The sequence below is a fragment of the Pseudomonas fluorescens genome (assembly GCF_001307275.1).
In the GTDB taxonomy this organism is placed as follows: domain Bacteria; phylum Pseudomonadota; class Gammaproteobacteria; order Pseudomonadales; family Pseudomonadaceae; genus Aquipseudomonas; species Aquipseudomonas fluorescens_AA.
Genome location: NZ_CP012831.1, coordinates 1094643 through 1151937 on the forward strand (window position 1 = coordinate 1094643; position 57295 = coordinate 1151937).

The window sequence follows — 57295 nt, forward strand, 5'->3', positions numbered from 1 at the left end:
TCAGCAATGCGTAAGAATCAGCAGAGCAAAATACGAGGCGACGTCGCTTGAAGCGCGTCCCCTCCGATCTACTCAGGCCCTTTGTCAGGCTTTTGTAAATCCGGATATTACGCAATTTGGCTGTTTACAAACAACCGTGTACGTAAGTATATTTCTTAGCATCCTACTAATTGAATTACTGCTGCTTTTTTACCTTCCACCTTCGAGTGCGCCCCTTGCGCGCCTGGACCCGAGGATTTCCATGCAATTCAAGCCAGCTGTTACCGCTCTGGTTACCGCCATCGCCCTGGCATCGCTGCTCAGTGGATGCAAAAAGGAAGAGGCTGCGCCTGCACCGCCCCCTCCTCAGGTCGGCGTCGTAACCCTCAAGACCCAGCCCTTCACCTTGACCTCGGAACTGCCGGGCCGCACCAGCGCGTTCCGCGTCGCCGAAGTACGGCCACAGGTCAACGGCATCATTCTCAAGCGTCTGTTCAAGGAAGGCGCCGACGTCAAGGCCGGCCAGCAGCTGTACCAGATCGACCCTGCGGTCTACGAAGCGACCCTCAAGAGCGCCGAGGCCAACCTGCGCTCCACCAAGTCGATTGCCGACCGCTACAAGCAACTGGTGGATGAGCAGGCGGTGAGCCGTCAGGAATACGATACCGCCGTGGCCAATCGCCTGGAATCGGAAGCCAATCTGCAGACGGCCCAGATCAACGTGCGCTACACCAAGGTCTACGCACCGATTTCCGGTCGCATCGGCCGCTCCTCGGTCACCGAGGGTGCGCTGGTGAGCAACGGCCAGGCTGATGCCCTGGCAACCATTCAGCAACTGGACCCGATCTATGTCGACGTGACGCAGAGCTCGGTCGAGCTGCTGCAACTGCGCCGCGAACTGGAAAGCGGCCGTTTGCAAAAGGCCGGCGAGAACGCAGCCATGGTCAAGCTGACCCTGGAAGACGGCAGCCAGTATCCGCACGAAGGCAAGCTGGAGTTCTCTGAAGTGTCGGTTGACCAGACCACCGGCTCCGTGACCTTGCGCGCCGTATTCCCCAACCCTGACCACACCCTGCTGCCGGGCATGTTCGTCCACGCCCAATTGCAGGCCGGTGTGAACAGCGCGGCGATCCTGGCACCGCAACAAGGCGTGACCCGCGACCTCAAGGGCGCGCCAACCGCGCTGGTGGTGGGTGCGGACAACAAGGTCGAGCTGCGCCAGCTCAAGGCCAGCCGCACCGTCGGCAGCCAGTGGCTGATCGAAGACGGGCTCAAGGCCGGCGATCGCCTGATCACCGAAGGGTTGCAGTTCGTCCGCCCTGGCGTGGAGGTCAAGGCCACCGAAGCCACCAACGTAGGCACCAAGAACCCGGCCCCCGCAAAGGCAGCTGATAAAGCCGCCGGCGGCAAAGGGGAGTAAACCATGTCGAAATTTTTCATCGACCGTCCGATTTTCGCCTGGGTGATCGCCCTGGTGATCATGCTGGTCGGGGCTCTATCGATTCTCAAATTGCCGATCAACCAGTACCCGAGCATCGCACCGCCGGCCATTGCCATCCAGGTGACCTACCCGGGTGCGTCCGCGCAGACCGTGCAGGACACCGTGGTGCAGGTCATCGAGCAGCAGCTCAACGGTATCGACAACCTGCGTTATGTGTCCTCGGAAAGTAACTCCGACGGCAGCATGACCATCACCGCGACCTTCGAGCAGGGCACCAACTCCGATACCGCCCAGGTCCAGGTCCAGAACAAGCTGAACCTGGCCACTCCATTGCTGCCGCAAGAAGTGCAGCAACAGGGCATCCGCGTCACCAAGTCAGTGAGAAACTTCCTGATGGTGATCGGCGTGGTGTCGCGTGACGGCAGCATGACCCGGGAAGACTTGTCCAACTACATCGTGTCCAACATGCAGGACCCGATCTCGCGCACCGCCGGTGTCGGTGACTTCCAGGTGTTCGGCGCCCAGTACGCCATGCGCATCTGGCTCGACCCGGCCAAGTTGAACAACTTCAACCTGACCCCGGTGGATGTGAGCACGGCCATTTCCGCGCAGAACGTCCAGATCGCCTCCGGCCAGCTCGGCGGCCTGCCTGCCATGCCCGGCCAGCAACTGAACGCCACCATCATCGGCAAGACCCGCCTGCAGACCGCCGAGCAGTTCAAGGCCATCTTGCTCAAGGTCAATCCGGACGGCTCGCAAGTGCGTGTCGGCGATGTGGCGGATGTCGCCCTCGGCGGTGAAAACTACAGCATCAACGCCCAGTTCAACGGCCTCCCGGCTTCCGGGCTGGCGGTGAGGCTCGCCACCGGCGCCAACGCCCTCGACACGGCCAAGGCCCTGCGCAAGACCGTCGACGACCTCAAGCCATTCTTCCCGCAAGGCCTGGAAGTGGTGTTCCCGTACGACACCACCCCGGTGGTGAGCGAATCGATCAAGGGCGTGGTCGAGACCCTGGTCGAAGCGGTCGTGCTGGTGTTCCTGGTGATGTTCCTGTTCCTGCAGAATTTCCGCGCCACCATCATCACCACGATGACCGTGCCGGTGGTACTGCTGGGCACCTTCGGGATCCTCGCGGCATTCGGCTTCAGTATCAACACCCTGACCATGTTCGGCATGGTGCTGGCCATCGGCTTGCTGGTGGACGACGCCATCGTCGTGGTGGAAAACGTCGAACGGGTGATGAGCGAAGAAGGCCTGTCGCCCAAGGAAGCCACGAAAAAATCCATGGGCCAGATCCAGGGGGCCCTGGTGGGTATCGCCCTGGTGCTCTCGGCGGTACTGCTGCCGATGGCGTTCTTCGGCGGGTCCACCGGTGTGATCTACAAGCAGTTCTCCATCACCATCGTCTCGGCCATGGCCCTGTCGGTACTGGTGGCACTGATCTTCACCCCTGCCCTGTGCGCCACCATGCTCAAGGCCATTCCGAAAGGCGAGCACGGCACGCCGAAACGCGGCTTCTTCGGCTGGTTCAACCGCAGCTTCGACCGTGGCGTCAGGAGCTACGAACGTGGCGTGGGCAACATGCTCAAGCACAAGGCCCCGTACCTGCTGGCCTACGTGATCATCGTGGTCGGCATGGTCTGGCTGTTCACCCGTATCCCGACAGCGTTCCTGCCGGAAGAAGACCAGGGCGTGCTGTTTGCCCAGGTACAGACACCGGCCGGCTCCAGTGCCGAGCGCACCCAGGTGGTGGTGGACAACATGCGCGAGTTCCTGCTGCGCCCCAGCAAGGACGGCGGCGAAGGCGACGGTGTGGCCTCGGTGTTCACCGTGACCGGCTTCAACTTCGCCGGTCGTGGCCAAAGCTCGGGCCTGGCATTCATCATGCTCAAGCCGTGGGAAGAGCGTAACGCTGACAACACCGTGTTCAAGATCGCTGGCCGCGCCCAGCAACACTTCTTCACCTTCCGCGACGCCATGGTGTTCGCCTTCGCCCCGCCGGCGGTGATGGAACTGGGTAACGCCACCGGTTTCGACGTGTTCCTGCAGGACCGTGCCGGCATCGGCCACGACAAGCTGATGGAAGCCCGTAACCAGTTCCTGGGCATGGCGTCCCAAAGCAAGGTGCTGGCCCAGGTACGTCCGAACGGTCTGAACGATGAACCGCAATACCAGTTGGAAATCGATGACGAGAAAGCCAGCGCGCTGGGCATCACGCTCTCGGAGATCAACAACACCCTGTCGATTGCACTGGGCAGTAACTATGTGAACGACTTCATCGACCGTGGTCGGGTGAAACGGGTGTACGTCCAGGGCCAGCCGAACTCGCGCATGAGCCCCGAGGACCTGCAGAAGTGGTACGTGCGCAACAGCGCCGGGACCATGGTGCCGTTCTCTGCGTTCGCCAAGGGCGAGTGGGTCTACGGCTCGCCGAAACTGGCGCGTTACAACGGCGTGGAAGCGATGGAGATCCTCGGTACCCCGGCACCGGGTTACTCCACCGGTGAAGCCATGGCCGAAGTCGAAGCCATCGCCAAGAAGCTGCCGGCCGGTGTCGGTATTTCCTGGACGGGCCTGTCCTATGAGGAACGCCTGTCGGGTTCCCAGGCGCCGGCGTTGTATGCCTTGTCGCTGCTGATGGTGTTCCTGTGCCTGGCGGCGCTGTATGAGAGTTGGTCGATTCCGATCGCGGTCATGCTCGTGGTGCCACTGGGGATCATCGGTGCCTTGATGGCCACCAGCTTGCGCGGCCTGTCCAACGATGTGTACTTCCAGGTGGGCCTGTTGACAACCATCGGCCTGGCGGCGAAAAACGCCATTCTGATCGTGGAGTTCGCCAAGGAACTTCACGAACAGGGACGAACGCTGGTGGAAGCCGCCATCGAAGCCTGTAGGATGCGTCTGCGGCCGATTATCATGACCTCGCTGGCGTTCGTCCTCGGCGTGGTCCCGCTGGCGATTTCCACCGGCGCCGGCTCGGGCAGCCAACACGCCATTGGCACCGGTGTGATCGGCGGCATGTTGACCGCTACCATCCTGGCGATTTTCTGGGTGCCCTTGTTCTTCGTGACCGTGTCGTCGATAGGTCGCCGCAAAAATGCGGACCAGGACGATACTCCTGAAACTTCTAAAGAGGCTGGCCAATGAGCAAGTCGCTCCTCTCCCTGACCATCGCCGCCGTCGTGCTCAGCGGCTGCTCGCTGATCCCCGACTATCAGCGGCCCGAAGCACCGGTCGCGGCGCAATACCCGCAAGGGCCGGCCTACGAGGCGGCCAATGCGCCCGGCCAGGCCGCCGCCGAGCAAGGCTGGAAACAGTTTTTCCATGACCCGGCGTTGCAACAGCTGATCCAGGTCGCCTTGGAAAACAACCGCGACCTGCGTGTCGCGGCGCTGAACATCGATGCCTACGCCGCGCAATACCGCATCCAGCGCGCGGACCTGTTCCCGGCCGTCTCGGCCACCGGCTCCGGTAGTCGCCAGCGGGTACCGGCACGGGCTTCGCAAACCGGCGAAGCGGCGATCAGCAGTTCCTATTCGGCAACCTTGGGCATCAGCGCCTATGAACTGGACCTGTTCGGTCGGGTTCGCAGCCTGAGCGAGCAAGCATTGCAAAGCTACTTCGCCACCGAAGAAGCCCGCCGCAGCACCCAGATCAGCCTGGTGGCCAACGTCGCCAATGCCTACCTGACCTGGCAGGCCGACAAGGAACTGCTCAAGCTGACCCAGGAAACCCTCGGGGCCTACGAGCAAAGCTTCAAGCTGACCTCGCGCAGCGCCGAAGTCGGCGTGGCCTCGGCCCTGGACCTGAGCCAGGCGCGTACCGCGGTGGAAAACGCCCGTGTGCAACTGGCCCGCTACACTCGCCAGGTCGCCCAGGACGAAAACAGCCTGACCCTGCTGCTGGGCACCGGCCTGCCGGCCAACCTGAACTCGCAACCGTTGAGCGATGACCTGCTCAGCGAAGTGCCGGCCGGGCTGCCGTCGGACCTGCTGCAACGTCGTCCGGACATCCTCCAGGCCGAACGCAACCTGCTGGCCGCCAACGCCAACATCGGCGCCGCGCGGGCCGCGTTCTTCCCGAGCATCAGCCTGACGGCCAACGCCGGCACCTTGAGCCCGGACCTGTCCGGCCTGTTCAAGGGCGGTTCGGGCACCTGGACCTTCGCGCCGCAGATCAACCTGCCGATCTTCAACGCCGGCAGCCTGCGAGCGAGCCTGGACTACGCCAAGATCCAGAAAGACATCAACGTCGCGCAGTACGAGAAGTCGATTCAGACAGCGTTCCAGGAAGTCTCCGACGGCCTGGCCGCACGCCAGACCTACAACGAACAGTTGCAGGCCCAGACCGACTTCGTTGCCGCCAACCAGGACTACTACCGCCTGGCCGAGCGTCGCTACCGCATCGGCGTCGACAGCAACCTGACCTTCCTCGACGCCCAACGCCAGTTGTTCAGCGCGCAACAGTCGCTGATCACTGACCGCCTTGCGCAACTGACCAGCGAGGTCAATTTGTACAAGGCACTGGGCGGTGGTTGGAATGCCGAGACGGGCAAGAACGAACCGGTGAAAGAAGAAGCGCCGAAGATGAAGTTGTTCTGATGGATGCCTGACCGCTGAAACACGAAGCCCACCGAAAGGTGGGCTTTTTTGTTTGTGCCTGCTTCAACTCCGACTTGGCGAACGCGGGTCGACGATATCCAGCGCACGATTAGCCAACAATTCACTCAGCTCGATCATCTGCGCCACGCCGAGCGCGACATGCCGCCGCGAGCCCTCCAACTCGAACGCCAGGTCACTGACCATGGCATTGGCCGAGGCCAGGGTTTCGCTGAGATTGGCCAGGAGTCACTCCGTGTCGATGGTATCGATGACGGTGAAGACCTGTGTTGAGGTTTTGGGTTTGGGATCAGGGTGGGTTGCCCAGATGGTAATCGAGTGCTCGGCCTGCGGCCTCTTGGAGCTTTTCTGGATCGGGGTCGTTGTAGGGAAAAGTGCTCTCTGATGGCGAAGAAGGATGGTGTTTTTTCATAACGGCGCTCCTGCATCAATTGGAGCCCGAGACGTGGGCCCGGGCGCTGGCGCCTAACGAATTCGGCGGGCTTGCAGTCCCGGTCGCTTGATTGGCAGCGACACGTACAAGCTAGAGATACCGCTTCCGAGCAGCAACCTTAAAACCTCGTCGGAAAAATCGCCGCGTCTGTCAGACCGGCCACAAATCTTGTGGGAGCGAGCTTGCTCGCGATGGCGGCCTTACGGCCAGAAAATTGTTGATCGAGTACATATCCATTCCTGCGGTAACGGCCACTTAGGGTTCCGCCCTTACGGCGGCTCACTTTCGAAGAGCGCGAAAGTAAGCAAAGCGCTTTTGCCCCACCACTCGGTGCCTCGCCTAGGCTCGGCATGCCTGAACGAAGGCATTGCTCCGTGGGCCGCCGCGAAGGGCCATCCATGGCCCAGCGCGGCTATCCCGGCATCCATGCCGGGTTGCCCACTGCGCAATACCTTCGTTCAGCCAGCGTGGTTAATGGGGCGCCAAGATCAACGTCCACCGCGAGGCGGCCTAGTAGCCGACCTGGTTCTTGGTGGGACCGCGTTTTCCCTGTGGGAGCGAGCTTGCTCGCGAAGAGGCCGGAGCATTCAACATCTTCAACGACTGTGCCATCGTCTTCGCGAGCAAGCTCGCTCCCACATTGGATCGGAGTCCAGATGCCAGAATCAGGTCGGCTGTCAGGCCGCCATCGCGAGTAAGCTCGCTCCCACAGGCTCTTCATCCAACCAATCGACCCTTTTTGCTGTTCGATAATCGCCCAAAACCCGCAAACGGCAATTGAACCGATCCCGGGCCGCCCTTCACCATCCCTCGCACAAAACCAATAACAACAGGTTCGACGCCATGCCCCTACGCCCCGCCTCGCCCGGCTGATCCCCGATCGCCCTGACCCCCCTGGCTCCACCCTTACCGCCTGCACTTCAAAACGTGCGGCAACGACCCGCTTCGTCCACAAAAAATAGAGACAACGCCCATGAAGCCCACACAGCACTTGTTCCCCAGCCTCATTGCCGTCGCCCTGAGCGGTACCGCCCTGCCAGTCCTGGCGGCGGAATCGGGGTTTGTCGAAGATGCCAAGGCCACGCTGAACCTGCGCAACTTCTACTTCAATCGCAACTTCACCAACCCGAACAACGCCCAGGGCAAGGCCGAAGAGTGGACCCAAAGTTTCATCCTCGACGCCAAGTCCGGGTTCACCCAGGGCACGGTCGGTTTCGGCGTGGACATACTGGGGATGTACTCGGTCAAGCTCGACGGCGGTCGCGGCACGGCGGGTACGCAATTGCTTCCGGTGCATGACGACGGTCGCCCGGCCGACGACTTCGGCCGTTTGGGCGTGGCCCTGAAGGCCAAGGTGTCGAAGACCGAGCTGAAGGTCGGCGAGTGGATGCCGGTGCTGCCGATCCTGCGTTCCGACGACGGCCGCTCCCTGCCGCAAACCTTCCGTGGCGGCCAGGTGACCTCCACCGAAATCAACGGCCTGAGCCTCTACGGCGGCCAGTTCCGTGGCAACAGCCCGCGCAACGACGCGAGCATGGAAGACATGTCCATGAACGGCCGCGGTGCGTTCACCTCCGATCGTTTCAACTTCGGCGGTGGCGAATACGCCTTCAACGAAAAACGTACCCAGGTCGGTGTGTGGTACGCGGAACTGTCCGACATCTACCAGCAGCAATATTTCAACCTGACCCACAGCCAGCCCATCGGCGACTGGACCCTGGGCGCCAACCTCGGCTACTTCATCGGCAAGGAAGACGGCAGCGCCCTGGCCGGCGACCTGGACAACAAAACCGCGTTCGCCATGCTCTCGGCCAAATACGGCGGCAACACCTTCTACGTCGGCCTGCAGAAAGTCGGCGGCGACGATGCCTGGATGCGCGTCAACGGCACCAGCGGCGGCACCCTGGCCAACGACAGCTACAACTCCAGCTATGACAACGCCAAGGAAAAATCCTGGCAACTGCGCCACGACTTCAACTTCGCCGCGGTCGGCGTGCCGGGCCTGACCCTGATGAACCGCTACATCAGCGGTGACAACGTGCACACCGCCACGGTCGACGATGGCAAGGAATGGGGCCGGGAAAGTGAGCTGGCCTATACCGTGCAGAGCGGCGCACTGAAGAGCCTGAATGTGAAGTGGCGTAACTCAACGATGCGTCGGGACTACAGCACCAACGAGTTTGATGAGAACCGATTGATCATCAGCTATCCGATCAGCCTGCTGTAGAAGCCAAACATGGATGGAGGTTGTACCACCGTCATCGCGAGCAAGCTCGCTCCCACAGGGATCAGTGCCGCGCACAAAATTTGTGCTCACTGAAGATCCAGTGTGGGAGCGAGCTTGCTCGCGATGGCGTCATCACATTCAACATCCCCATCAACTGAACCACCGCGATCGCGAGCAAGCTCGCTCCCACAGGGAATGAAGCCCACTTAAGCCCGCGACTCGACGCCCAGTTCATCCCACACCGACTCAGCCAGGTGGAAGGTGGCGTTGGCTGCCGGGATGCCGCAGTAGATGGCGCTCTGCATGATCACTTCCTTGATCTCGCTGCGGCTCACGCCGTTGTTGGCGGCGGCGCGCAGGTGCAGCTTGAGTTCTTCGGCGCGGTTCATGCCGATCAGCATAGCGATGGTGATCAGGCTGCGGGTATGGCGCGGCAGGCCTGGGCGGGTCCAGATGTCGCCCCAGGCATGGCGGGTGATCATCTCCTGGAATTCGCTGTTGAACTCGGTCAGGGCATCGAGGCTGCGGTCGACGTGGGCATCGCCCAGTACCGCGCGGCGTACTTGCATGCCTTCATCGTAACGTTGTTTCTCGTCCACAAAGAACTCCTCAGACGCGGCTGGAATCAAGCAGGAAATCCAGCACCCGGGTGCTGAACGCAGCGCCGGCCTGGACGTTGGACAGGTGCGCGGCGTAGAACTCGGCGTACTCGGCCCCACTGACCCGCTCCAGGATGAAGTGCCCACCCGACGGTGGTGTCACCGCGTCTTCGGTGCCGGCGATCACCAGCAGCGGCACACGGATCAACGACAATTGCTCACGAAAATCGGCATCACGCACGGCCGCGCAGTTGGCCGCGTAGCCCTGGGGCGATGTGGCAGCGAGCATGTCGGTGATTTTCTTCACCTTCGCAGGATGAGCCTCGGAAAAATCCGCGGTAAACCAGCGGGCGATCGAAGCATCACGCAACGCCACCATCGCATCCTTGCCGTCGCGCAGCACGGTTTCGATGCGCGGGTTCCACACCGACGGGTCGCCGATCTTGGCAGCGGTGTTGCACACCACCAGTTTGTGCAGGCGCTCGCCGGCATTGATCCCCAGCCACTGGCCAATCAGCCCGCCCATGGACAAGCCACAGAAATGCACCTTATCGATGTTCAACTGATCGAGCATCGCCAGCACGTCGCGTCCGAGCTGCTCGATGCTGTAGGGGCCTTCGGTGACCAGCGATTGACCATGGCCGCGAGTGTCGAAACGCAGCACACGAAAGTGTTCGCTGAAGGCCGCGACCTGCTCATCCCACATGTGCAAATCAGTGCCCAGTGAGTTGGAGAGCACCAGCACCGGGGCGTCTTGCGTCCCGTCCAGTCGCCGCTCATCAAAACAATAGTTCAGATCGCCCTCGGCGAGTTTGACGAATCCCACAACAATCTCCTTTCAGGCGTTCAAGGCAAGGTGTTCGGCCACGGCTCGGACGACCCAGGTCTGGGCTTGTCCGAGGTAGTGCGCCGGGTCGAGCAGATGATCAATCTCGGTTGCCGATAGCTGCGCGGTGACCTGGGGTTCGTCTCCCAGCACCTCGCGTAGATGCCGCTGTTCGGCCACGGCGCGCTTGCAACATTGCTCCAGCAAATGATGGGCGGTATCGCGCCCGACACGCTGGGCCAGGACAATGCTGACGGCTTCGGCCAGCACCAACCCTTGGGTCAATTCCAGATTGCGGGCCATGCGCGCCGCATCCACTTCCAGCCCTTCGGCCAGCAGTCGCGCCTGTTGCAAGGCACCGGAGACCAGGCAGCAGATTTCCGGCAAGGTTTCCCATTCGGCGTGCCACAGGCCCAGGCTGCGCTCGTGTTCCTGGGGCATGGCGCTGAACAGCGTCGACAACAAACCAGGTACTCGCGTCGCCGCACCGATCAACACCGCCGCGCCCACCGGGTTGCGCTTGTGGGGCATGGTGGACGAACCGCCCTTGCCCGGCGCCGAAGGCTCGAACGCTTCACCGGCCTCGGTCTGCATCAACAGGCTGATATCACGGCCCAGTTTGCCCAGGCTGCCGGCGATCAACCCCAGCACCGCGCCAAACTCCACCAAACGATCGCGCTGGGTGTGCCACGGCTGCTCGGGCAGGGTCAGTTGCAGTTCGGCGGCCAAGGCTTCGGCGACGGGCAAGGCGTGTTCACCCAAGGCGGCGAGGGTTCCGGAAGCACCGCCAAATTGCAGCACCAGCAAGCGTGGCTTGAGTTCTTTCAAGCGTTGGCGACTGCGGGTGATCGCCCCCAGCCAACCGGCGATTTTCATCCCCAGGGTCACCGGCGTGGCGTGCTGCAGCCAGGTGCGTCCGGCCAGCGGTGTGGTGGCGTAGCGTTCGGCTTGTCGGGCCAGGATGGCGGCCAGTTGCGCCAACTCGCCCTCGATCAGGCCCAACGCCTGGCGCAGTTGCAGCACCAGCCCGCTGTCCATCACGTCCTGGCTGGTGGCGCCCAAGTGCACGTAGCGCTCGGCTTCGGCATCCTCGGCGGCGATGCGCTTGCCCAACGCCTTGACCAACGGAATTGCCGAATTACCAGCGCTGGCGATTGCTTCGCTCAACGTCGAAAAATCATAAAACTCGGCGCGACAGGCCTTTTCGATCGACGCCACGGCACTTTGCGGAATCAAGCCCACCCGCGCCTCGGCCCGGGCCAAGGCGGCTTCGACATCCAGCATGGCCTGGACCCGCCCCGCATCGCAGAACACCTCGCGCATGTCGCGGGCGGTGAAGTAGGCATCGAACAGCTGATTGCCCGGTCGTTCGCTCATAAACAGTCCTTGGGTGCGCCGGCCTCACGGCCGGGCGCGGTTGGGTCAAAGGTCGTGGTGCAAATACGCCGGTTGCTTGGGCAGGCGCAGGCTGAACAGGAATGCCACGACCATCATCACCGTGACATACCAATAAAAAGCGTTTTCCATGCCTTGGGCTTTCAGGCTCAAGGCGACGTATTCGGCCGATCCGCCAAAAATCGCATTGGCCACCGCATAGGCCAACCCTACTCCCAGCGCTCGCACTTCAGGTGGAAACATCTCGGCTTTCACCAGGCCACTGATGGAGGTGTAGAAACTGACGATTGCCAGCGCCAGCGTGATCAGGATAAACGCCAGGAACGGGCTGCTGATGCTTTTGAGGGTCAGCAGGATCGGCACCGTGCACAACGCCCCCAGGCCACCGAACCAAAGCATGGAATTACGCCGGCCGATCTTGTCCGCCAGCATGCCGAACAGTGGCTGCATACACATATAGAGAAACAGCGCGCCGGTCATGATGTAGCTGGCGGTCTTGGCGTGCAGGCCGGCGGTGTTCACCAGGTATTTCTGCATGTACGTGGTGAAGGTATAGAAAATCAACGAACCGCCGGCGGTGTAGCCCAGCACGGTGACGAACGCGGCCTTGTGGTCGCGAAACAGCGCCGCGATGCTGCCAGCATCCTTGTTCTCACGCATTTCCTTGCTGCTGGTTTCCTTCAGGGACCGCCGCAGGAATAGCGAAATCAATGCGGCCACGGCGCCGACCACGAACGGGATCCGCCAGCCGTAGGCACGCAGTTCGTCTTCGTTGAGAAACTGTTGCAGGATCACCACCAGCGACACCGCCAGCAGTTGCCCACCGATCAACGTCACGTACTGGAACGAGGCGAAGAAACCGCGCTGGCCCTTGAGGGCGACTTCGCTCATGTAGGTGGCGGTGGTGCCGTATTCGCCGCCCACCGACAGGCCCTGCAGCAAACGCGCGAACAACAGCAGCACCGGCGCCCAGACGCCGATGTCCTTGTAGGTGGGCAGGCAGGCAATGAGCAACGAGCCGAAACACATCATCAGCACCGAGATCATCATCGAATTCTTGCGCCCGTGACGATCCGCCACCCGGCCGAAAATCCAGCCACCGATGGGTCGCATCAGGAACCCGGCGGCGAACACACCGGCCGTGTTGACCAGTTGCACCGTCGGGTTGTCGGACGGAAAGAACGCCGGCGCGAAATAAATCGCGCAGAACGCGTAGACGTAGAAGTCGAACCATTCGACCAGGTTGCCGGATGAAGCACCGACGATGGCGAAGATGCGCTTGCTGCGTTCTTCGCCGGTGTAGTGGCTGATGATTGGGGTGGCCATGGATTATTCACTCGTTGGGGAATGGACAAAGTCTAGACACACTTCGTAACAATCCCGTTCCACAAACAGTCTTTCAAACGGCAGCGCCTATAGCGCCGCCATCGCGAGCAAGCTCGCTCCCACAGGGTTCATGCCATTGCTGTGGTCCTGTGGGTTCATACACTTCTGGGCTGGGTTCATATCCCCTGTGGCGAGGGAGCTTGCTCCCGCTGGCTTGCGCAGCAAGCCCAAAGCCGGCGACCCGGTGTATCAGGATGACCCCAGTGCCAGGTTTTGCGACTGCTTCGCAGCCGAGCGGGAGCAAGCTCCCTCGCCACAGGAAAATCATGACTCAGTAATCGAAGAACACCGTCTCGGCATCTGTGCCCTGAAGGATCACGTTCCACTGGTACACGCCCGACGCATCAGGCTTGGCCACGATTGTGCCGCGACGTTCTTCGGGGACGCAGGCCAGCAGCGGGTCGGTTTCGTTGGCCTGTTCGCCGTCGAAATAGATGCGCGTGAGCAAATGCTTGACCAGCCCGCGAGCGAACACCAGCACCACCAGGTGCGGTGCCTGAGTCGTGCCTGCCAGCCCCGGTACGGTGCCCGGCTTGATGGTGGTGAAGCGAAAACGCCCTTCGGCATCTACCGGCACTCGGCCAAAGCCTTCGAAATGCGGGTCCAGGGGTTTGTCCTGGTCGTCTTCCGGGTGGGCGTATTTGCCGGCGGCGTTCGCCTGCCAGACTTCCAGCATCGCGTCGTTGACGAACTGACCATTGCCGTCGACCACCTGCCCGGTGATCGCCACGCGTTGGCCGAGGGTTTCGGCGACAGTCAGGTCTTCGCGGTTCAGCCAGGTCAGGCCGATGTGGTAGTACGGGCCAACGGTGTGGGACGTGGTGGCGGTGAGCGTCATCTTATTTCTCCATCGGCGTGGCATCGCGGCCGCGCAAGACGATGTCCCAGCGATAACCGAGGGCGTAGTTAGGGATGGTTTTTTCCAGGTCGAAACTGGAAATCAGGCGTTCCTTGGCACTCGTGTCCGGCACGCAGTTGTAGATCGGGTCGTACTCCAGCAACGGATCGCCAGGAAAGTACATCTGCGTCACCAGGCGCGTCAGGATGCTCGGCCCGAACAGGGAGAAATGGATATGCGCCGGGCGCCAGGCATTGTGATGGTTGCCCCAAGGGTAGGCGCCAGGCTTGATGGTCTGGAACTGATACCAACCATCAGCATCGGTGACAGTGCGACCGGTGCCGGTGAAATTCGGGTCCAGCGGCGCGTCGTGGTTGTCACGGTCATGGTTGTAGCGACCGGCGGCGTTGGCCTGCCAGATTTCCACCAGGATGCCCGGCACCGGCTGACCGTGCTCATCCAGCACGCGCCCGTGAATGATGATCCGTTCACCCAGTGGCTCGCCGGCATGCTGGGCGGTCAGGTCGTAGTCCTTTTCCTGCACGCGGTCGGCGCCGACAGTCGGACCGGTGATTTCCGACAACGAATGCGGCAGGAACACCAATGGCTTGGACGGCGAGCGCAGGTTGGTGGACTGGTACGGCGGGTGCAGATACTCCGGCTGGGTGCCCGCTTGGGGGCGACGATAACCAGGCTTGTCAGTCATGAAGCATTCCTCGGTTTCTTATTAGTAGAGCAACGCGTCAGACGCGTTCGATGGCCAATGCCAGACCCTGGCCGACGCCGACACACATGGTCGCCAGGCCTTTCTTGCCGCCGGTCTTTTCCAGATGGTGCAACGCCGTCATCACCAAACGCGCCCCACTCATACCCAGCGGATGGCCGAGGGCAATGGCGCCGCCGTTCGGGTTGACCTGCGGCGCATCGTCCGCCAGCCCCAAATCACGCAGCACCGCCAGGCCCTGGCTGGCAAACGCTTCATTGAGTTCGATCACATCGAAATCGGCGACCGCCAGGCCCAGGCGCTCAGTGAGCTTACGTACCGCCGGTACCGGGCCGATGCCCATCACCCGTGGAGCGACGCCGGCACTGGCCATGCCCAGCACTTTGCCGCGAGGCGTCAGGCCATGTTTTTTCACCGCCTCGGCCGAGGCCAGGATCAGCGCCGCTGCGCCGTCGTTCACGCCGGATGCGTTGCCGGCGGTGACGGTCTTGTCCGGCCCGTTGACCGGCTTGAGTTTGCTCAAGGTCTCCAACGTGGTGTCGGCGCGAGGATGCTCGTCCTGCTCGACCACGGTTTCGCCTTTCTTATGGGCGATGCGCACCGGCACGATTTCTTCGGCGAAAAAACCCGCCGCCTGGGCCGCCGCCGTGCGCTGTTGGCTGCGCAAGGCGAAAGCGTCCTGGTCGGCGCGGGACACGGCGTAATCGTCGGCCACGTTGTCCGCCGTCTGTGGCATCGCGTCCACACCGTACTGGGCTTTCATCAACGGGTTGATGAAGCGCCAGCCGATAGTGGTGTCTTCCAGCTTCATGTTGCGGGAGAACGCGGTGTCAGCCTTGCCCATCACGAACGGCGCACGGGACATCGACTCCACACCGCCCGCGATCGCCAGTTCCATTTCGCCGCTGGCGATGGCGCGGAACGCGGTGCCGATGGCGTCCATGCCCGAGGCGCAAAGACGATTGAGGGTCACACCGGGAATGCTCTGCGGCAGGCCCGCCAACAGCAGCGCCATGCGCGCCACGTTGCGGTTGTCTTCGCCAGCCTGGTTGGCGCAGCCGAGGAACACCTCGTCCACCGCGTTCCAGTCCACCGATGGGTTGCGTTCCATCAGCGCCTTGATCGGCACAGCCGCCAGGTCATCGGCGCGGACCGCGGACAAACCGCCGCCAAACCGACCGATGGGGGTTCGAATCGCATCACAGATATAAACGTCGCGCATCAGGCTTCTCCCGGTGCCTGGCCGTGGGCCGCCGCGGTGCGAGCTTCAAGGTCGCGCAGTGCACGCAGCTCCACCTCGGTCGGCTCGGCGGTGGTTTGCACCTGGTCGGCGAAACGGATCGCCCACCCGGTGGCCGCAATGACTTGCTCGCGGGTCACGCCGGGGTGCAGCGCGGTGACCACGAATTCATGGCTGCCGGCTTCCGGTTCCATGATGCACAAGTCGGTGATGATGCCCACGGGCCCTGCGCCCGGCAGACCGAGACGCTTGCGCGAATCGCCACCTTCACCATGGCCGACCGAGGTGATGAAATCCAGCTTGTCGACAAACGAACGCGCCGACTGCTTGAGGATGATCAACACGCTCTTGGCCGAGCCGGCGATTTCCGGTGCGCCACCGGCACCCGGCAGGCGGACTTTCGGCTGATGGTAGTCGCCCACCACCGTGGTGTTGATGTTGCCGAAACGGTCGACCTGGGCCGCGCCAAGGAAACCGACGTCGATACGCCCGCCCTGCAGCCAGTAGCGAAAAATCTCACCGGTCGGTACGACGGTATCGGCGGTTTCCGCCAGTTCACCGTCGCCGATGGACAGCGGCAGCACGCTGGGCTTGGCACCGATCGGGCCGGATTCGTAGATCAGCACGACGTCCGGCGACGAGGTCAACCGCGCCAGGTTGGCCGCTTTCGACGGCAGACCGATGCCAACGAAGCACACGGCATTGTTTTTCAAGCGACGCGCCGCGGCGACGGTCATCATTTCGTTGGTGGAGTAGGTCATGGTTTCACCTGCGAAGCAGCTGCCAGTCTGGCCTGGAATTCACTGAAATCCCGAGTGCCGTGGATGTATTCGTTGATCCATGCGGTAAATGTCTCACGGTCCCGAGCGATCGGATCCCACGCCTGATAAAAGCGATTGTCACGCTCGGTGTAGCCGTGGGCGTAGGACGGATGGGCACCGCCCGGTACGTGGCACACCGCGCTCAACGCCCAGGTCGGCAGGACGCAGGCGTTCATCGGCGCATTCAGGTCGTCGACGATTTCTTCCACGGTGACGATGCAACGCTTGGCGGCCAGGGCGGCTTCTTTCTGCACACCGAGAATGCCCCACAGCAGCACATTGCCCTTGCGGTCGGCTTTCTGGGCGTGGATCACCGTGATATCAGGGCGCACCGAAGGCACGGCGGCCAATACTTCACCGGTGAAGGGACAGGTTACGCTCTTGATCAGCGGGTTGACCTTCGGCAGGTCGGAGCCGGCGTAGGCCCGCAACACCGCGAATGGCAGGCCGGAGGCGCCGGCGACGTAGGCGTTGGCCAGGTCGGCGTGGCTGTGTTCCTCGATCTCCAGCGGGTGCGGCCATTGTTTCTCCACGGCATCGCGCAAGCGGTGCAGCGACCCCACGCCAGGGTTGCCGCCCCAGGAGAAAATCAATTTGCGAGCACAACCGGCGCCGATCAACTGGTCATAGATCAGGTCAGGTGTCATGCGCACCAGGGTCAGGTTTTTCTTGCCCTGGCGAATGATTTCATGACCCGCCGCCGTAGGAATCAGGTGAGTGAAGCCTTCGAGCGCGACGGTATCGCCGTCGTTGACGAATTGCTTCACCGCGTCGTGCAGCGAAAGGATTTCAGCCATGGGGCAGGCTCCCGTTTTCCAGTAGACCGACATGAAGAAAAAAGGCGCGAGGTTAAGCGCCGGAGTGACTGAAGATTAAGCTGCGGGAAAAGGCCAAACAATCCGATAATCGACTGAGTGTTCGTTTATCGAACGGATTGTTGTTTGGCTATCGATATATCCCAGTACACAGAGATCCCTGTGGGAGCGAGCTTGCTCGCGATGGCGGTGGATCAGACAGGCATCACCCGCTGACACATTGCTATCGCGAGCAAGCTCGCTCCCACCGGGTTACTTACAGGCTTAAGCCCTGGCTCAGGTCGCATCCGCATGACTGACCATGCCTTTGATCACCACCGCCGCGGTAGCCAGGGCCGCCGGAATGACCAGGGCCGTCAGGACCTGCTCGAAGTTCCACCCCAGGCCCAGCAGGGTCGCGCCCATCCAGGCCCCGAGGATCGCCCCGAAGCGACCGATGCCCAGCATCCACGAGACGCCGGTGGCCCGGCCCTGGGTCGGATAGAAACGCGCCGCCAGGGAAGGCATCGCCGATTGCGCGCCGTTGACACACATGCCGGCCACCAACACCAGGGTGGCGAGCAAGGTGATGTTGCCCAGGCTCTGCCCCACCGCGTAGGCAAACAACCCGGCCATCAGATAGAAAAGGCCGATGACCTTGTGCGGATTGAACCGGTCCATCGCCCAACCGACGAAGACGGCACTCAACACACCACCGAATTGAAACAACGCGCCGATAAACGCGGCCTGTTCCATGCTCGCGCCGCTGTCGCGCATCAAGGTCGGCAGCCAGCTGGTCAGCAGGTAGACGATCACCAGGCCCATGAAATAGGTCAGCCACAGCAGCAAGGTGCCGGCGCTGTAGGTGCCGGAGAAAATCACCGCCAACACGTTGCGGGCTTTCACGGTTTTCTGTTCCGGTACGCTAAAGCTCGTCGCTTGGGCAACCGTGTGTGGCTCGATCGGTGCCAGGGTCTTGCGCACTTTGTCGGTACCGCGATTGCGCACCACCAGGTAACGCGCCGACTCCGGCAGCCAGAACAGCAACACCACTGCCAGGATCAACGGCAGGATCCCGCCAATCAGCAGCAGGCTGTGCCAACCAAACGCCGGTATCAGCTTGGCGGAGATGAACCCGCCGCCGGCCATGCCCAGGTTGAAACCGCAGAACATGCTGGTCACCAGCAGGGACTTCTTGCGTTCCGGGGTGTATTCCGAGAGCAAGGTGGTGGCGTTCGGCATCCCGGCGCCCAAGCCCAGGCCGGTCAGGAAACGCAATACCAGCAATTGATCGACGTTGGTGCTGTAGGCCGACGCCAGGCTGAACGCGCCAAACAGCAGGACCGCGCCCACCAGTACGACTTTTCGCCCGAAGCGGTCAGCCAACGGCCCGGAGCCCAGCGCGCCGAACACCATGCCGATCAGCGCAGCGCTCATCACCGGGCCGAGACTGGCGCGATCGATACCCCAGTCCTGGGACAAGGCCGGGGCGATAAACCCCATGGCGGCAGTATCGAGGCCGTCGAGGAACACAATCAGGAAACAGAGGATCACCACCCGCCACTGATAGCGCGAAATGGGCTGGGCATTGATGAAGGACTGCACATCGAGGCAGTGGCCTACGGAGGTCTGGGGCTGGTTCATTTTATTTTTATTCCACGCAAGGAACGCAGGCGAACGAATCAGAGACCGGCGAAACACGCCGGATGACGCTGCGCGACATTAATGAGGCCAGGCAAATACCGTCAATTCATCGCCGCCGACTGTGTGCGTTTATCGAACAGCTTAAGTGAACAGTTGCGCGCTCAGGTCGCGACTGGCCCCCAGCAGGCCTGGCAGGAAGCGCTGTTCCAGCTCATTGCGACTGACCCGCCCGGCATGGGTACTGACGTTGAGCGCGGCCACCACTTGACCGGAAGCGTCGTACACCGGCACGGCAATCGAACGCAGGCCCTGTTCCAGTTCCTGGTCGACGATGCACCAGCCCTGCTGCCGCACCTGTTGCAGGCACTCGAGCAACGCTTCGGGTGTATGCAAAGTGCGGCTGGTCTTGGCTTGCAGGTCGGCGTGGTCGAGGTAGTCGCGCAGCGACGCATCATCCAGGGCCGCCAGGAGAATCCTGCCCATCGAGGTGCAATAGGCTGGCAGGCGCCCGCCCACCGACAGGTCAACCGAAATCAGGCGCTGGGTGGTGGCGGAGCGGGCGATGTAGAGAATGTCGTCGCCTTCGAGCGTGGCCATATTGCAGGCTTCGTGCAGTTGCTCGCTCATGCGGTCCAGGTACGGCTGGGCAGAAACGGCCAGGGGCGTGGAGGACAGATAGGCGTGACCGAGGGTCAGCACTTTGGGCAGCAGCGAATAGGTGCGCCCGTCCGTGGTGGCGTAGCCAAGCTTGATCAAGGTATGCAGGCAACGTCTGACGGCGGCGCGGGGGATTTCCGTGCGGTGGCTGATCTGGGCGATGGTCAGGTGCCGCTTGCGCTCCTGGAAGGCCTGGACCACCGCCAACCCGCGGGCCAGGGACGTCATGAAATCGGGATCACCGGTCAGGGCCTGGATCCGCTTGGCCGGCGAGGCGACGATCGGTGGCGCTACGGAAGTGAAGGCATTGCGCAATTGGTCGTTCATGTCTGATCCTTCCCCGGGAGTGACGGCTATTCAAGCGGCTGCCCGACGGGCAAGCAAGGGCCGCCGGCCAAGATCGTTCGATTATCGAACCGTCGACCGATAATCGCAATCAGGCCTGGGTCCAATAGCGGCCTGCCGCGAACGCGATCGATAGTAAGTTTGCGGGAAACAGTGACACACGGTTTGACGTGACAACGTTAGCAATATTGAACTTGTCGGCGGGAATGGCATCTGGATAGCGGCATTAGCCGGTATCTTCTGCGAGCGGCAGTACAAGTTGCACATACAAACATGAGTTCACACAACAACAACGCCTTTTACTTTTTCCCGATAGTGTTATTCGGCTGGGCCGCTATAATGCAAAACAGCGACGGTACGGTCGATCGATCGTTCCCGTACGCAGGCATCGTGGTCACGACCCTGGTGCCCGAAGCACCTTCATGGTCGCTTCCCCTGTTTGGCAACAACGCGAAGCCTGATGCTACGTCAGCTGTCAGCTCTGGTGCCGTGGCCGTCTGCATGTCCACATGCAGTGCGTATCACCAGATTCAACTTCATTTAATTTAGGTAGAACTGTGACGAAAGACGAACTGCGCGCGGAACTTGAGCGCCAGGAACAACGTTACAAGGAAGTTTACGGCGGGGAGGTCACCACCTACGCCGCGCAACCTGAACCGGAACGCAAACCCTGGCGTAAGCGCGCCACCGTTCAGGACCAGGCCTTCACCCAGGAACTTCAGAAAATGGAAAAAGAACTCAAAGCCGAAGAGCAGTGACGCTCCGGGCCCGATGTTCTTGTGAAGAGGTCTCCGGTCGCCACGCTGGCCGGAAGCCATAGCGCACGCCCGCCATGAGCGGGCCGCCATCCGCTCTCCGTCCGACAATCGGGAAGGGTCATGGCCGACCTCCTTTTCAGATATTTCATACAATTTCTCGAGGCGTCCTACGGTTGACGGCGATCCTGGCCGGATGCGCTTTGCGCCCCTGAATCAAGGGGTTACGTACCCCTTGGAAAACCTCGCGCTTGAGGCTTTCCTACAAATTATTTCGTTGAAGAATGTTACCGATGAGCAGGCAGTGCATCGATTACCGAGGTTTTCTGGCATAATCGCGCCCCCTTACGACCGGGTCAGAAAACCTTCATGATCGATTTATTCAGCGGACTGGATGCTTGGGTGCTTGTGAGCCTCTTGCTCGCCCTGGCTTTTGTCCTCGCCTTCGAGTTCATCAACGGCTTTCATGACACCGCTAACGCGGTTGCCACTGTTATCTACACCAAAGCCATGCCGCCTCACCTGGCGGTGTTCTTTTCCGGTGTGTTCAATTTCCTCGGTGTGCTGCTGGGCGGCGTGGGGGTGGCGTACGCCATCGTTCACCTGCTGCCCGTGGAGCTGCTGATCAATGTGAACACCGGACACGGGCTGGCCATGGTGTTTTCGCTGCTCGCAGCGGCCATTACCTGGAACCTGGGCACCTGGTACTTCGGTATCCCGGCATCCAGTTCCCACACGTTGATCGGTTCGATCCTCGGCGTAGGCCTGGCCAACGCGCTGATCAACGATATCCCGTTGGCCGATGGGGTGAACTGGCAGAAGGCGATCGATATCGGCGCCTCCCTGGTGTTCTCGCCCATGGCCGGTTTCCTGATCGCCGCCCTGGTGCTGATCGGCCTGAAATGGTGGCGCCCGCTGTCGAAGATGCACAAGACACCGGAACAGCGCCGCCAGATCGACGACAAGAAGCACCCGCCGTTCTGGAATCGCCTGGTCCTGGTGATCTCGGCCATGGCCGTCAGCTTTGTCCACGGTTCCAACGATGGCCAGAAAGGTATCGGCCTGATCATGCTGGTGCTGATCGGTATCGTGCCGGCGCAGTTCGTACTCGACCTGGGCAGCACCACCTACCAGATCGAACGGACCCGAGACGCGACACTGCACTTGAGCCAGTTCTACCAACGCAACAACGAGTCCCTGGGTGAATTCCTGGCGCTGGGCAAAAGCGTGGAAGGCGATCTGCCGGAGAAATTCCGCTGCAACCCGCAACAGACCGAACCGACCATCAATGCCCTGCTCGACACGCTCAAAGGCGTGGCAGACTACCATTCGCTGCCGTCTGAACGACGCATCGAGGTTCGTCGCTACCTGCTTTGCCTGGACGACACGGCGAAGAAGGTCGGCAAGTTGCCGGGCCTGGCCGCTCGTGAGAAAGACGACCTGAACAAGCTGCGCAAGGACCTGACCGCCACCACCGAGTACGCTCCGTTCTGGGTGATCCTGGCGGTCGCCCTGGCGCTGGGCCTGGGCACCATGATCGGCTGGAAGCGTGTAGTGCTGACCATCGGCGAGAAGATCGGCAAGCAAGGCATGACCTACGCCCAGGGCATGTCGGCGCAGATCACCACGGCGTGCATGATCGGCGCGGCGAACATCTTCAGCCTGCCGGTTTCCACCACCCACGTCCTGTCCTCGGGCGTGGCCGGCACCATGGTCGCCAACAAGAGCGGCCTGCAAGGTGGCACCGTGCGCAACATCCTGCTGGCCTGGGTGCTGACCCTGCCGGCGACGGTGGCCCTGTCGGCCGGGCTGTTCTGGCTGGCATCCAAGGCCCTGGGCAGCTGACTCCTGCGGCTGACAAAAAAGGTGCGACCCTTGCGGTTCGCACCTTTTTTTATGCCCAAAACACCCACCCCATGTGGGAGCGAGCTTGCTCGCGATAGCGTCAGGTCAGTCCATATCAATGGCGGCTGGAGCGCCGCTATCGCGAGCAAGCTCGCTCCCACAATGGTTTTGTGTGGGGCTGGAGAAATTTGTCCGAAAAAAAAGGGCGACCGAAGTCGCCCAAAATGCCTTGCGTGCTCGTTGTAGCTGGAAAGACCTACGGTTTTTTCCGCTTGTGTGCGTCTTTCCAGATGAATAATCCGAAACCTGCGAAAAACACGAACATGAGGCCGACCGTCAACACCCCGGCAAACACCACATTATCGAAAAACATGACTGGCCTCCTGGTCTTGCCCCTGTTGCGATGGGTTCAAGGTAACCAATCAGGCCTGGATGAAAATTGACCGGGGTCAATAACGCCCGCGACGGGGCGCAAAGGTGGGGAAATAACTGATCTGCATCAATGGATCGAGGGGGTTCAGCGCTTTTTCGGTTTGTTTTTCGGCTTTTTCTTGGGCTTACCCAACGGCATGGCCTGTTCGAAAGCCTGGCGGACTTCATTGAGGCGTTTTTCGTTGAGGTCGTGAACGCGCTTGGCGCGCTCGGCACTGAGGTCGATCAGCTTGTCGTCTTGGCTCATGGCGTGTGGGCATCGTGCAGTGAATTGCGGATGCGCCCATGATGCGGGCTGTTGGCGGCGTTGACCAGCCTGTGCGTGCAGGCAGGCGCCTGGATCAGATCTGGATATCGACCCACAGGCCCTGGCGCGTCTCGTCGTCTATCAACGGCACCACTGGCACGGTGTTGTCGGCGTTGAGCTCGGTACCCGGTACGGCAAGGTGTACTTCTGGGTCTTCATCGGCCTCGCGGCGGCGACGGTCGCGTTCCTGCTGGCGACGCTGCTCCTCGCGCAACAGCAGCGCGGTCTCTTCCGGGTCGCGTTTTTGCAGGTCAATGGTGCTTTCATTGGAGCTTTGCTGCACCGGGACCACGGGCGGTATGTCCGGTCGCTGGCGAACCGGATCCTGTTGAGCGGTGATGGGTACAGCGCTCAAAGGGAGCATGGGTGGCAACATAAAGTTCTCCTGTCTTCAGGTTGTCGGCGGTTAAAGTGGCAGCTTGAACCGCCGGTCCGAAACTTGTGACCCAGTTGGCAATTGCACCGTTCACCAGGGCCGAGCTTGTTTGATCGCTGGGCAAGCGTAAGTTCCGTGCCGTTGGTAATGAATCAGCGTACGTAAATCCTTTGGTCTGAAGGATCCTTCCGTTAAGATAACCGGCTTTTTCAAGGCGGGAGTCAGGCAGCATGGCGCAGCAGTATCAACCGGGGCAACGCTGGATCAGTGACAGCGAAGCCGAGCTGGGTTTAGGCACCGTTCTGGCACAGGACGGCCGCTTGTTGACCGTGCTCTATCCGGCCACTGGCGACACTCGCCAGTACGCGCTACGGAATGCGCCCCTCACCCGTGTACGGTTTTCGCCGGGCGATGTGATCACTCACTTCGAAGGCTGGAAAATGACCGTGCGCGAGGTCGATGACGTCGATGGCCTGCTGGTCTACCACGGCCTCAACGGGCAGAACGAAGTCGTCACCCTGCCCGAGACTCAACTGTCGAACTTCATCCAGTTCCGCCTGGCCAGCGACCGTTTGTTCGCCGGGCAGATCGACCCGCTGGCCTGGTTCTCCCTGCGCTACCACACCCTGGAACACACCAGTCGCCAGTTGCAATCTTCGCTTTGGGGCCTGGGCGGCGTACGTGCCCAGCCCATTGCCCACCAACTGCACATTGCCCGTGAAGTGGCCGACCGCATTGCGCCGCGGGTGTTGCTGGCCGACGAAGTGGGCCTGGGCAAGACCATCGAGGCCGGCCTGGTCATCCACCGTCAGTTGCTGTCCGGCCGTGCCAACCGCATCCTGATCCTGGTCCCGGAAAACCTCCAGCACCAGTGGCTGGTGGAAATGCGTCGGCGCTTCAACCTGCAGGTCGCGCTGTTCGACGAAGAACGCTTCATCGAAAGCGACGCCAGCAACCCGTTCGAAGACACCCAACTGGCCTTGGTGGCGTTGGAGTGGCTGGTGGACGATGAGAAGGCCCAGGACGCGCTGTTCGCCGCCGGCTGGGACCTGATGGTGGTCGACGAGGCCCATCACCTGGTGTGGCACGAAGACCAGGTCAGCCCGCAATACGCCCTGGTCGAGCAGCTGGCCGAAACCATCCCAGGCGTGCTGCTGCTCACCGCGACCCCGGAACAGCTGGGCCAGGACAGCCACTTCGCCCGCCTGCGCCTGCTGGACCCGAACCGCTTCCATGACCTCAAGGCCTTCCGCGCCGAGAGCGAAAACTATCGCCCGGTGGCTGAAGCCGTGCAGGAGCTGCTGGACAAAGGCCGCCTCTCGCCCGAAGCCCACAAGACCATCCAGGGTTTCCTGGGGAACGAAGGCGAAGCCTTGCTGACCGCCGTCAATGATGGCGATGTCGAAGCCAGCGCCCGCCTGGTGCGCGAACTGCTGGACCGTCACGGCACCGGCCGCGTGCTGTTCCGCAACACCCGCGCCGCCGTGCAGGGCTTCCCCGAGCGCAAGCTGCACGCCTACCCGTTGCCTTGCCCGGACGAATACCTCGAATTGCCGTTGGGCGATCACGCCGAGTTGTACCCGGAAGTCAGCTTCCAGGCCCAGCCGGACGCCAGCGAAGAAGAACGCTGGTGGCGTTTCGACCCGCGGGTCGAGTGGCTGATCGACACCCTGAAGATGCTCAAGCGCACCAAGGTGCTGGTGATCTGTGCCCACGCCGAAACGGCCATGGACCTGGAAGATGCCTTGCGCGTGCGCTCCGGCATCCCGGCCACGGTGTTCCACGAAGGCATGAACATCCTGGAGCGTGACCGTGCGGCGGCCTATTTCGCCGACGAAGAGTTTGGCGCCCAAGTGCTGATCTGCTCGGAAATCGGCAGTGAAGGCCGCAACTTCCAGTTCGCCCATCACCTGGTGCTGTTCGATCTGCCGGCGCACCCGGACCTGCTGGAGCAGCGTATCGGCCGCCTGGACCGGATCGGCCAGAAGCACACCATCGAGCTGCATGTGCCTTACCTGGAAACCAGCCCGCAAGCGCGGCTGTTCCAGTGGTATCACGAAGCCCTGAATGCCTTCCTCAACACCTGCCCGACCGGCAACGCCTTGCAGCACCAGTTCGGCCCGCGCCTGCTGCCCTTGCTGGAAGAAGCCGACGATGGCCAGTGGCAAGCGCTGATCGACGAGGCCCGTGCCGAACGCGAGCGCCTGGAAGCCGAGCTGCACACCGGTCGCGACCGTTTGCTGGAGCTCAACTCCGGCGGTGCCGGTGAAGGCGATGCGCTGGTGGAGGCCATTCTCGAGCAGGACGACCAGTTTGCCCTGCCGATCTATATGGAAACCCTGTTCGACGCCTTTGGTATCGACAGCGAGGACCATTCGGAAAACGCGCTGATCCTCAAGCCGAGCGAAAAAATGCTCGACGCCAGCTTCCCCCTGGGCGACGACGAAGGTGTGACCATCACCTACGACCGCAACCAGGCGCTGTCGCGCGAAGACATGCAGTTCATCACCTGGGAGCACCCGATGGTGCAAGGCGGCATGGACCTGGTGCTGTCCGGCTCCATGGGCAACACCGCCGTGGCACTGATCAAGAACAAGGCCCTCAAGCCCGGCACCGTGTTGCTGGAGCTGCTCTACGTCAGTGAAGTGGTCGCCCCGCGCTCGCTGCAGCTGGGCCGCTACCTGCCGCCGGCCGCCCTGCGCTGCCTGCTGGACGCCAACGGCAACGACCTGGCCGCCCGGGTCTCGTTCGAAACCCTGAACGACCAACTCGAAAGCGTGCCCCGCGCCAGCGCCAACAAGTTCATCCAGGCCCAGCGCGACCAACTCACGCCACGGATCAACGCTGGCGAAGAGAAGATCGCCCCGCGTCACGCCGAACGCGTGGCCGAGGCCCAGCGTCGCCTGGCCGCCGATACCGACGAGGAACTGGCCCGCCTGACCGCCCTGCAAGCGGTCAACCCGACCGTGCGCGACAGCGAGCTGGTGGCCCTGCGCCAACAGCGCGAGCAAGGCTTGGCGATGCTTGAGAAGGCGGCGTTGCGCCTGGAGGCGATTCGGGTGCTGGTGGCGGGCTGATTGCCACCGTCTGAAGGCTGTTGGGATTCACCTGTGGCGAGGGAGCTTGCTCCCGCTGGGTTGCGTAGCAGCCCCCTTTTTTGGGGAGCGCTGCGCACTCCAGCGGGAGCAAGCTCCCTCGCCACAATGTCCAGCGCCTCGCATCAAGGACTGTAATATCCCACCGCCACCAGGAAATGCCCGACCTTCTTCAGGTACGCGTGTTTATCCTCGACCTTGCCGGTCACCGGATTCTTCCAGCGGTACTCGTACTCTCCCTCGCCCTGCTTCCCGATCAACGCCAGGATCGGCTCGCCCACCGGTTTGCCATCCGGGTCCTTGACCTTGGCGAAGTCGGTATTGATCAAGCGCAAATTGGTGCCATGGCCGACATAGCGCCGGGTATCGAGGTCGACGACAAAGACATACAAGTCATCCTGCAGGTAACCGCCCTTGAGGGAGTTGACCGCCGTCAGCGTGGCCTTCTCGTTTTTCAGCAGGTCATTCGAGGCCTTGTCCAGCAACGCCCTGGCCTGTTCGGCGGAAGCCCGGGGCAGGTAGTAGCCGACAGCCAGGATTCGCTCGCCGACACGCTGGAAATACACATGCTTGCGCTCGACCTTGCCGTCCGTCCAGTTCTGCCAGCGGTACTCGGCTTGCTGGATGCCACTGGCCTCGGGGGTTTTCAAGGCGTCCTTGAAGGCTTTGCGCAAATCCGGCCCCAGCACGTCGGACACGTCCCGCCCGATCAACGCCTGGGACGGCCCGCCGCTGGCGAGCATCACACCCTGGGTATCCACCACGAACACGTAGCGATCCTTGTCGACGAATTCCCCTTGGCGACTGAACGCGGCAAAGGCTTTGTCGCCGTTGTCGTGGTAATAGGCCAAGGCCTTCTCCAGCAGCGCCCGGGCCGCCTGGCCATCGTCCGCCGTGGCCGCCTGGGCCTGAGCCAGCCCCAGCATGAGCATTGCACCCAGCCAGGCCATCCTGTGAAAAAAACCCATGCGTGCGCCCCTCGTTCTTGTTGGTGTTTCAAGAGCGTAGACGGCGTGGGGTGATGTTGGAGTATTCAGGGGATTGCTGGGGAGCCTGGTGAGTCAGTGGGTATTGATATTGACTGACAGGATGTCATCGCGAGCAAGCTCGCTCCCACATTGGAGGGTGCTGACCCTGTGGGAGCGAGCTTGCTCGCGATAGCGGCGGCACATTCAGAAATGATGCGCACTGGCGCGCACAAACGGCTTATTGAGCCCCAGCGCGGAGTTGCTGCTGCAAGTTCTGGATCTGCGCCTGCAAGGTGTTGATGTTACGGGTGACCTGACCGCGGAAGGCGTCGAACTCGGCCGTGTTGCCGCCCTTGTCCTGCTGGCTCTTGAGCACGATCACGTCCTGTTCCAGGCGGTCGATGGCAGAGTTGGAGGTGGCTCTTTTCAGGGCGGTGATGTCAGCACCGATGCTCTTGAGCTGGGCATCCAAGGCACCACCCTCGCCCTGGCTCTTCAGGGCGGTCACTTCAGCCGCCAGCGCCTTGACCTGGGCCTGGAGCTCCTTGTTGGACGCTTGCAACTGCGTGTTGGTGTTCTGCTGTTCCGAGGCCTGGGCGATGAGCTGGGCCAGTTCCTTGTCCAGGTCGGCAGAGGGGCCGAACGTGGCCTGCTGTAGTTTGTACTGCTCCTGCAGCTTGCCGTCGAACTGCCGCCCCTGTTCCTGCAGCTTGGTGTCCAACTGTTTGATCTGCAGCTTCAAGGCTTCACTGTCGCTCATGACGTTGGACTGCCCGGCGACCACCTTGCCGGAAATGTCCTGCAAGCGCCCCGCCGCATCCTCACTGATCCGGGCGAAGCTTTCCTGGGTCGCCACCAGCTGCTGCTCCATCAGGGAAATCTGCTGGAAGCTCCACCAGGCCAGGAAACCGAATGCACACAGCAGCGCGCCGACCAACGCCCACAGCGGCCCGGTGCTGGCCCCCTTGACCTTGGCCGCGGCAACGGGCGCCGGGCGCGCTTGCACGTGGGGCTGGCGGCTGGGCATGAAATCATCGTCATCGGGAATGTCGGCCCGCATCCGCAGGCTCGGTACATCATCGAAGTCGTCGTTGGCATCGTTACGCATGGGCATGGTTCGACCTTTGGGAAACCGATAATGGCTTGATGCGGCGAGTATAACCCTCTCGCCCGCCGCACCGATTGACCCCGAACCTGGCACTCGGTTCATGATGGGCCGATCAGCGGGCTGTTTGGACACCCCACCAGGCGCAAAATTCATCGAGGGCGGTCCACAGGCTGACCTGCGGATCGTAATCGAGATAATGCCGGGCGCGACTGATATCCAGGGTGAAATTTTTGTTCATGACCTGCATGCCCAGGCGCGACAGCGTCGGTTCGGGGCGGCCCGGCCACAGTTTGCAGACACCTTCATTCAGGGCCGCGACGCTGTAAGCCAGACCGTAGGAACGATAACGTCGGACCTGTGGGACTTCCATCTGGCGCATCACATAATTGACCACATCCCACAGCGGAACCGGTGCGCCGTTGCTGATGTTGTAGGCCTTGCCCAAGGCTGAATCGGTGGCCAACAGGCTGCTGAGCAACGCTTCGTTGAGGTTCTGCACACTGGTGAAGTCCACTTTGTTCAACCCGTTGCCGACAATGGCCAGTCGGCCCTTGCGCTGCATTTTCAGCAGGCGCGGGAAGATGCTCATGTCACCGGCGCCGGTCACGAAACGCGGGCGCAGGGCCAGCACTTCGAGGCCGAACTCCTGGGCGCCGAAGACTTTCTGCTCGGCCAGGTACTTGGTGGCGGCGTAAGGGTGCTTGAAGCGCTTGGGCACCTGTTCTTCGGTCAACCCGAGGTGGTCACGGCCATCGAAGTAAATGGACGGCGAGGACAGATGAACCAGGCGGCGCACCTTCTGCTTGAGACAGGCTTCGACAACATTTTCCGTGACTTGGACATTGCCCTGGTGGAAGTCCTGGTAGCGGCCCCACAGCCCCACGGAGCCGGCGCAATGCACCACGGCCTCGACATCCAGGCACAGGTCGCGGGCCAGCAGAGGGTCGTTCAGATCGCCTTGGACGAACTGCGCACCGCGACGCACCAGGTGTTCCACGCTCTCGGCCCGGCGACCGGTGACCCGTACATCCAGGCCCTGCTCCAGGGCGAAACGCGCAAAGCGCCCGCCAATGAAGCCGCTCGCGCCGGTGACCAAAATCTTCATGCATGCTCCTAAAAATCAGATTCGAGCTACAAGCCACAAGCTTCAAGCCAAGCGCTTTTCACTTACCGCTTGCAGCGTGCTGCTTGCCGCTGCGATCAATCGCTCAGTCAATAAGCCGAGCAACTGCCCACCATTGCGCCAATGATGCCAGTACAGCGGCACATCGATCGGTTTATCTGCCAACAATTCCACCAGCACGCCTCGTTCCAGCTGTTCGCGCACTTGCAGCTCTGGCACCAGCCCCCAGCCCAACCCCACCTCGGCAAGACGGATGAAACCTTCGGACGAGGGGCATAAATGATGCTCGAAACCGCCCTCCACGCCCACGGACGCAAGGTAGCGATGCTGCAGGAAATCATCCGGGCCAAACACCAATGCCGGCGTACGAGCCAGTTGATCGGCCCGCACGCCGTCGGGAAAGTGCCGGGCGATGAAGGCCGGGCTGGCCAACGCCCGGTAGCGCATCGCCCCCAGCAACACGCTGCGAGCCCCCGCCACCGGGCGTTCGCTGGCGCAGACACAGGCCGCCACTTCACCGGCGCGCATGCGTTTGAGGCCCACGGTCTGGTCTTCTACCACTAGGTCGAGCAACAGGTGATGGTCGGCGCAGAAATCTCCCACGGCAGCGGCCCACCAGGTTGCCAGGCTGTCGGCGTTCAAGGCGATGCGCAGACGCTCCGGCAGCCCCTCTTCATCCAGCGCCGGCACCAGGCTCTGCAGGTCGCGCTCGAGCAGCCGCACCTGTTGCACGTGGTTGAGCAACCGACGGCCGATTTCCGTGGGCGCTGGCGGTGTGGCACGCACCAGAACGGGCTGACCGACACGCGCCTCCAGCAACTTGATCCGTTGGGAAATGGCCGATTGCGACAAACCCAGCACTTGGGCCGCGCGCTCGAAACCGGCCTGCTCGACCACGGCAGCCAGGGCAGAAAGCAATTTGTAATCGAACATCAGTTTCTCTAATGAGCAATCAGCAATATTGGTTTTTCTTATACATCTCGCCACAGGAGAATGGCCAGCAATTCATCAACTGACCGGGGGATAAAACGATGTGGCAAAGCTATGTGAACGGGCTCTTGGTGGCGCTCGGGCTGATCATGGCCATCGGCGCCCAGAACGCATTCGTGCTGGCCCAGAGCCTGCGCCGCGAGCACCACTTGCCGGTCGCGGCGCTGTGCATCGCCTGCGACGCCCTGTTGGTCGCCGCCGGAGTGTTCGGCTTGGCGACCTTGCTGGCCCAGAGTCCGTTGTTGCTGTCGATTGCCCGCTGGGGCGGCGCGGCGTTCCTGCTCTGGTACGGCAGTCTGGCCTTGCGCCGGGCCTGTTCGAAGCAGAGCCTGCAACAGGGTGAGAACCAGGCTGTGCGCTCGCTGCGGGCAGTGTTGCTCAGCGCGCTGGCGGTGACGCTGCTCAACCCCCACGTCTACCTCGACACCGTGCTGCTGATCGGTTCCCTCGGGGCCCAGCAGAGCGTGCCCGGCGCCTATGTGGTGGGCGCGGCCAGTGCCTCGCTGCTGTGGTTCCTCACCCTGGCCATCGGCGCCGCATGGCTGGCTCCCTGGTTGGCCCGTCCAAGCACCTGGCGGATCCTGGACCTGTTGGTGGCGGTGGTGATGTTTACCGTGGCGATGCAATTGATTGTCGCCGGCTGATTATTCCAAACCGCTCTGGAACCTCTATTCCACACAGTTGTTGCGTGGTTATGCCGCACCCCCGGTGCTATGATCCGACTCCTGCGCCGCAAAGAGTACAAACTCCCCGGCGCTAGTCTGGCCGCCCGTGATCGGCCTTGCGCTCACCGCAACTGACCTGATTAGGAGAATCACCATGGCTTTCGAATTGCCGCCGCTGCCCTATCCACACGACGCACTGGCGCCACACATTTCCAAAGAAACTCTGGAATACCACCACGACAAGCACCACAACACCTACGTCGTGAACCTGAACAACCTGGTGCCTGGCACCGAGTTCGAAGGCAAGACCCTGGAAGAAATCGTCAAGACTTCCTCGGGCGGTATCTTCAACAACGCCGCTCAGGTCTGGAACCACACCTTCTACTGGAACTGCCTGGCGCCAAACGCCGGCGGTCAACCAACCGGCGCCCTGGCTGAAGCCATCAACAAGGCATTCGGTTCGTTCGACAAGTTCAAGGAAGAATTCAGCAAGACCTCCATCGGCACCTTCGGTTCCGGCTGGGGCTGGCTGGTGAAAAAGGCTGACGGTTCCCTGGCCCTGGCCAGCACCATCGGTGCCGGCAACCCGCTGACCAGCGGCGACACCCCGCTGCTGACCTGCGACGTGTGGGAACACGCCTACTACATTGACTACCGCAACGTTCGTCCGAAATACGTCGAAGCGTTCTGGAACCTGGTCAACTGGAAATTCGTCGCCGAGCAGTTCGAAGGCAAAGCCTTTACTGCCTAAGCTCGATGCCAGACAAAGGAAACCCGGCGCCGTGCCGGGTTTTTTTTGCGCGACAAAATTGATCGCCAGGCAAATACCTCGTGTCTGGAATCCAAGAAAAAATCCCGACGGGCCTCAAGTTGCGGTGCCTTTCAACCGACACAATGGTCGTAGAGCAATCACTCTGGAAAGAACGTATATCGGTCAGGTTTCAAGCGAAAACCCTTGTGTTTGATTGTCCCTTTGACTGACATCACAGGATTGCCAATACTCATGGCAACTTGACGCTACCCGCACGGAACAAGGAACCACTCTTTGAAGCTGGAACTCAAGAACAGCTTGTCTGTGAAGTTGCTCCGGGTCGTGCTCCTTTCGGCATTGATCGTTGGCATGGTCTTGAGCTGCGCCCAGATCGTGTTCGATGCCTACAAAACCAACCAGGCCGTCGCCAGTGACGCCCAGCGTATCCTCGACATGTTCCGCGATCCATCGACCCAGGCCGTCTACAGCCTGGACCGGGAAATGGGCATGCAAGTGATCGAAGGCCTGTTCCAGGACGAAGCCGTGCGCATGGCCTCCATCGGCCATCCCCGCGAAACCATGCTCGCCGAAAAAACCCGCCCCTTGCAGCACTCCGAAAGCCGCTGGCTGACCGACCTGATCCTGGGCAAGGAGCGCACCTTCACCACGCAGCTGGTGGGACGTGGCCCCTACAGCGAATATTACGGCGACCTGAGCATTACCCTCGACACGGCCACCTACGGCGAAGGTTTCATCGTCAGCTCGGTGATCATCTTCATCTCCGGGATGCTGCGGGCCCTGGCCATGGGCCTGGTGCTGTACCTGGTCTATCACTGGCTGCTGACCAAGCCGTTGTCACGGATCATCGAGCACCTGACCGAAATCAACCCCGATCGCCCCAGTGCGCACAAGATCCCGCAGTTGCGCGGCCACGAGCAAAACGAACTGGGCCTGTGGATCAACACGGCCAACCAACTGCTCGAATCCATCGAGCGCAACACGCACCTGCGTCACGAAGCGGAAAACAGCCTGCTGCGAATGGCCCAGTACGACTTTCTCACCGGGCTGCCCAACCGTCAGCAACTTCAACAGCAACTGGACAAGATCCTGGTGGACGCCGGACGCCTGCAACGTCGGGTGGCGGTGTTGTGTGTAGGGCTGGATGATTTCAAGGGCATCAACGAACAGTTCAGCTATCAGACCGGCGATCAGTTGCTGCTGGCCCTGGCCGATCGCCTGCGGGCCCACAGTGGGCGGCTCGGCGCACTGGCGCGGCTGGGGGGCGACCAGTTCGCCCTGGTCCAGGCCGACATCGAACAGCCTTACGAGGCCGCCGAACTGGCCCAGAGCATCCTCGATGACCTGGAAGCACCGTTCGCCATCGACGATCAGCAAATCCGCCTGCGGGCTACCATCGGCATCACCCTCTTCCCCGAAGACGGCGACAGCACCGAGAAACTGTTGCAGAAAGCCGAGCAGACCATGACCCTGGCCAAGAGCCGCTCGCGCAATCGCTATCAGTTCTACATTGCCAGCGTCGACAGCGAGATGCGCCGCCGTCGCGAACTGGAAAAAGACCTGCGCGAGGCCCTGGCCCGCGAGCAGTTCACCCTGGTGTACCAGCCACAGATCAGCTACCGCGACCTGCGGGTGGTGGGCACTGAAGCCCTGATCCGCTGGCACCATCCCGAGCACGGCCTGGTGCCGCCCGACCTGTTCATTCCCCTGGCCGAGCAGAACGGCACCATCATCGCCATCGGTGAATGGGTGCTGGACCAGGCGTGCAGGCAATTGCGCGAATGGCACGACCAGGGTTTCCTCGACCTGCGCATGGCGGTCAATCTGTCGACAGTGCAATTGCACCACGCCGAACTGCCACGGGTGGTGAACAATCTCCTGCAGATGTACCGGCTGCCGCCACGCAGCCTGGAGCTGGAAGTCACCGAGACCGGCCTGATGGAAGACATCACCACCGCGGCCCAGCACTTGCTGAGCCTGCGTCGCTCCGGGGCGCTGATTGCCATCGATGACTTCGGCACCGGCTACTCGTCCCTGAGCTACCTCAAGAGCCTGCCGCTGGACAAGATCAAGATCGACAAGAGCTTCGTCCAGGACCTGCTCGACGACGAAGACGACGCAACCATCGTCCGGGCCATCATCCAATTGGGCAAGAGCCTGGGGATGCAGGTCATTGCCGAGGGCGTCGAGACGGTCGAGCAGGAAGCCTACATCATCGCCGAGGGCTGCCACGAAGGTCAGGGCTACTACTACAGCAAGCCGCTACCGGCGCGGGAATTGGGCCTTTACCTGAAGCAGGCCGAGCGCAGCAAGGTGTCCATCCTCTGATTCCTCTCTTCTGCCACGTTCCTGCAGGAACTGGCGAAGCCTGCGATCTGTTGATCTTTCGCTCCAGACTCGATTGGCAATGGAAAGATCGCAGCCTCGCTTCGCTTGGCAGCTCCTACAGACGCTGCCGATCCCTTCATTAAATAAGAAATATTTACAACCATAACCCTTTACACATAATGCAAATCTTTCGCATTATGTCGCAGTTTTGCGCACCCTCGCGCCTGTCCCATCCATCACCGAAGCAGGATGTTCGCCATGATTCGTATGCCCCTGGCTACCGCCAGTCTGCTGGCCATCGCTATTTCCCTCGCCGGTTGCGGCGAAGGCAAAGACAAGGCCGCCGCGCCGCAAGCGCCAACGCCGGCCGCCAGCACCTCGGCACCGGTCGCCCCTGCTGCCGCCGGCAAAGTCGACGAAGCCGCCGCCAAGGCCGTTGTCGCGCACTATGCCGACATCGTCTATGCCGTCTACAGCGATGCCGAATCCACTGCGAAGACCCTGCAAACCGCCGTCGACGCGTTCCTGGCCAAGCCGAACGCCGATACCTTGAAAGCCGCCAAGGCTGCCTGGGTCGCCGCACGCGTACCGTACCTGCAAAGCGAAGTGTTCCGCTTCGGCAACACCATCATCGACGACTGGGAAGGCCAGGTGAACGCCTGGCCCCTGGACGAAGGCCTGATCGACTACGTCGACAAATCCTACGAGCACGCCTTGGGTAACCCGGGCGCCACCGCCAACATCATCGCCAATACCGAAGTCCAGGTTGGCGAAGACAAGGTCGACGTCAAGGACATCACCCCGGAAAAACTCGCCAGCCTGAACGAGCTGGGCGGTTCCGAGGCCAACGTCGCCACCGGCTACCACGCCATCGAATTCCTGCTGTGGGGCCAGGACCTCAACGGCACCGGCCCGGGCGCCGGCAATCGCCCCGCTTCGGATTACCTGGAAGGCGCCGGTGCCACTGGCGGCCACAACGACCGTCGTCGTGCCTACCTCAAGTCCGTGACCCAACTGCTGGTCAATGACCTGCAGGAAATGGTCGGCAACTGGAAGCCGAACGTGGCCGACAACTACCGCGCCACCCTGGAAGCCGAGCCGGCCGAAAGTGGCCTGCGCAAGATGCTGTTCGGCATGGGCAGCCTGTCCCTGGGTGAACTGGCGGGCGAGCGCATGAAGGTGTCCCTGGAAGCCAACTCGCCGGAAGACGAGCAGGATTGCTTCAGCGACAACACCCACAACTCGCACTTCTACGATGCCAAGGGCGTGCGTAACGTGTACCTGGGCGAATACACCCGGGTCGACGGCACCAAGATGACCGGCGCCAGCCTGTCGTCCCTGGTCGCCAAGGCCGACCCGGCCGCGGACACCGCGCTCAAGGCCGACCTGGCCGACACCGAAGCCAAGATCCAGGTCATGGTCGATCACGCCAACAAGGGTGAGCACTACGACCAGTTGATCGCCGCCGGCAACACTGCCGGTAACCAGATCGTGCGCGACGCCATCGCCGCACTGGTCAAGCAGACCGGTTCGATCGAACAGGCTGCGGGCAAACTGGGCATCAGCGACCTGAACCCGGACAACGCTGATCACGAGTTCTGATCAACGCCGGCTGGCTGCGGGTCAACGCAGCCAGCCAAGCCACAAAACCTGTGGGAGCGAGCTTGCTCGCGATAGGGGTCTATCAGTCGATATTGATGTTGGCTGGTCTACCGCTATCGCGAGCAAGCTCGCTCCCACAGTGGTTTCGGGTGTTTCAAAAATGCGAGATCAGTCATCACTGCCCTTGTGGGAGCGAGCTTGCTCGCGATGGGGGCATATCAGTCGATATTGATGTTGGCTGGTCTACCGCTATCGCGAGCAAGCTCGCTCCCACAAGGGGCGTCACTGTGGTTCATGGCTGCAACCCGGCAAGCCGCCCTTCGATAAACCGCCGTTCCGGCAACTGCTGCGTCAGTTCGAGCGCGCGGCGGTACGCCGCCCTCGCCTCGTCCAATCGTCCCAGTTGACGACAGAATTCCGCCTGCGCCGAATAGGCCAGGTGATAGTCGAGTAATTCCCCACGCTCCAGGATCGCCTCGACCAGGCGCAAGCCGACTTCCGGTCCGTCACGCTTGGCCAGGGCGGCAGCGCGGTTGAGTTCGATCACCGGCGACGGCACGGCCCGCAGCAGCACATCATAAAGCCCGACGATCTGCGGCCAATCGGTCTGCTCAGCCGTCGGCGCTTCGGCATGCACCGCCGCAATCGCCGCTTGCAGGCAGTACGGCCCGAACCGTCGGGTTTTCAGCGCGGCTTCCACCAACGCACAGCCCTCGGCGATCAGCTCGGCATCCCATAAGGATCGCACCTGCTCATCCAGCAGAATCAGTTCACCGGTCGACGACGTTCGCGCCGGGCGCCGGGATTCGTGCAGCAGCATCAACGCCAGCAACCCCATGACCTCGGCCTCGGGCAGCAACTCCATCAGCAGACGCCCGAGACGGATGGCTTCGCGCGTCAGGTCTTCGCGAGTCAGCTCGGCGCCCATCGAGGCCGAATACCCTTCGTTGAACACCAGGTAGATCACCCGCAGAACGCTGTCCAGCCGCTCCGGCAGTTCCGCGCGGGACGGCACCTGATAGGGGATCCTGGCATCGCGGATTTTCGCCTTGGCCCGCACGATGCGCTGGGCAATGGCCGCCGGGGCGGCGAGAAACGCCCGGGCGATTTGTTCGGTGGTCAGGTCGCAGACTTCCCGCAGCGTCAGGGGCACCTGGGCATCCGCCGCCAGGGCCGGGTGGCAACAGGTAAAAATCAGCCGCAGGCGATCGTCTTCCACGTCTTCGTCACTCCACGGATCCTGCTCCAGCGCTTCGAGTTGAGCGATCAACATCGGTTGGGACGCGGCGAAACGCGCGCGCCGGCGCAAACTGTCGATGGCCTTGAAGCGCCCGGCAGACACCAGCCAGGCCCGTGGGTTGTCCGGCACACCGTCGCGCTGCCAACGCTCGACCGCAATGAAAAAGGCCTCGTGCAAAGCCTCTTCCGCCAGATCGAAGTCACCCAGCAGGCGAATCAGCGTCGCCAGGATCCGCCGCGAGTCTTGCCGATAAACCTGCTCGACCCGCGCCTTGACCGTTTCGACCGACATCAGTCGGGCATGCCTTGGGTAACCAGTGTCTCAAGCCGGCCCTGGCCCCAACCCTCAGGGAAACCCATGGCATCGTGTGCCTGGCGATCGATTGCCCGGCTGACGGATAACGCGTAAGGGGCAGCAGTGAGGTTCATGAATGAAATCCTGTTTGTGATTGTTGTTCAGGGGTTCAGTTGGCGTACCGGTCGCACTTCAACGCAACCGACCCGGGCCGCCGGGATATTGCCGGCGACCTGGATGGCTTCGTTGAGGTCCTTGGCGTCGATCAGGTAGAAGCCCGCCAGTTGCTCCTTGGTTTCGGCGAAGGGGCCGTCGGTGATCGACAGCTTGCCGCCACGCATGCGCACCGTGGTGGCGGTCTGTACCGACTCCAGGGCTTCGGCGGCCAGCATGCGCCCACTGCCCTGGATCGATTCGGCATAGGCCATGCACTCGGCGTCCTCCGGGCTGTCGGGCGAGTTGTGCAGCGTCTGTTCGTTGCTATACACCAGGCATAGGTACTTCATGGAAGGCTCCGTGTTCGGACTGATCAACTATGGACGGCAGAATGACGCTCGGCGAAAAAACCGACGATCAGGGTTGCAGGTCGAACAGCGCCGTCCCGGCCATCGGGTCGAACGGAGCGGACCAATGTTCATGGACGATCCGCCATTGTCCGGCTACACGCTGGTAGCAGGCCGTCACACGCATCCAGCAGGCCTGCTCCTCGCCTTTTTCGTTGGTGCCGCCGCAATAGGCCAGCCAGTGGGCAAAGGCGATGTTGTCGGCCGGGGTAATCTTGACCTGATGAAAGTCGAACTTGTGCGGGCCGGGGCACATTTCCATACACGCTTGCCAATGGGCCCGGTAAGCGGTCTTGCCCTTGAATTGCAGGGCCTGGATGGCATCGAACGAGACAATGCTCTCGTCATAGAGCGCCATGACTTTTTCGACGTCCTTGGCCATGACGGCTTGGCGGTAGGTGTCGATCAAGGCCTGGATCTGGGTTTCAGTGGCTTGGGTATTCATGGTGATTCTCCGCAGTTTTTTGTTGAAGACACCCTTTGTCGTTTGGAGAAACAGCGAATCGACAATCCAACAAAAATAATTCAAAGAGAAAATTCGCTAGAATCCAAGTCCTATTCTGCCGGCACACATTGGACGTTTCTGTGACCGCTCGACTCGTCCCCTACGAAGACCTGACCGCGCTGCAACGTGAACAGGTCAGCGCCATCGAACTCCACCCCGAACAGATCAAGTTCGCCGGCGATATTCATGGCGCCCTGCACATGCTGCTGTCCCGGCCCGGCCCGGGGGTCAAAGGCTTTGCGCTATTGGCTGGGGACGTGCCAGTGGCCTTCCTGCTGCTCAAGCGCCCGCCGGTACTGCCGGCCTGGGCCAACGAGCACAGCGCCACCCTGCATGCCTTGCAAGTCGACCACCGGGCCCAGGGCAAAGGGTATGGCAAGGCCTGCCTGCAGGCGCTGCCCGCCGTGGCACGAGCCGCCTGGCCGGACATCCACGGATTGGAGCTCTCGGTCGATCCCGATAACGTCTCGGCCATTGGCCTGTACGCCCGCCTGGGCTGGGTCGACAGTGGCGAAGCCTACAAGGGCCGCATCGGGTATGAGCGGCGGATGGGGTTGGTGTTCTGACAAACAGAATCAACGATCGATAGGCGCCGAATGTGGGAGCGAGCTTGCTCGCGATAGCGGTGTTTCAGTCAACATCAAAGCGGCTGACCTGACGCTCTCGCGAGCGAGCTCGCTCCCACAGGGGACTGCGCCGATCAGCTTGGCTTGAGCGGGATCCAGATTTCCAGGGTGCCTTGGCCGGTCCGGGGGTTGAAGTCTTCGCTGTAGCGCTCGAATTCAGGCTGACCCGCCGCTTCGTAACCGGAATGGGGCAGCCACTCTTTCCAGATGTATTGGAACGTATCCGGCAGCTTTTTCAATGGCCCTTTGTGTTCGAAGACCGCGTAATGGCCTGGCTGGATTTCGATCCAGCGGTATTGCTCCGGCAAATCGTCGAGCCGGCTGATTTCCACGCCGGCGATGTATTCGAACCCACCCTTCCCGTCCGGGTTGCAACACACACCGTAGGTCACTTCATCTTTCTGCCCTGGCACCTTGCCGAGCCAGGGCAGGAACTTTTCCCAGAGCAAAGGGATGTCTTGGGCGGTGTCCTGGGTAAACCGAGCACCAAAGCCGGCGATGAGCTGAAAACGTCCCTGTTCAAAGCGTGGCACGGCTGTGTAATCGCGTTCGGGCTTTTCCATGCGGCAACACTCCAGCAAAACGTGAAGTCGGGCTTGGCAGTATAGAAGCCAAACCGTGATTGCCAGGGCCGTTTCGCTTGTCAGATGCCAGGCAGGGCCGCGGTGACGGCGCTTCCTACAAACTCGTTGTAGCCAGAAACAATCACGTACACCGCGAAATAGCAGAAGATCGCGGCGGATGCCCAATAGGAATAACGCAACAATTTATCCCCCAACAGTTTGCCACCCTGGGTCGCCGCCAGGCACAAAGCCGCGCACCACAGCAGCCCGGCGCAGAGAAAACCACTGAGAAACAGCGCCGAGCTGAGCAAGGTTCCGCCGCCCGAACGGGCGATCAGCGTACCGCCCACCGCCGCGAACCAGAGGATGGCACTGGGCGATGACATGGCCAGGAAAATCCCGCGCAAGAACTCCTGGCGCGAAGAGTTGCCCTGCACTTCACCGGCCTCGGCCAATACCGCGCTGTGATAGATCGCCGAGTGGATCATCTTGGCCGCGAAGTACAGCAACAGCACCGAGCCGCCGACCCACAGCACCCAGCGCACCGCTTCGTATTGCAGCAACACGGTCATGCCGGCCAAGGCCAGGACGGCATAGATCAGATCGCCCACGCAGGTGCCCAGGCCCAGGGCGAACCCCTGGAAATAGCCGCGCTGCATCGCCAGGGTGATCATCGCGATATTGGCCACGCCAATGTCCAGGCACAGCGAAAGGCTCAGCAGGAAGCCGCTGGAAAATTCCATCATTCGTTCCATCAGGATTGGGTGAGACAGGTTCAACAAGCCGCTGCGACCATCGATGGCGCCGCGGCCAGGGCGACAGTGTCGTCGAAAATAGTTCGCCGCGGCTACTGGACAATCCGACATCCGCCCGATTATCTTGCGCCGCAGGCCACCGCAGTGGCCAACGTCGCTCGGACGGTTCCGGGCGCTCACGTATCTCGAGGCAACAATGGCCGAACAAGGTTCGCCGCGCCGCTTTGCGCGCATCGATCGACTCCCCCCATATGTATTCAATATCACTGCCGAGCTGAAGATGGCTGCGCGTCGGCGCGGCGAAGACATCATCGACTTGAGCATGGGTAATCCCGACGGCGCCACGCCTCCACACATCGTGGAAAAACTGGTCACCGTCGCCCAGCGTGAAGACACCCACGGTTATTCCACCTCCAAAGGCATCCCGCGCCTGCGCCGCGCCATTTCGCGCTGGTACAAGGACCGCTATGAGGTGGACATCGACCCGGAAACCGAAGCCATCGTCACCATCGGTTCCAAGGAAGGCCTGGCCCACCTGATGCTGGCCACCCTGGACCAGGGCGACACGGTGCTGGTGCCCAACCCCAGCTATCCGATCCACATCTACGGCGCGGTGATCGCCGGCGCCCAGGTGCGCTCGGTGCCGTTGGTGCCTGGAGTGGATTTCTTCGACGAACTGGAGCGGGCCATTCGCGGCTCGATCCCCAAGCCGAAGATGATGATCCTCGGCTTTCCGTCCAACCCCACCGCCCAGTGCGTGGAGCTGGACTTCTTCGAGCGGGTCATCGCCCTGGCCAAGCAGTACGACGTGCTGGTGATCCACGACCTGGCCTACGCCGACATCGTCTATGACGGCTGGAAAGCCCCGTCGATCATGCAAGTGCCGGGCGCGAAAGACATCGCGGTGGAGTTCTTCACCCTGTCCAAGAGCTACAACATGGCCGGCTGGCGCATCGGGTTCATGGTGGGCAACCCGGAACTGGTCAACGCCCTGGCGCGGATCAAGAGCTACCACGACTACGGCACCTTCACGCCGCTGCAAGTGGCCGCCATCGCCGCCCTCGAAGGCGACCAGCAATGCGTGCGCGACATCGCCGAGCAGTACCGCCAGCGCCGCAACGTGCTGGTCAAGGGCCTGCATGAGCTGGGCTGGATGGTAGAGAACCCGAAGGCATCGATGTACGTCTGGGCCAAGATTCCCGAGGCCTATGCGCACCTGGGTTCGTTGGAGTTTGCCAAGAAGCTGCTGGCCGAAGCCAAGGTCTGCGTCTCGCCGGGGGTGGGGTTCGGGGAGTATGGGGATGATCACGTGCGCTTTGCGCTGATCGAGAACCAGGACCGGATTCGCCAGGCGGTGCGTGGGATCCGTGGGATGTTCAGGGCGGATGGGTTGGTAAGCAAACCTAACGCCTGACCTAAAACCAGCGGCGGGGGTTGGCTCCCGCCCTGGCTCTACTGATCGCCCGAAACCCGTGTGGGAGCGAGCTTGCTCGCGATAGCGGTACAACATGTAAGTCCGCTATCGCGAGCAAGCTCGCTCCCACAATGGGTTATAGGTTGTCGGTTAGACCACCAGCGACAGCAGCAGGATAAAGATCAACCCCACCACCGACAGGATGGTTTCCATCGCGGTCCAGGTCTTGAAGGTCTCGGCCACGGTCATGTTGAAGTACTGCTTGACCAGCCAGAAACCCGCATCGTTGACGTGGGACAGGATCAACGAACCGGCACCGGTCGCCAGCACCAGCAGCTCACGGTTCACACCCGGCATCATCCCCACCACCGGCACCACGATACCGGCACCGGTAATGGTCGCCACCGTCGCCGAACCTGTGGCGATACGAATCACCGCCGCCACCAGCCACGCCAGCAGGATCGGCGAGATCTGCGCACTCACCGCCATGTGACCGATCACATCGCCCACGCCGCTGGTGACCAGCATCTGCTTGAAGCCACCGCCGGCACCGATGATCAGGATGATCGCGGCGGTCGGCGCCAGGCTGGCGTCCAGCCATTTGAGCATCTGGCTGGAACCGATGCCCTGCTTGTAGCCAAAGGTGTACAGCGACAGCAACAACGCCAGCAGCAAAGCCGAGATCGGGTGGCCGATCATGTCCATCCAGGCACGGAAGAGGTTGCCGTCCGGCAGCGCCACGTCAGCGAAGGTCTTGAGCAGCATCAGGAACACCGGCGACAACACGGTGATCAGGGTGATGCTGAAGCTTGGCAGCTCGGCGGCGCTCGTCTCGCGGGCCAGTTGGTCCACCAGCTCCTGGTTCGGATGGCCGGGGATGTGCTTGGCAATGAACGTACCGAAGATCGGGCCGGCAATGATGGCGGTCGGCAGCGCGACGATCAGGCCATAGAGAATGGTCTTGCCGATGTCAGCGCCAAATATGCCAATCGCCAGCAGCGGCCCCGGGTGCGGCGGCACCAGGCCGTGGACCGCGGAAAGACCGGCCAGCAGCGGGATACCGATCTTGATGATCGACACGCCGGTGCGGCGCGCGACGATGAACACCAGCGGGATCAGCAGCACGAAGCCGATTTCGAAGAACAGCGGGATGCCCACCAGGAAGGCGGCGAACATCATCGCCCACTGCACCTTGTCCTTGCCGAAGGCGCGGATCAGGGTCTGGGCGATCTGATCGGCCCCGCCCGACTCGGCCATCATTTTGCCGAGCATCGTACCCAGCGCCAGGATGATGCCGACAAAGCCCAGCACGCCACCGAAGCCGTCCTGGAACGCCTTGATGATGGTGCCGGTCGGCATGCCCGACGTCAGGCCGAGGAACGCGGCGGCGATGGTCAGCGCAATGAACGGGTGGAATTTGAACTTGGTGATGAGGACGATGAGTCCGATCACCGTGACCACTGCATCAAGCAGTAGGAACGTCTCGTGGGACATGCCGAACATGGGAGGTGTCTCCTGATTTGTTGTTGTTATTGAAGCAGTTATTTATGAGTCGTCGGGACAGCGCTATCTTTCTGACGCAAATTTTTTGAAACTCAGCTGGCCAGCTTCAAACCGTGGGCCAACCACCAGACGTAAGCCTGCTGTGCCAGTTCGTCAACGCTGTGGCTGGACGCGTCCAGAGCCAGGGTCAGGGGCTCGCCGACAGGGGATTCAAGGGTGGCGAACTGGCTGTCGATCAGGGTCGACGGCATGAAATGGCCGGGACGATGGGAAACGCGGTCGGCGGCCACTTCGGGGGGCAATTCAAGGAATACGAAACCCAGGCCGGGCAAGGCGCTGCGCAGGCGCTCGCGATAACTGTGCTTGAGGGCCGAGCAGGTCAGCACCGGACGCTCGCCCGTGGCATCGACACGGCGCAACTCGTCGCACAGGCTGTCGAGCCAGCCGGCACGGTCGTCGTCGTTCAAGGGGATACCGGCACTCATCTTCTGGATGTTGGCCGCGGGGTGGAACGTGTCGCCTTCGATGGCGGTGGCGCCGCTCAACTGGCACAGGGCCTGGCTGACGCACGTTTTGCCGCAACCGGCAACGCCCATGATGACCAGGGCGGAGATGGGATTGTTCATGTAACACCTCAGCGCGCAGACAGCGCTACCTTTGCCAGTTATGACACCGCAGCAAAAGCAGAAGTTGCCGACGCCTTCTTGTCATTTTTGTGGTTGCAGCATGTTCGTTCACGACACCCACGGACGAGGGATCAGGCAACCCCCGCTCACGCATTTGCAGCGGCGTCGAGACAGCGCTACCTTAGTACCTTGATTTTTGTTTGGCAAGCCGCCCTGATGACCGTCCCTAAAAACGATAAGAATACGCGCACCACCGGTCGCCCCACGCTCAACGAAGTCGCACGCCTGGCCGGTGTCAGCCCTATCACCGCCTCCCGTGCCCTGCGTGGCGTCAGCACCGTCGCCTCGGAACTGGTGGAAAAAGTCCGCCAGGCCGCCGTGGAACTCAACTACGTCGTCAATCCCGCCGCCCGCGCCCTGGCTTCGGCCCAGAGCCATTCGGTGGTGGTGCTGGTGCCGTCGTTGTCCAACCTGTTGTTCATCGACACCCTGGAAGCCATCCATCGGGTGCTGCGGCCCAAGGGTTTCGAAGTGGTGATCGGCAACTACCACTACTCCCGGGACGAGGAAGAAGACCTGTTGCGCAACTACATGGCCTATCAGCCAAGGGGTTTGCTGCTGACCGGTTTCGACCGCACCGAAAGCGCCCGCCGCATGATCGAGGCCAGCAACATCCCGTGCGTGTACATGATGGAACTGGACCCCGGCGCCGGGCTCAATTGCGTCGGTTTTTCCCAGCTCAAGGCTGGCGAAACGGCGGCCGAGCACTTGATTTCCAAGGGCCGCAAGCGCCTGGCCTACATCGGCGCGCAACTGGACCAGCGCACCCTGCTGCGCGGTGAAGGCTTTCGCCGCGCCCTGCAGCAAGCCGGTTTGTATGACCCGGACCTGGAACTGCTGACCCCGCGTCCATCCTCGGTGGGCCTGGGCGGGGAATTGTTCCTGCAATTGCTCGGCAGCCACCCGGACGTCGATGCGATCTTCTTCGGCAACGACGACCTGGCCCACGGCGCCCTGTTCGAAGCACTGCGCTGCGGCATCAAGATCCCCGAGCAGGTCTCGGTGCTGGGCTTCAACGACTTGCCCGCGTCGGCCCATATGGTGCCGCGCCTGAGCAGCATCAGCACCCCACGGGAGGCCATCGGTCGCCGCGCCGCCGAACAGATGCTGACGCTGATGGCCGGCAACCGCATCGCGCAGCCGGTGGTGGACCTGGGTTTCGAGCTCAAGGTTCGCGAAAGCACCTGAGGCGCCTCGCTCAAGCGGTCGATCCATGCCGTCCGACGGCAAGGGTTGGCCGCCCCGCTCGCCGCGCGCTTGTCCACACCCCTTGGAATACGGGCCTTGCGAAGGCGGCATGGGAATTGCTCCTGCCCATCGCTCAGCCATTACCTACAGGTGTTCATCATGTTGGTCAGTGCCAAACAGCAAGCGATGGTCTTGCCACTCAAACGCCCGGGCGAAGATCCCACCGCCGAAGCCGCCAGCGGCCTGCAAAGCGCCGCGTTGCAGGCGTTGCGCGATAACGTCCAGGCCCAGGCCAGCCAAGGCAGTGCCCAGGTCCAGGATTCCTTCACCCAACGAGCCACGCAACAGGTCAATGCCGCCACCGCCATCAGCGACAAGGTGGATGAGGCGTTCGCCAAGACGCGCGTGCAATTGCAAACCGTGGCTTCGTCAACGCCTGAAGAGGCCACGACACTTGGCGGCTCCGCCACGGCGCAGTTCAAGGACTACATGAGCAAGACGCCCGAAGAGCGCCTGCGCGACAGCATTCTCGAAGAGATGGGCATTACCGAGGAAGAGTTCGAGGCGATGCCGCCCGAGAAGCAGATGGCGGTCAGCCAGGAAATTGCCCAACGCATGCAGGACAAGTCAGCGATAGCCCAAGTGGAAAAGGCCCAGGAGAGCCGCACGGGCGACAAAGCCGCGGCCATGGACATGTTTCTCGCCTCGCTTTGAGCCTCGGTACAGGCCAGAGCATTTGAGCTGGGGTGACCGCCCCAGCTCAACCTGAGGCCCGCCAAGGCGATACCGGTTCAATGACCGAACAGGTTCACCTTCTTGGTTTTCTTGTCGGCGCGCTTTTCATCGGCAGTCTTCGCCGGTTTTTTCTTTGCCGCTTTTTTTGAATCCATGCCTTTGGCCATGATACGTACTCCAGTCATACGGGATGTGAAGTCAGGTATACACCTATCGCCGTACTCGCGTTCTTTTATAATCGCCTCCCCCTTCTGCGCCACGACCCCGCCATGTCCGAAATCCATTACGCAGCGCTCGAAGCATCGCTTTGGCCGCTGATGAACAAGTTTTACCGCGCCCACCAATCCTCGATGAAAGCAGTGCGTGACGCGCAGCTGTGGGTGGCACGGCGCGATGAGATCGTCGCCGCCCTGTGCTTGCGCCCAGTGTCGGGCGGGCATTGGTTGACGGGGTTGTTCGTCGACCCGGCGTACCGCGTCCAGGGCATTGCCGCGCGATTGATCGCTGAAGCGGTGAACGGGGTGGACAAGCCGGTATGGCTGTTCTGCCACCCGGACTTGCGCGGTTTTTATGAGCGGCGTGGTTTCAGCTTCAACCCTGAACTGCCCTATGCGATGGCCGAACGCCTGAGCCGGTATGCCCGCAGCAAGCCGATGATTGCGATGGGGTGGGAGCCTGCAAAACCCTGAATCAACGCAGTCCATTGTGGGAGCGAGCTTGCTCGCGATTGCGTCAGGTCAGCTGCATCAATGGCGGCTGACACACCACCATCGCGAGCAAGCTCGCTCCCACAGGGTTCAGGGGTGGGTATCAATCGTCGGCGGTGGGGTCCAGGTCCGGGAACATCACTTCGGTAAAGCCGAACTTGCTGAAATCAGTGATGCGCGACGGGTACAAGCGCCCGATCAGATGATCGCATTCATGCTGCACCACCCGCGCATGAAAGCCCGACGCGTAACGCACGATCGGCTCGCCCTTGGGATCGAAGCCTTCATAGCGGATGTGTTGGTAGCGCTCGACCGCACCGCGCAGGCCCGGCACCGACAGGCAACCTTCGAAGCCCTCTTCCATCTGCGGGCCCAGGGGGGTGATCAGTGGGTTGATCAGGATGGTCTGGGGCACCGCCTCGGCGTCGGGGTAACGCTCGCTGTGCTCGAAGCCGAAGATCACCAGTTGCAGGTCGATGCCGATCTGCGGCGCCGCCAGGCCGACGCCGCCGACACTTTCCATGGTCTGGAACATGTCGTCGATCAATTGCCACAATTCCGGGCTGTCGAACATTTCGGCGGGCACCGGCGGGGCGATGCGCAGCAGGCGTTCGTCGCCCATTTTCAGGATTTCACGGATCATGGTCGGGCTTCGTCAGGGTGGGTTTGAGGGATGGAATGGTCGCGCCCCAGGCCCGACACATGCTGTTTTTCGTGCTCGCCCGCGCTCTTTTCACCCGGGTTCTTGCCCTCGGTGGACATGTGCTCGATCACCGCATTCATCTCCGCGCCGAGTAACAGTACCGCCGAAGAAATATAGAAATACAGCAACAACACAATGATCGCGCCGATGCTGCCATACATGGCGTTGTAGTTGGCAAAGGTCTTGACGTAGAACGCGAAGCCCAGGGAAGCGATGATCCACACCACCACCGCCAGCACCGACCCCGGCGTGATGAAGCGAAACTCCTGCTTGACGTCGGGCATCACGTAATAGATCAGTGCCACGGCCACCATCAGCAAGAACACGATCACCGGCCAGCGCACGATCGTCCAGAGCGTGACGATGAACTCCTCCAGGCCGACTTGGGCCGCGATCCAGCCCATCACCTGCGGCCCGAGCACCATCAGCGCCGCAGCGGCCAGCAGCATGCCGGCGATGCCGACCGTGTAGAAAATCGACAGCGGGAAGCGCTTCCAGGCCGGACGGCCTTCCACCACGTCGTAGGCGGCGTTCATCGCGCTCATCATCAGCCGCACGCCCGCCGAAGCGGTCCACAAGGCAATGACGATACCCACTGACAACAAGCCACCCTTGGACTGCTGGAGCTGGTCGATCACCGGGTTGACCTGCTCCAGGGCCTGGGGCGGCAGCACCAGCTCCGATTGCAGGCGCAGCCAGGAGAAGAAGTCCGGCAGGTGCAGGAAACCGATCAGGGCAATCAGGAAGAGAATGAAGGGGAACAGCGAAAACAGCATCTGGTAGGCCAGTGCCGAGGCGTAGGTCGACATCTCGTCGTCGACGAACTCGGTCACGGTACGCATCATCACACGATGCAAAGGTAAGCCTTTCAAGGCCGGAAACATCATGTGCGTCTCCTTTCGCCGCAAAAAAGGAAGGTCGCCTGGCGACTCATGGGGTTGTTATCCAAGACAAAGTAACCTGTTTGGCGACTTTGGAACAATTTCCCCGGCGCAAGTTCGAGCCGACATGAAAACGGCCACCCGCAGATGACCGTTCCAATCGTTTTACTACAGGCGGGTTATGCCTTGTCGACGCCTTTCTTGACCGCATCCTTGGCCTTGCCCACGGCTTGTTGGGCCTCGCCTTTTTTCTCCTGGACCACGCCCTCGGCGCGCATACGGTCATTGTCGGTGGCCTTGCCGACGCCTTGCTTGATGTTGCCGACGGCTTCGTTGGCAACGCCCTTCACTTTATCGCTCGTGCTACCCATGATGTCTCTCCTGTGAACAACGGTACGAAAAGTCATTACATAAGGGTTGACCGGGGCCGTTTGCCGGGAGTTTCATTTTTTTCAGCGGCACATTTCATCGTCGAATGCAGGTTGCACTTTATGTTTGTCGATCAACCCCCGAGAATGCCCCACGTATTCAGGCTGTGGCTTGAAGCTCCAACCCCGTAGGAACGTTATGAAACTCGATAAAAAGCAGGCCATCGCCCGCAGGAACCAGGAACTGGGCGGCGCCGTACTGGGCGTCAACAACTGCCATTTCAGCGAATTGAACCGCAACCGCAACATTTTCTGGTTCGATATCCCGGTGGCGCGCCTGGCCATCGGTCAATACGAATGGATCCACCTGCTGCTGCACACGCCGGCCACCGATGAGCTGCTGCACTTGAAGGTGCCGACCGTGTTCCTGCGGGAAAAAATGGAAGGCCTGGAAGTGCGCAACCAGGGCAAACGCAAGGCCGCCCTGAGCCTGGAACTGAGCGCCGACAAGGACGCCTACCTGCAGGACATGCGGCCGGGTGGCACCAACCTGGACTTTGCGCAGTTCCGGTTGTAACCGGACCCGAGAAGCACCGGTTCCCTGTGGCGAGGGAGCTTGCTCCCGCTGGACGCGCAGCGGCCCTTGCGGTGTGTCAGTAGAATCGCAGGGGGCTGCTGCGCAGCCCAGCGGGAGCAAGCTCCCTCGCCACACAAGCGCTCTCGCTTCAGGTCATCGCCCAACAAAAAGCCCCGTATCAGCGGGGCTTTTTGTTGGCAACGGTCTTACTTCTTCAACCCCAGCTTCCTGAGTTCTTCATCCCGCAACTCGCGGCGCAGGATCTTGCCCACGTTGGTGGTCGGCAAGGCATCGCGGAACTCCACGGCCTTGGGCACCTTGTAGCCGGTGACGTTGGCACGCATGTGTTCCATCACCTGTTCCTTGGTCAACGTCACACCCGGCCGTGCGACGATGAAGATCTTGATCGCCTCGCCGGATTTTTCGTCCGGCACGCCGATGGCCGCGCATTGCAGCACGCCCGGCAGGGTTGCCAGCACATCTTCCAGTTCGTTGGGGTACACGTTGAAACCGGAGATCAGGATCATGTCCTTCTTGCGATCGACGATGCGCATGTAGCCGTCCGGCTGGATCAGCGCAATGTCACCGGTCTTGAGCCAGCCTTCGCTGTCGAGGATCTCGTCGGTGGCTTCCTGACGCTGCCAGTAGCCCTTCATCACCTGGGGACCTTTCACGCACAACTCGCCGATTTCGCCCAATGGCTGCTCGACGCCCGCGTCATTGATCACCTTGCACAGCGTCGACGGCACGGGAATGCCGATAGTACCGATCTGGATGTTCTGGATCGGGTTGACGGTGGCCACCGGGCTGGTTTCGGTCATGCCATAACCTTCGCAGATCGGGCAACCGGTCACCGCTTTCCAGCGCTCGGCCGCGGCCAGTTGCAGGGCCATGCCACCGGACAGGGTGACTTTCAGTGCCGAGAAGTCCAGCTTGCGGAAGGCTTCGTTGTTGCACAGGGCCACGAACAGCGTATTGAGGCCGACGAAACCGCTGAACTTCCACTTCGACAGTTCCTTGACCATCGCCGAGAGGTCGCGCGGGTTGCTGATCAGGATATTGTGGTTGCCGATCAGCATCATCGCCATGCAATGAAAGGTGAAGGCATAGATGTGGTACAGCGGCAGTGGCGTGATCAGCACCTCGCAACCCTCATTGAGGTTGGAGCCCATCAGCGCCTTGCACTGCAGCATGTTCGCCACCAGGTTGCGGTGGCTGAGCATCGCGCCCTTGGCCACGCCAGTGGTGCCGCCGGTGTATTGCAGCACAGCCACGTCGTCGCTGGTGGGGTTGGCTTCGTTCACCGGCTGGCCGTGGCCTTTGCTCAGCACGTCGTTGAACTTGACGGCCTTGGGCAAGTGATAAGCCGGGACCATTTTCTTGACGTACTTGATCACGCTGTTGATCAACAGGCGCTTGAGCGGCGGCAGCAGGTCGGCGACTTCGGTGACGATGACGTGCTTGACGCCTGTCTTCGGTACCACGGTTTCCGCCAGGTGCGCCATGTTCGCCAGGCACACCAGGGCCTTGGCACCGGAGTCGTTGAACTGGTGTTCCATTTCCCGCGCGGTGTACAGCGGGTTGGTGTTGACCACGATCAGCCCGGCACGGATCGCACCGAACACGGCCACCGGGTACTGGAGAACGTTGGGCAGCTGCACGGCGATTCGATCGCCCGGCTGTAAATCGGTATGCTGTTGCAGGTACGCGGCAAACGCCCCGGACAACTCGTAGAGCTCACCGTAGGTGATCGTCTTGCCGAGGTTGCTGAATGCCGGCTTGTTGGCAAAGCGTTGGCAGGACTGCTTCAACACCGCCTGAATATTCGGATACTCGTCTGGATTGATGTCGGCAGCAATCCCAGCTGGGTACTTATCCTTCCAAAAGTCTTCGATCATGGAAGCCCACTCCTCAGCAACGCGAATTCTCACCGCATTTGATGCGATTATTATTGGTGTGTGTTTATTGGTGAATCTGGCTTGAATCAAGGCCGAGAAGTCACAAAAGCGCGCCGAGAGTAGCAGCTTTGCCAAGGGTCGCCTAGAGCCAAAAACAACCCCCACAGTCATAAACATGACTCATGAATATTTTATGGTCATTTTTAGAGTAAAAATTCTAAGCCCTGGATAATCACCCCGAATACATAAAAAACGGTGGGAGCGAGCTTGCTCGCGATGACGGTGTATCAGCCAACATTTCTGTCACTGACCTACCGCTATCGCGAGCAAGCTCGCTCCCACAGGGTTTCCATGAGGCAGGCGCCTCAGGCGATATCCCGCAACTCCCGCCGCAGGATCTTGCCCACTGGGGTCATCGGCAATGAATCCCGCAACACGATGTGCTTGGGAATCTTGTAGCCGGTGAAGTTTTCCTTGCAGTAGGCCTTGAGTTCTTCGAGGCTGACCCCGGCCTCACGCGCCACCACGAACAGCTTCACCGCCTCCCCCGAACGCTCGTCCGGCACGCCGATCACCGCGCAGTTGGCCACCTTGGGATGGGCCATCACCACGTCTTCGATCTCGTTGGGGTACACATTGAAACCCGAGACGATGATCATGTCCTTCTTGCGGTCGACGATGCGCACGAACCCGTCCGGGTCGATCACCGCGATATCGCCAGACTTGAACCAGCCCTCGCTGTCCAGCACTTCGGCCGTGGCCTCGGGCTTGTTCCAATAGCCTTTCATGATCTGCGGCCCCTTGATGCACAGCTCGCCGCGCTCGCCCAGGGGCTGCTCGAGGCCATCGTCGTTGATCACTTTCATCAGCGTACCAGGCACCGGCATCCCCACCGTGCCCAGTCGAGACTTGCCACCGTAAGGATTGGCACTTGCCACCGGTGAGGTTTCGGTCAGGCCATAGCCCTCGGTAATGCCGCAACCGGTGAGCTGCTGCCAGCGCTCGGCGGTGGCCTTGATCAACGCGGTGCCGCCGGAGTTGGTGACCTTGAGGTGGGAAAAATCCAGGGTCTTGAAATCCGGATGGTCCATCAACGCCACGAACAGCGTGTTGAGCCCCAGCAACAACGAGAAACGCCAGTTCTTCAGTTCCTTGATGAAGCCGCCGATGTCCCGTGGATTGGTGATCAGCACGTTGTGGTTGCCGGTCACCATCATGCACATGCAGTTCGCCGTGAACGCATAGATATGGTACAGCGGCAGAGGCGCGATCATGACCTCCTGGCCTTCACGCAGCAGCGGCTGGCCGTCCTCGCCGAGCTGCCCCAGGCAGGCCCGGGCCTGTTGCATGTTGGCCACCAGGTTGCCGTGGGTCAGCATCGCGCCCTTCGCCAACCCGGTGGTGCCACCGGTGTATTGCAATACCGCAATATCGTCGAGGCTGACGTTCAGCGGCTTGATGCCCTGGCCGCGTCCCAGGCGCAAGGCGCTCTTGAATGAAATGGCCTGGGGCAGCGAATAGGCCGGGACCATTTTCTTGACCTTGCTCACCATCGTGTTGACCAGCCAGCCCTTGGCGGTGGGCATCAGGTCGCCCATCTTCGCTTCGATCAGGTACTGCAGGTCTGTATCGGGCAACACCTCCTGGACTTTCTGCCCGAACATGTTCAGGTACACCAGCGCCCGGGCACCGGAGTCCTTGAACTGATGACGCATTTCCCGCGCGGTATACAGCGGGTTGGTGTTGACCACGATCAGCCCGGCGCGCAAGGCACCGAACACGGCGATCGGGTACTGCAGGATGTTAGGCATCTGCACCGCGATACGATCGCCAGGCGCCAGGTCGGTATGGGTTTGCAGGTAGCCGGCGAAGGCCGCGCTGTAGCGCTCGAGCTCGGCATAGGTGAGGGTCACCCCCATGTTGCTGAACGCCGGACGGTCGGCAAATTTCTTGCAGGAACGCTCGAACACCTCGATCACCGACTTGTAGGTCCCCAGGTCGACATCCAGGGGCACGCCGGCCGGGCGTTTGTCATTCCAGAAATCAGGCTGCATTGTTTTTGTCCTCTTTACCTGAGCATGTCCGGGCCGCGTCTGTATCGCTTGCAGAGGCGGAGCTCTTGGGACACTAGCAGCTATGGCCAATCAGGCAAATATGGCAACCTGCGTCATAGATTGTGTGAATCTTCTTGCCATGGTGTGGCCTGATCAGGCGAGACGCAACGGATGCGCTATACAATGCAGCGACGCTGCGTCTGACTTTGTGCAAAGGAATCGCCATGATCCACCAAACGTTCTGGCTGACCGCGACCGACCATAGCCGCCTGTTCGTCAACCAGTGGCTGCCCGAAACCGCCCCGTTGGCGGTGATCATGCTGGCCCATGGCATGGCCGAACACAGCGGCCGCTACGCCCGCCTGGCCCAGGCGCTGTGCGACGAAGGCTACGGTGTCTATGGGATGGACCAGCGCGGCCATGGCAAGACTGGCGAAGAAGCGATGCTCGGCCACTTTGCCGACGAGGACGGCTGGGCCAAGGTCGTGGGTGATTTGGCCAGCCTCAACCATCACATCGGCCAGCAGCACCCGGATACGCCCATCCTGCTGCTGGGCCACAGCATGGGCAGCTACATCGCCCAGGGTTACCTGCTGCATCACAGCGCCAGCCTGCACGGGGCGATTCTCAGCGGTTCGAACTTCCAGCCGGTGGTGCTCTATCGCAGCGCTCGCCTGATCGCCCGCTTCGAACGCCGGCGCCAGGGTGCGACGGGGCGCAGTGCCTTGATCGAGTGGTTGTCGTTCGGCAGTTTCAACAAGAAATTCAAACCGACCCGTACCCCCTTCGACTGGCTCAGTCGCGATCCGGCCGAAGTCGACAAATACATCCACGACCCGCTGTGCGGCTTTCGCTGCACCAATCAACTGTGGGTCGACCTGCTCGGCGGCTTGCAGCAAATCAGCAAAGCGTCCAATCTCGCCCAGATCGATCCGGGCCTGCCCTTGCTGGTGATCGGTGGCGAATGTGATCCGGTGAGCGAAGGCAAGCGTCTGAAGGATCTGGCCGACGCCCTGCGCGACGCCGGCAGCCAGCACCTGCAATTGACGATTTACCCGCAGGCCCGGCACGAATTGTTCAATGAAACCAACCGCGATGAAGTGACCGCCGACGTGCTGGCCTGGATTGCCCAGGCCCTGGACCACAAGCGGCCGCCACGCAGCGAGTAGGCTTGCAGCGTTTTCCTTTATTCCACAGGATCTGAAACAGATGACCCAGGTTACCAACACCCCTTACGAAGCCCTCGAAATCGGCCAGACCGCCAGCTACAGCAAGACCGTCGAGGAGCGCGACATCCAGCTGTTCGCGGCGATGTCGGGCGATCACAACCCGGTGCACCTGGACGCCGAATTCGCCGCGGCGAGCATGTTCAAGGAGCGCATCGCCCACGGCATGTTCAGCGGTGCGCTGATCAGCGCAGCGGTGGCGTGCGAGCTGCCTGGGCCGGGCACGATCTATATCGGCCAGCAGATGAGCTTCCAGAAACCGGTGAAAATCGGCGACACCCTGACCGTGCGCCTGGAGATCCTGGAAAAGATGCCGAAGTTTCGCGTACGCATCGCCACCCGCGTGTTCAACCAGCGCGACGAGCTGGTGGTGGACGGCGAAGCCGAAATCCTCGCCCCACGCAAGCAGCAGACCGTGACCTTGCCGACGTTGCCGGCGATCAGCATTGGCTAACAGCTTCTGCGTGACCTTGTGGGAGCTCGCTCGCGATGAGGTCGGACAGTCGACCCCGATGGAGAATGTCCGGCCGCCATCGCGAGCAAGCTCGCTCCCACAAGTTATTGCTGGCCCTCCTGCACCTGCACGCTCGCCGTCATCCCGGCGCTCAGGTTCACGCCCTCCGGCACCTTGTCCAACTTGATCCGCACCGGGATCCGCTGGGCCAGGCGCACCCAGTTGAAGGTCGGCTCCACCTCCGCCAGCAACTGCGCATCGGGGTTGGTGTTGCGGTCGGTAATGCCGCGGCTGATGCTTTCGACGTGACCCTCCAGCGCATGGCCGGCACTCATCAGCCAGATCTTGACCGGATCGCCCACACGAATCCTGGGCAATTTGGTTTCTTCGAAATAGGCCTGCACATAGAACGTCGAGTCGTCGATCAGCGCCATGACCGGCTGCCCGGCATTCACGTAGTTGCCTTCGGCCAGGCGCAGGTTGGTGATGTGGCCGCTGCGGGGGGCCAGGACCTGGCTGCGGGCCAGGTTGAGCTCGGCGACCTTGGCCTCGGCCTGGGCTTCGCGCAGTTCGCCGCGGGCGATGCCGGCGTTGATCTGGGCGTTTTCCCGCAGTTCGGCACTGATGGCCTGGGGCCCCAGGGCGGCGCGGCGACTGGCTTCGTGTTCGCGCAGGCTCAGTTGCTGCTGGCGTGTCTGGACCACGGCCCGGGCCTTCTCCACCGCCGCCTCGAAACGCTCGCGGTCGATGCTCAACAATAGATCACCAGCCTTGACCTGCTGGTTATCCACAGCCTTGAGCTCGCGCACCCAGCCCGACACGTCGGGTGCGATCACCACCACGTCGGCGCGGATCCGCGCATCGCGAGTCCAGGGCGTGAGCATGTAGTACTGCCACAGGTGAAAGCCGGCGAAGATCGCCACCGCCACCATGCACAGCGTGACGGCGACACGTACGGAAGTACGCATGTTCAACTCCTATAGCGGCCCGAGGACCACGGTAATGACAGTCAGGACACAGACATACAGGGCGCAGTCGAACAAGGCTTCATGCCAGATCCAGCGCCCGGCCGGCACCAGGCTGAGCAACAGGCGCAGTGCGCCGGTCACCAGCAACGCCAGCACCACATAAATCAGGAACGGGCTGAGCAACACCCCGCCAATCGACCACTCACGCAAGCCCACGGCTGTGCTCCCGTCGTTCAGGTTCGTGCTGGCTGCACCAGGCGCGCCAGCTGTTTTGCAATTGCACCACCGCACCCTGGGCCAGCTTCAGTGCATCGCTGGGCGGCTGGGTCGACAACACGTTCAGGAACTCGGCGCTCGCCGGGGCCAGCGCATCGGCCTGGTCACCGGCCGGACCACGCTCGAGCACCTGCTCCAGCGCTTCGAAATAATGGCGCTGCGCCCGGGTATCGGGCACTTGGGCGACGGCCAGGCTCAGGCGCAAATGCAACAGCTCATCGCCGATGTCCAGGCCAAGCAAACCATCATCCCAACGGCTGCGCGACTGCACCGGCAGTTCAGGGTAATGCCTGGCGAGCTGCAACAGCCGGTCGGCCATGCGCCCGCCGAACCAACTCTCGGCCCCCGGCAGGCGGCGATGGGTCAGGCGCACCAGATCGTGAAGGGTCGCGGCCAGCAGACGGCGGCTATGCCAGGCCGGGTTGCGCAAAATCAGCAGATTGAAGGCCAGCACCGCCGCGCCCACACCGATCATCATGGCCTGGGCGTTGTTGAAGAACGCCGCGACGTCGTATTTCATGGCATTGAGCGGTGAAATCAACACCACGAAATGCAGGCAGAACGACGTCGCCGTGGCGAAGATCTGCGGCTTGGCCATGCCCAATGCCCCGAAAAACAACGGCACGCCCATGGCCAGGCACAGCATCGCGAAACTGCTCCATTGCGGTAGCACGAGTTCGCCGATCACGAACGCCGTCGGCACGGCCAAAAAGATGCCCCGCAGAAAACTCATGCCGATCTGCGCGCCGTTTTCGCGACTGGCGAACAGGCTGCACACCA

52 protein-coding genes and 2 pseudogenes (1 of these 54 running past the window's edge) are annotated in these 57295 nt (G+C 61.6%); 19 read left to right on the plus strand and 35 right to left on the minus strand.

From position 1 onward, the window contains the following. The first annotated feature begins 241 nt into the window (after positions 1-241). The 3 genes from AO356_RS04885 to adeC are packed head-to-tail and all read left to right on the plus strand — an operon-like array spanning position 242 to position 6021. On the plus strand, positions 242-1399 hold the full coding sequence (locus AO356_RS04885) for an efflux RND transporter periplasmic adaptor subunit (protein WP_060738815.1): 1158 nt from the start codon (positions 242-244) through the stop codon (positions 1397-1399). A gap of 3 nt (positions 1400-1402) precedes the next feature. Then, complete coding sequence (gene emhB / locus AO356_RS04890; protein WP_060738816.1) at positions 1403-4567, plus strand: efflux RND transporter permease subunit EmhB; 3165 nt, start codon at positions 1403-1405, stop codon at positions 4565-4567. Next, complete coding sequence (adeC, locus tag AO356_RS04895; protein ID WP_053119222.1) at positions 4564-6021, plus strand: AdeC/AdeK/OprM family multidrug efflux complex outer membrane factor; 1458 nt, start codon at positions 4564-4566, stop codon at positions 6019-6021. Before emhB ends, adeC begins: the two co-directional genes overlap by 4 nt. Positions 6022-6084: 63 nt before the next feature. On the opposite strand, the pseudogene AO356_RS04900 reads toward adeC, so the two are convergent. Then, a pseudogene (locus tag AO356_RS04900) lies at positions 6085-6451 on the minus strand (DUF6124 family protein). A 994-nt stretch (positions 6452-7445) separates the two neighbouring features. On the opposite strand from AO356_RS04900, the gene AO356_RS04905 reads away from it, so the two are divergent. After that, positions 7446-8699, plus strand: coding sequence for an OprD family porin (locus AO356_RS04905; protein WP_060738817.1), 1254 nt, complete (start codon positions 7446-7448; stop codon positions 8697-8699). Positions 8700-8905: 206 nt separating this feature from the next. Here the strand turns inward: AO356_RS04905 and pcaC are convergent, their stop codons facing one another. From pcaC to pcaR, 11 genes are all read right to left on the minus strand, one after another. After that, positions 8906-9298, minus strand: coding sequence for a 4-carboxymuconolactone decarboxylase (gene pcaC / locus AO356_RS04910; protein WP_060738818.1), 393 nt, complete (start codon positions 9296-9298; stop codon positions 8906-8908). A 10-nt stretch (positions 9299-9308) separates the two neighbouring features. Beyond that, on the minus strand, positions 9309-10124 hold the full coding sequence (gene pcaD, locus AO356_RS04915) for a 3-oxoadipate enol-lactonase (RefSeq protein WP_060738819.1): 816 nt from the start codon (positions 10122-10124) through the stop codon (positions 9309-9311). A 12-nt stretch (positions 10125-10136) separates the two neighbouring features. Continuing rightward, positions 10137-11501, minus strand: a complete 1365-nt coding sequence (locus AO356_RS04920; protein WP_060738820.1) for a 3-carboxy-cis,cis-muconate cycloisomerase — start codon at positions 11499-11501, stop codon at positions 10137-10139. A gap of 45 nt (positions 11502-11546) precedes the next feature. Beyond that, positions 11547-12845 carry an MFS family transporter gene (locus tag AO356_RS04925; protein ID WP_060738821.1) on the minus strand — a complete coding sequence of 433 codons (1299 nt, stop codon included), beginning with the start codon at positions 12843-12845 and terminating at the stop codon, positions 11547-11549. Positions 12846-13176: 331 nt separating this feature from the next. Beyond that, positions 13177-13743: a protocatechuate 3,4-dioxygenase subunit alpha gene (pcaG, locus tag AO356_RS04930; RefSeq protein ID WP_060738822.1), complete on the minus strand. Its 567-nt coding sequence runs from the start codon at positions 13741-13743 to the stop codon at positions 13177-13179. A 1-nt stretch (position 13744) separates the two neighbouring features. Beyond that, on the minus strand, positions 13745-14449 hold the full coding sequence (pcaH, locus tag AO356_RS04935; RefSeq protein WP_060738823.1) for a protocatechuate 3,4-dioxygenase subunit beta: 705 nt from the start codon (positions 14447-14449) through the stop codon (positions 13745-13747). 37 nt (positions 14450-14486) lie between these two features. Beyond that, positions 14487-15692: a 3-oxoadipyl-CoA thiolase gene (gene pcaF / locus AO356_RS04940; protein WP_176814202.1), complete on the minus strand. Its 1206-nt coding sequence runs from the start codon at positions 15690-15692 to the stop codon at positions 14487-14489. Next, positions 15689-16468: a CoA-transferase subunit beta gene (locus AO356_RS04945; RefSeq protein ID WP_053182625.1), complete on the minus strand. Its 780-nt coding sequence runs from the start codon at positions 16466-16468 to the stop codon at positions 15689-15691. Before AO356_RS04945 ends, pcaF begins: the two co-directional genes overlap by 4 nt. Then, on the minus strand, positions 16465-17325 hold the full coding sequence (locus tag AO356_RS04950) for a CoA transferase subunit A (RefSeq protein ID WP_060738825.1): 861 nt from the start codon (positions 17323-17325) through the stop codon (positions 16465-16467). The genes AO356_RS04945 and AO356_RS04950 overlap by 4 nt, the downstream gene beginning before the upstream one ends. Before the next feature lie 294 nt (positions 17326-17619). Then, positions 17620-18966, minus strand: a complete 1347-nt coding sequence (locus AO356_RS04955; protein WP_060738826.1) for an MFS transporter — start codon at positions 18964-18966, stop codon at positions 17620-17622. 141 nt (positions 18967-19107) lie between these two features. Further along, the gene (gene pcaR / locus AO356_RS04960; RefSeq protein ID WP_003184507.1) at positions 19108-19950 is read right to left on the minus strand and encodes a pca regulon transcriptional regulator PcaR; all 843 of its coding nucleotides are present in this window, start codon (positions 19948-19950) and stop codon (positions 19108-19110) included. Positions 19951-20525: 575 nt separating this feature from the next. On the opposite strand from pcaR, the gene AO356_RS04965 reads away from it, so the two are divergent. After that, positions 20526-20726 carry a hypothetical protein gene (locus AO356_RS04965; RefSeq protein ID WP_003184509.1) on the plus strand — a complete coding sequence of 67 codons (201 nt, stop codon included), beginning with the start codon at positions 20526-20528 and terminating at the stop codon, positions 20724-20726. 366 nt (positions 20727-21092) lie between these two features. Beyond that, positions 21093-22568 (plus strand): inorganic phosphate transporter, encoded by a 1476-nt coding sequence (locus AO356_RS04970; protein ID WP_060738827.1) that lies wholly within the window; start codon positions 21093-21095, stop codon positions 22566-22568. A 256-nt stretch (positions 22569-22824) separates the two neighbouring features. Here AO356_RS04970 and ccoM read toward each other — a convergent pair whose 3' ends face one another. The 3 genes from ccoM to AO356_RS04980 form a co-directional block, all read right to left on the minus strand. Then, positions 22825-22941, minus strand: a complete 117-nt coding sequence (gene ccoM, locus AO356_RS33265) for a cytochrome c oxidase subunit CcoM (protein ID WP_025212288.1) — start codon at positions 22939-22941, stop codon at positions 22825-22827. Between the two features lie 144 nt (positions 22942-23085). Beyond that, positions 23086-23247, minus strand: a complete 162-nt coding sequence (locus tag AO356_RS32795; RefSeq protein ID WP_003184513.1) for a hypothetical protein — start codon at positions 23245-23247, stop codon at positions 23086-23088. 94 nt (positions 23248-23341) lie between these two features. Then, the gene (locus tag AO356_RS04980) at positions 23342-23683 is read right to left on the minus strand and encodes a hypothetical protein (protein WP_060738828.1); all 342 of its coding nucleotides are present in this window, start codon (positions 23681-23683) and stop codon (positions 23342-23344) included. Between the two features lie 230 nt (positions 23684-23913). Here AO356_RS04980 and rapA point away from each other — a divergent pair, with 230 nt between their 5' ends. Beyond that, positions 23914-26760: an RNA polymerase-associated protein RapA gene (rapA, locus tag AO356_RS04985; protein WP_060738829.1), complete on the plus strand. Its 2847-nt coding sequence runs from the start codon at positions 23914-23916 to the stop codon at positions 26758-26760. A 143-nt stretch (positions 26761-26903) separates the two neighbouring features. Here the strand turns inward: rapA and AO356_RS04990 are convergent, their stop codons facing one another. The 4 genes from AO356_RS04990 to AO356_RS05005 form a co-directional block, all read right to left on the minus strand. Continuing rightward, positions 26904-27746, minus strand: a complete 843-nt coding sequence (locus AO356_RS04990; protein WP_060738830.1) for a cache domain-containing protein — start codon at positions 27744-27746, stop codon at positions 26904-26906. Between the two features lie 238 nt (positions 27747-27984). Further along, a complete protein-coding gene (locus tag AO356_RS04995; protein WP_060738831.1) occupies positions 27985-28860 on the minus strand; it encodes a hypothetical protein in 876 nt (291 codons plus the stop codon). Positions 28861-28966: 106 nt separating this feature from the next. Beyond that, positions 28967-29959, minus strand: coding sequence for an NAD-dependent epimerase/dehydratase family protein (locus AO356_RS05000; RefSeq protein ID WP_060738832.1), 993 nt, complete (start codon positions 29957-29959; stop codon positions 28967-28969). Positions 29960-30001: 42 nt separating this feature from the next. After that, positions 30002-30910 (minus strand): LysR family transcriptional regulator ArgP, encoded by a 909-nt coding sequence (locus AO356_RS05005; protein ID WP_060738833.1) that lies wholly within the window; start codon positions 30908-30910, stop codon positions 30002-30004. Positions 30911-31008: 98 nt separating this feature from the next. Between AO356_RS05005 and AO356_RS05010 the strand changes: the two genes are divergently transcribed. From AO356_RS05010 to AO356_RS05025, 4 genes are all read left to right on the plus strand, one after another. After that, positions 31009-31611, plus strand: a complete 603-nt coding sequence (locus tag AO356_RS05010) for a LysE/ArgO family amino acid transporter (RefSeq protein WP_060738834.1) — start codon at positions 31009-31011, stop codon at positions 31609-31611. Between the two features lie 175 nt (positions 31612-31786). Continuing rightward, complete coding sequence (locus AO356_RS05015) at positions 31787-32383, plus strand: superoxide dismutase (protein WP_060738835.1); 597 nt, start codon at positions 31787-31789, stop codon at positions 32381-32383. A 294-nt stretch (positions 32384-32677) separates the two neighbouring features. Next, positions 32678-34729, plus strand: a complete 2052-nt coding sequence (locus AO356_RS05020; RefSeq protein ID WP_060738836.1) for a putative bifunctional diguanylate cyclase/phosphodiesterase — start codon at positions 32678-32680, stop codon at positions 34727-34729. Positions 34730-34987: 258 nt separating this feature from the next. Then, positions 34988-36331 (plus strand): imelysin family protein, encoded by a 1344-nt coding sequence (locus AO356_RS05025; protein WP_060738837.1) that lies wholly within the window; start codon positions 34988-34990, stop codon positions 36329-36331. A 292-nt stretch (positions 36332-36623) separates the two neighbouring features. Here the strand turns inward: AO356_RS05025 and AO356_RS05030 are convergent, their stop codons facing one another. The 4 genes and pseudogenes from AO356_RS05030 to AO356_RS05040 all read right to left on the minus strand — a co-directional run bounded on the left by AO356_RS05030 (position 36624) and on the right by AO356_RS05040 (position 38873). Then, entirely contained in the window at positions 36624-37862 is a 1239-nt protein-coding gene (locus AO356_RS05030; RefSeq protein ID WP_060738838.1) for an RNA polymerase sigma factor, read from the minus strand. After that, positions 37862-37951, minus strand: a pseudogene (locus AO356_RS30645) (polyketide cyclase); the annotation flags it as partial. The gene AO356_RS05030 and the pseudogene AO356_RS30645, both read right to left, overlap by 1 nt. Before the next feature lie 75 nt (positions 37952-38026). Continuing rightward, positions 38027-38371 (minus strand): YciI family protein, encoded by a 345-nt coding sequence (locus tag AO356_RS05035; protein WP_060738839.1) that lies wholly within the window; start codon positions 38369-38371, stop codon positions 38027-38029. A gap of 67 nt (positions 38372-38438) precedes the next feature. After that, complete coding sequence (locus tag AO356_RS05040) at positions 38439-38873, minus strand: YybH family protein (RefSeq protein WP_060738840.1); 435 nt, start codon at positions 38871-38873, stop codon at positions 38439-38441. 140 nt (positions 38874-39013) lie between these two features. Between AO356_RS05040 and AO356_RS05045 the strand changes: the two genes are divergently transcribed. After that, positions 39014-39499 (plus strand): GNAT family N-acetyltransferase, encoded by a 486-nt coding sequence (locus AO356_RS05045; protein WP_060738841.1) that lies wholly within the window; start codon positions 39014-39016, stop codon positions 39497-39499. A 134-nt stretch (positions 39500-39633) separates the two neighbouring features. Here the strand turns inward: AO356_RS05045 and AO356_RS05050 are convergent, their stop codons facing one another. Together AO356_RS05050 and AO356_RS05055 are read right to left on the minus strand one after the other, a co-directional pair. Continuing rightward, positions 39634-40122 (minus strand): GyrI-like domain-containing protein, encoded by a 489-nt coding sequence (locus AO356_RS05050; RefSeq protein ID WP_060738842.1) that lies wholly within the window; start codon positions 40120-40122, stop codon positions 39634-39636. A gap of 80 nt (positions 40123-40202) precedes the next feature. Then, positions 40203-40865: a LysE family translocator gene (locus AO356_RS05055; RefSeq protein WP_060738843.1), complete on the minus strand. Its 663-nt coding sequence runs from the start codon at positions 40863-40865 to the stop codon at positions 40203-40205. A 208-nt stretch (positions 40866-41073) separates the two neighbouring features. Between AO356_RS05055 and alaC the strand changes: the two genes are divergently transcribed. Beyond that, the gene (alaC, locus tag AO356_RS05060; RefSeq protein ID WP_060738844.1) at positions 41074-42291 is read left to right on the plus strand and encodes an alanine transaminase; all 1218 of its coding nucleotides are present in this window, start codon (positions 41074-41076) and stop codon (positions 42289-42291) included. Between the two features lie 150 nt (positions 42292-42441). On the opposite strand, the gene AO356_RS05065 is transcribed toward alaC, so the two are convergent. Both AO356_RS05065 and AO356_RS05070 read right to left on the minus strand, forming a co-directional pair. Continuing rightward, positions 42442-43794, minus strand: coding sequence for a GntP family permease (locus AO356_RS05065; RefSeq protein ID WP_060738845.1), 1353 nt, complete (start codon positions 43792-43794; stop codon positions 42442-42444). 92 nt (positions 43795-43886) lie between these two features. Then, the gene (locus AO356_RS05070; RefSeq protein WP_060738846.1) at positions 43887-44420 is read right to left on the minus strand and encodes a gluconokinase; all 534 of its coding nucleotides are present in this window, start codon (positions 44418-44420) and stop codon (positions 43887-43889) included. A gap of 216 nt (positions 44421-44636) precedes the next feature. On the opposite strand from AO356_RS05070, the gene AO356_RS05075 reads away from it, so the two are divergent. The 3 genes from AO356_RS05075 (at position 44637) to AO356_RS05085 (ending at position 47092) form a co-directional block, all read left to right on the plus strand. Next, positions 44637-45668, plus strand: a complete 1032-nt coding sequence (locus tag AO356_RS05075) for a LacI family DNA-binding transcriptional regulator (protein WP_060738847.1) — start codon at positions 44637-44639, stop codon at positions 45666-45668. Positions 45669-45827: 159 nt separating this feature from the next. Beyond that, complete coding sequence (locus AO356_RS05080; protein ID WP_060738848.1) at positions 45828-46382, plus strand: hypothetical protein; 555 nt, start codon at positions 45828-45830, stop codon at positions 46380-46382. Between the two features lie 290 nt (positions 46383-46672). Beyond that, complete coding sequence (locus tag AO356_RS05085) at positions 46673-47092, plus strand: GNAT family N-acetyltransferase (RefSeq protein ID WP_060738849.1); 420 nt, start codon at positions 46673-46675, stop codon at positions 47090-47092. Positions 47093-47213: 121 nt separating this feature from the next. On the opposite strand, the gene def is transcribed toward AO356_RS05085, so the two are convergent. From def to AO356_RS05100, 3 genes are all read right to left on the minus strand, one after another. Beyond that, complete coding sequence (gene def / locus AO356_RS05090; RefSeq protein WP_060738850.1) at positions 47214-47753, minus strand: peptide deformylase; 540 nt, start codon at positions 47751-47753, stop codon at positions 47214-47216. Then, on the minus strand, positions 47750-48700 hold the full coding sequence (locus AO356_RS05095; protein WP_060738851.1) for a YihY/virulence factor BrkB family protein: 951 nt from the start codon (positions 48698-48700) through the stop codon (positions 47750-47752). Before AO356_RS05095 ends, def begins: the two co-directional genes overlap by 4 nt. A 173-nt stretch (positions 48701-48873) precedes the next feature. Further along, positions 48874-49065, minus strand: a complete 192-nt coding sequence (locus AO356_RS05100) for a CsbD family protein (protein WP_060738852.1) — start codon at positions 49063-49065, stop codon at positions 48874-48876. A gap of 196 nt (positions 49066-49261) precedes the next feature. Here AO356_RS05100 and AO356_RS05105 point away from each other — a divergent pair, with 196 nt between their 5' ends. Further along, a complete protein-coding gene (locus tag AO356_RS05105) occupies positions 49262-49639 on the plus strand; it encodes a hypothetical protein (protein WP_060738853.1) in 378 nt (125 codons plus the stop codon). A gap of 206 nt (positions 49640-49845) precedes the next feature. Here AO356_RS05105 and fadD1 read toward each other — a convergent pair whose 3' ends face one another. Together fadD1 and fadD2 are read right to left on the minus strand one after the other, a co-directional pair. Beyond that, on the minus strand, positions 49846-51537 hold the full coding sequence (fadD1, locus tag AO356_RS05110) for a long-chain-fatty-acid--CoA ligase FadD1 (protein ID WP_060738854.1): 1692 nt from the start codon (positions 51535-51537) through the stop codon (positions 49846-49848). Positions 51538-51902: 365 nt separating this feature from the next. Next, positions 51903-53591 carry a long-chain-fatty-acid--CoA ligase FadD2 gene (gene fadD2 / locus AO356_RS05115; RefSeq protein WP_060738855.1) on the minus strand — a complete coding sequence of 563 codons (1689 nt, stop codon included), beginning with the start codon at positions 53589-53591 and terminating at the stop codon, positions 51903-51905. Between the two features lie 224 nt (positions 53592-53815). Here fadD2 and AO356_RS05120 point away from each other — a divergent pair, with 224 nt between their 5' ends. Together AO356_RS05120 and AO356_RS05125 are read left to right on the plus strand one after the other, a co-directional pair. Next, on the plus strand, positions 53816-54760 hold the full coding sequence (locus AO356_RS05120; RefSeq protein ID WP_060738856.1) for an alpha/beta hydrolase: 945 nt from the start codon (positions 53816-53818) through the stop codon (positions 54758-54760). Between the two features lie 40 nt (positions 54761-54800). After that, positions 54801-55271, plus strand: coding sequence for a MaoC family dehydratase (locus AO356_RS05125; protein ID WP_060738857.1), 471 nt, complete (start codon positions 54801-54803; stop codon positions 55269-55271). A 104-nt stretch (positions 55272-55375) separates the two neighbouring features. On the opposite strand, the gene AO356_RS05130 is transcribed toward AO356_RS05125, so the two are convergent. The 3 genes in view from AO356_RS05130 to AO356_RS05140 are tightly spaced (at most 9 nt apart) and all read right to left on the minus strand, a layout consistent with a single transcriptional unit that may run on beyond the window. Continuing rightward, a complete protein-coding gene (locus AO356_RS05130; protein WP_060738858.1) occupies positions 55376-56239 on the minus strand; it encodes an HlyD family secretion protein in 864 nt (287 codons plus the stop codon). A gap of 9 nt (positions 56240-56248) precedes the next feature. Next, entirely contained in the window at positions 56249-56455 is a 207-nt protein-coding gene (locus tag AO356_RS05135) for a DUF1656 domain-containing protein (RefSeq protein ID WP_003198565.1), read from the minus strand. Next, positions 56442-57295, minus strand: partial view of an FUSC family protein gene (locus tag AO356_RS05140; protein WP_060738859.1) — the end only. 1147 nt of this gene lie beyond the right edge of the window; the window shows 854 of its 2001 coding nt (coding positions 1148-2001); the start codon falls outside the window, past its right edge; it ends in the stop codon at positions 56442-56444. The genes AO356_RS05135 and AO356_RS05140 overlap by 14 nt, the downstream gene beginning before the upstream one ends.

Excerpts from the sequence above, each read along its gene's own strand:
- AO356_RS05080 (WP_060738848.1), top strand. The coding sequence starts at position 45,828 with ATGTTGGTCAGTGCCAAACAGCAAGCGATGGTCTTGCCACTCAAACGC.
- rapA (WP_060738829.1), top strand. The coding sequence starts at position 23,914 with ATGGCGCAGCAGTATCAACCGGGGCAACGCTGGATCAGTGACAGCGAA.
- pcaG (WP_060738822.1), bottom strand. The coding sequence starts at position 13,743 with ATGACGCTCACCGCCACCACGTCCCACACCGTTGGCCCGTACTACCAC.
- AO356_RS05050 (WP_060738842.1), bottom strand. The coding sequence starts at position 40,122 with ATGGAAAAGCCCGAACGCGATTACACAGCCGTGCCACGCTTTGAACAG.
- AO356_RS04905 (WP_060738817.1), top strand. The coding sequence starts at position 7,446 with ATGAAGCCCACACAGCACTTGTTCCCCAGCCTCATTGCCGTCGCCCTG.
- AO356_RS04945 (WP_053182625.1), bottom strand. The coding sequence starts at position 16,468 with ATGACCTACTCCACCAACGAAATGATGACCGTCGCCGCGGCGCGTCGC.
- AO356_RS32795 (WP_003184513.1), bottom strand. The coding sequence starts at position 23,247 with ATGAGCCAAGACGACAAGCTGATCGACCTCAGTGCCGAGCGCGCCAAG.
- AO356_RS05065 (WP_060738845.1), bottom strand. The coding sequence starts at position 43,794 with ATGTTCGGCATGTCCCACGAGACGTTCCTACTGCTTGATGCAGTGGTC.
- AO356_RS05120 (WP_060738856.1), top strand. The coding sequence starts at position 53,816 with ATGATCCACCAAACGTTCTGGCTGACCGCGACCGACCATAGCCGCCTG.
- AO356_RS05055 (WP_060738843.1), bottom strand. The coding sequence starts at position 40,865 with ATGGAATTTTCCAGCGGCTTCCTGCTGAGCCTTTCGCTGTGCCTGGAC.
- AO356_RS05000 (WP_060738832.1), bottom strand. The coding sequence starts at position 29,959 with ATGAAGATTTTGGTCACCGGCGCGAGCGGCTTCATTGGCGGGCGCTTT.
- AO356_RS05030 (WP_060738838.1), bottom strand. The coding sequence starts at position 37,862 with ATGTCGGTCGAAACGGTCAAGGCGCGGGTCGAGCAGGTTTATCGGCAA.
- AO356_RS05070 (WP_060738846.1), bottom strand. The coding sequence starts at position 44,420 with ATGAACAATCCCATCTCCGCCCTGGTCATCATGGGCGTTGCCGGTTGC.
- AO356_RS05035 (WP_060738839.1), bottom strand. The coding sequence starts at position 38,371 with ATGAAGTACCTATGCCTGGTGTATAGCAACGAACAGACGCTGCACAAC.
- AO356_RS04995 (WP_060738831.1), bottom strand. The coding sequence starts at position 28,860 with ATGCCCATGCGTAACGATGCCAACGACGACTTCGATGATGTACCGAGC.
- fadD1 (WP_060738854.1), bottom strand. The coding sequence starts at position 51,537 with ATGATCGAAGACTTTTGGAAGGATAAGTACCCAGCTGGGATTGCTGCC.
- AO356_RS05100 (WP_060738852.1), bottom strand. The coding sequence starts at position 49,065 with ATGGGTAGCACGAGCGATAAAGTGAAGGGCGTTGCCAACGAAGCCGTC.
- adeC (WP_053119222.1), top strand. The coding sequence starts at position 4,564 with ATGAGCAAGTCGCTCCTCTCCCTGACCATCGCCGCCGTCGTGCTCAGC.
- pcaH (WP_060738823.1), bottom strand. The coding sequence starts at position 14,449 with ATGACTGACAAGCCTGGTTATCGTCGCCCCCAAGCGGGCACCCAGCCG.
- AO356_RS04955 (WP_060738826.1), bottom strand. The coding sequence starts at position 18,966 with ATGAACCAGCCCCAGACCTCCGTAGGCCACTGCCTCGATGTGCAGTCC.
- AO356_RS05005 (WP_060738833.1), bottom strand. The coding sequence starts at position 30,910 with ATGTTCGATTACAAATTGCTTTCTGCCCTGGCTGCCGTGGTCGAGCAG.
- AO356_RS05125 (WP_060738857.1), top strand. The coding sequence starts at position 54,801 with ATGACCCAGGTTACCAACACCCCTTACGAAGCCCTCGAAATCGGCCAG.
- AO356_RS05015 (WP_060738835.1), top strand. The coding sequence starts at position 31,787 with ATGGCTTTCGAATTGCCGCCGCTGCCCTATCCACACGACGCACTGGCG.
- AO356_RS05095 (WP_060738851.1), bottom strand. The coding sequence starts at position 48,700 with ATGATGTTTCCGGCCTTGAAAGGCTTACCTTTGCATCGTGTGATGATG.
- AO356_RS05010 (WP_060738834.1), top strand. The coding sequence starts at position 31,009 with ATGTGGCAAAGCTATGTGAACGGGCTCTTGGTGGCGCTCGGGCTGATC.
- def (WP_060738850.1), bottom strand. The coding sequence starts at position 47,753 with ATGATCCGTGAAATCCTGAAAATGGGCGACGAACGCCTGCTGCGCATC.
- fadD2 (WP_060738855.1), bottom strand. The coding sequence starts at position 53,591 with ATGCAGCCTGATTTCTGGAATGACAAACGCCCGGCCGGCGTGCCCCTG.
- AO356_RS05085 (WP_060738849.1), top strand. The coding sequence starts at position 46,673 with ATGTCCGAAATCCATTACGCAGCGCTCGAAGCATCGCTTTGGCCGCTG.
- AO356_RS04920 (WP_060738820.1), bottom strand. The coding sequence starts at position 11,501 with ATGAGCGAACGACCGGGCAATCAGCTGTTCGATGCCTACTTCACCGCC.
- AO356_RS05075 (WP_060738847.1), top strand. The coding sequence starts at position 44,637 with ATGACCGTCCCTAAAAACGATAAGAATACGCGCACCACCGGTCGCCCC.
- AO356_RS05105 (WP_060738853.1), top strand. The coding sequence starts at position 49,262 with ATGAAACTCGATAAAAAGCAGGCCATCGCCCGCAGGAACCAGGAACTG.
- AO356_RS05130 (WP_060738858.1), bottom strand. The coding sequence starts at position 56,239 with ATGCGTACTTCCGTACGTGTCGCCGTCACGCTGTGCATGGTGGCGGTG.
- AO356_RS04980 (WP_060738828.1), bottom strand. The coding sequence starts at position 23,683 with ATGTTGCCACCCATGCTCCCTTTGAGCGCTGTACCCATCACCGCTCAA.
- AO356_RS05025 (WP_060738837.1), top strand. The coding sequence starts at position 34,988 with ATGATTCGTATGCCCCTGGCTACCGCCAGTCTGCTGGCCATCGCTATT.
- AO356_RS04885 (WP_060738815.1), top strand. The coding sequence starts at position 242 with ATGCAATTCAAGCCAGCTGTTACCGCTCTGGTTACCGCCATCGCCCTG.
- emhB (WP_060738816.1), top strand. The coding sequence starts at position 1,403 with ATGTCGAAATTTTTCATCGACCGTCCGATTTTCGCCTGGGTGATCGCC.
- AO356_RS04990 (WP_060738830.1), bottom strand. The coding sequence starts at position 27,746 with ATGGGTTTTTTTCACAGGATGGCCTGGCTGGGTGCAATGCTCATGCTG.
- alaC (WP_060738844.1), top strand. The coding sequence starts at position 41,074 with ATGGCCGAACAAGGTTCGCCGCGCCGCTTTGCGCGCATCGATCGACTC.
- AO356_RS05040 (WP_060738840.1), bottom strand. The coding sequence starts at position 38,873 with ATGAATACCCAAGCCACTGAAACCCAGATCCAGGCCTTGATCGACACC.
- AO356_RS04925 (WP_060738821.1), bottom strand. The coding sequence starts at position 12,845 with ATGGCCACCCCAATCATCAGCCACTACACCGGCGAAGAACGCAGCAAG.
- AO356_RS04950 (WP_060738825.1), bottom strand. The coding sequence starts at position 17,325 with ATGGCTGAAATCCTTTCGCTGCACGACGCGGTGAAGCAATTCGTCAAC.
- ccoM (WP_025212288.1), bottom strand. The coding sequence starts at position 22,941 with ATGTTTTTCGATAATGTGGTGTTTGCCGGGGTGTTGACGGTCGGCCTC.
- AO356_RS04970 (WP_060738827.1), top strand. The coding sequence starts at position 21,093 with ATGATCGATTTATTCAGCGGACTGGATGCTTGGGTGCTTGTGAGCCTC.
- pcaR (WP_003184507.1), bottom strand. The coding sequence starts at position 19,950 with ATGAACGACCAATTGCGCAATGCCTTCACTTCCGTAGCGCCACCGATC.